This window comes from Gilliamella sp. B2911 (assembly GCF_026536965.1).
Lineage (GTDB): Bacteria > Pseudomonadota > Gammaproteobacteria > Enterobacterales > Orbaceae > Gilliamella > Gilliamella apicola_E.
This window is the reverse complement of the sequence record NZ_JAFNNA010000002.1, coordinates 1-57,671: the sequence shown is the minus strand read 5'-3', so window position 1 is coordinate 57,671 and position 57,671 is coordinate 1. Positions and strand designations below refer to the sequence as shown.

The window sequence follows — 57,671 nt, the reverse complement described above, 5'->3', positions numbered from 1 at the left end:
TTTCAAAAATATTCAACCTTATTATTTTTCTAATCTTATAATTATCTAAATTTACTCTATATTTTTACTCATAACAACAATAACCAATAAAATTACTTTAGTGTTACGTTAGGTACTGCTAAACTAGCTCACATTTTAGTATATTATTAGTACATTATTTTTTTCAGGATAAATTTATGCGAACCAGTAAATATCTTCTATCTACATTAAAAGAGACACCCGCTGATGCTGAAGTGATAAGCCATCAATTAATGTTACGTGCCGGCATGATCCGTAAAGTTGCCGCAGGATTATATACTTGGCTACCTACTGGCTATCGTGTACTTAAAAAAGTTGAAAATATTGTTCGGGAAGAGATGAACAAAGCAGGGGCAATTGAAGTATTAATGCCAGTTGTGCAACCTGCTGATATTTGGCAAGAGAGTGGTCGTTGGGAACAATATGGTCCAGAGCTATTACGTATCAAAGACCGTGGTGACCGTGATTTTGTATTAGGCCCAACCCATGAGGAAGTGATCACTGACTTACTTCGTAATGAAGTCAGTTCCTATAAACAATTACCGCTTAATGTTTATCAAATTCAAACCAAATTCCGCGACGAAGTCCGCCCTCGATTTGGGGTAATGCGTTCGCGTGAATTTATTATGAAAGATGCTTATTCGTTTCATACTTCACAAGAATCTTTACAAGAAACCTATGATGATATGTATAAGGCTTACAGTGCGGTATTTACTCGTGCTGGCTTAAATTTTAGAGCTGTGCGTGCTGATACGGGTTCTATTGGTGGCAACTGGTCGCATGAGTTCCAAGTATTAGCCGATAGTGGTGAAGATGATATTGTCTTTTCAACTGAATCTGATTACGCTGCTAATATTGAGATGGCACAAGCATTAGCACCAACGCAAAGCCGATCAGCACCAACTAAGGCAATGGAACTGGTTGATACTCCTGATGCCAAAACAATTGATGAATTAGTTGCACAATTCAATTTACCGATTGAAAAAACAGTTAAAACACTCATGGTCAAGGCGACTAAAGAGAGTGGGCACCAACTTGTAGCTTTATTAGTTCGTGGTGATCACACGTTGAATGAAATCAAAGCGGAAAAAATTGATATTGTGGCATCACCGCTTGAATTTGCAACTGAAGAAGAAATTCGCGCGGTAGTGAATGCAGGACCTGGCTCTTTAGGACCAGTAAACCTTAATATGCCAATCATCATTGACCGTGATGTGGCAGTAATGAGTGATTTTAGTGCTGGCGCCAACATTGATCATAAACATTATTTCAATATCAATTGGGAAAGAGATGTCGCTTTACCTCGCATTGAAGATATTCGTAATGTGGTTGAAGGCGATATTAGCCCAGATGGTAAAGGGACATTACAAATTAAACGTGGTATTGAAGTTGGGCATATTTTCCAACTTGGTACTAAGTATTCAGAGGCAATGAAAGCAACTGTCCAAGGTGAAGATGGACAAAACCATGTGATGATCATGGGCTGTTATGGAATTGGGGTTAGCCGAATTGTTGCAGCTGCAATTGAACAATGCCATGACGATCGAGGGATTATTTGGCCAGAAGCGATTGCACCATTTAGTGTTGTCATTATTCCAATGAATATGCATAAATCAGAAAAAGTACAAGCCACTGCTGAAAAACTTTATGCCGATCTCCAAGCTCTGGGTATTGAAGTATTATTTGATGATCGTAAAGAGCGTCCAGGTGTGATGTTTGCAGATGCCGAACTTATTGGTATTCCTCATACTATCGTTATTGGTGAACGTAACCTTGATAATGGTGAAGTGGAATACAAACATCGTGCGGGTGGCGATAAAGAATTAGTTAAAGTTGATGATATCGTTGAATTTATTAAAAAACGTCAACAATAAATTTAAGAATTAGATTTTAATATTGGAGCACAAATGGCCTGTAATAAAATATCCAAAATAACTAATATTTTCTTATTGTGTTACTTGTGCTTTATCATTAGTGGTTGCCAATCTAATATCAATTCTTTACATCTCCCCGATAATTTTTATCAAGTTTCTAATGATGTCTATCGCTCTGAGCAACCCAGTGTAGAGCAGATAGCGCAGCTTGATAAACTTGGCTTTAAAACTATTATAAATTTACGGCTATTTCACAGCGATCGAGAGTTAGTCGAAAATGCACAGATATCAGAAGTTTGGATTCGAATGCGGGCAGGTGATATTACTGATGAGAAAATGATCCAAGTAATGAAAGCGATTCATACCTCTCCTAAACCGATATTAATCCATTGTTGGCAAGGCAGTGATCGTACCGGCGTCACTATTGCTATGTACCGTTTGGTTTTTGAGAATTGGACTAAATCTCAAGCAATTAATGAGTTAATGCAAACTGAATTTGGTCATCACTACAATGTTTATCCTAACATACGAAAATACATTGAAAACGTTGATGTAGAATATATTCGCCATGCTGTATTTGAATAATTTCATTATTTAATTTAATAAACTAAATAGTCTTTATCAAATAAATAGCTCAATTTGATAAAAAATTCAAAGTGATATTGTCTTTTTTTTAAGCTAAAATGTTTCATAATTAAATTTTTTTATGAGTCATAAATATGTTAAAAAAAGCAATCGCATTGGTACTATCAACATCACTATTCTTACAAAATACACCTATTGTTTATGCAGCAGATAATATAACACTACCTGAGATGGGAACCGCAGCTGCAACCACATTAAGCATCGGACAAGAAAAAGAGATGGGTGATTATTATGTGCGATTGTTACGAGGCAGTGCTCCTATAGCCAATGACCCTGTCTTAAATCAATATATTAATAATTTAGGAAAAAAATTAGTTTCTAAATCTGAATCAGTTCAAACCCCTTTCCATTTTTATATAATGAAAAGTAATGTGCTCAATGCCTTTGCTTTTTTTGGCGGTAATGTTGTCATTCATTCAAGAATAATTATGGATACTGATAATGAAAGCCAATTAGCTTCGGTTATGGCTCACGAAATTGGGCATGTTACTCAACGCCATTTAGCTCGCGCTATGGAGGCTCAAAATAAAAATAGTCCTTATGTTTGGGGAGGAGCCTTAGGTTCATTACTATTAACATTAGCTAATCCAGAAGCGGGTATGGCGGCAATGACAACCACCATGGCAAGTTCGACACAGAGTATGATTAGTTTTACTCAATCAAATGAACAAGAAGCCGATAGAGTTGGGCTTAGGACCATAGCGAAAGCCGGATTTGATCCTCATGCATCTTCTGAATTTTTACAAAAACTGGCTGATCAAAGTCGCTTCAGTAGTAAACCGCCTGAAATTTTAATGACTCACCCATTACCGAATAGCCGTTTATCGGATATGCGCAATCGCTCTTTGCAATATTCTAAAAAAAATGTACCTTCCTCATTAAGTTATTATTTAGCTAAGGCCCGAATAGCAATACTTATGGGAAATAATAATACCGCTAAACTATTACTTGATAATTATCGCAAATTGAATACCGATCAGGGTAAAAAGGCGCTAACCTATGCCGTCGCACTAAGTAATTACAAAAGTAAAAATCTTGTTCAAGCAAAAATTCAATTGCAACCGTTATTAGATAATGATCCAGATAATATTTGGTATATTGATTTAATGACAGATATCAATTTAGAAAGTAATAATAATAAAGAAGCCATAGCTCGTTTACAATCTGCCTTAAAACGATCACCTGATAATGCTGTATTACAATTAAATCTTGCTAATGCTTATATAAAAGATGGCCAATATCAGCAAGCGGTGAGTTTATTACATCGTTATACATTTGATCACAATGATGATACTAATGGTTGGGATTTACTGGTTACCGCTTATGGGGGAATAAAATCGAGAGCTCAAGAAATGAGTGCAAGGGCTGAATCAATCGCGCTTGAAGGACGTTTCCCTGAAGCAATTCAATTGTTAACCAATGCTAGAGCTCAAGCTAAAGGTAATCAAACATTAATTTCAAAAATTGACGCAAGAATTAATCAATTAAAACAATTACAAAAACGTTACGCTGCTTATAGCAGAAGGTAGTCTAAATATTACTCGGCTAATAACTTAATTAGCCGAGTATACATGACAAAATTAACGGTAATTAATTGTTTAAATGATCGACATTATTATAAAACTTAACTGAAAATTCCCCCTCAGGCTTATCATCAGTTTGCTTATAGTTAACTACACTTATACTGGTATTTAACACTCGTGGGAAATAATCTTCATCACGATGTCTACGCCAATCTCCACCATTTAAAACACAAAGTAATATTCTTAAAACCGTACCATGTGATACAACTAAAATATTACCTTGATCTTGCGGTGCATTTTTTACGATAACATTTAAAGCTTCTTTCATACGAGAAAGTATATCAAGGTAGTTTTCACCTTGGTTAATAGCTGAGTCAAAGTTTTCAGGATCGGTTAAATAAGTCGTGAATTCTGGTATTTCTTTTTTTAATGAAGGGACATGTTTGCCTTCCCAAAGACCAAAATCCATTTCTCTTAGATTATCAAGTTCAAAAGTCGGAATGACATTGTCATTTTCATGAATGATATAATCTCGAGTTTCTTTAGCCCGTTGTTGTGGGCTTGAGTAGGCTTGTATAAAAGGTATATTTTTCAGATGCTTTCCAGTGATTTGAGCGCCTAAAACACCATTTTCTGTCAAAGGCGAATTTTTCGATCCTTGCATTTGATCTTTAATATTCCATTCGGTTTGACCATGTCTAATTAAATATAAATTAAGATCTTTCATTATTGTTGATTACCTTCTCATTTAAATCATTGTTGATATTTATCATTTCTAATCTGGATTAAACAGTTTTGCAATATATTATCCATCGGGGCATGTAATTGCATCTCTTGTAAAGTTTTTGGATGAATAAATTTCACATTAGCTGCATGTAAAAATAATCGATTAAGTTTACTTTTAGCTAGCAATTCATCAAATTGGCTATCTCCGTAACGATCATCAAATGCTATTGGATGATTAACATATTGAGTGTGTACACGAATTTGATGCGTTCGTCCAGTTACGGGACTAGCTTTTATTAATGTTGCAAAACCAAAGCGTTCTTCCACTTTGAATCGAGTTTCAGATGGCTTACCTTCTGCATTTACCTTAACCACACGTTCACCACTTTTGAGTACATTTTTTAATAGTGGTGCTTGTACAACTTTACATTCAGAAGGCCAATTACCTTTCACTAAAGCTAAATAATTTTTTTGCATCTGTTTTAAACGAAGTTGTTCATGTAATGCTTTTAGTGCAGAACGTTTCTTAGCAATAAGTAAAACACCAGATGTTTCACGATCGATACGATGTACTAATTCTAAAAATTTGGCTTCAGGTCTTAATGCTCTTAATCCTTCAATAACGCCAAAACTTAAGCCACTTCCACCATGTACGGCAATGCCAGATGGTTTATTAATCGCAAGAATCACATCATCTTCATAAATAATTGATTTTTCTAAATCAGCAACTTTATTCAGTTTTTTTGAAATTTCAGGAACTGTTTTTTCTGAAACACGAATAGGTGGAATTCGAACTTCATCACCAACAGCTAATTTATATTCTGGCTTAATCCGCTTTTTGTTGACACGCACTTCCCCTTTTCTAAGTATGCGATAAATCATACTTTTAGGCACACCCTTAAGGTATGTTATTAAAAAGTTGTCAATTCGTTGTGTCACATTTTCTTCAGTGATTGTGACAAATGAGACTTGTAATTTTGTTTGTTGAACGTTTGAGTCCATAGGAAAAGATTAATCCACCCTTAATAAATAAAAGTCGTTTTACATTACTTAAAAATAAACTACACTAATGGTAATAAGAATAAGATTGGTTAATTTTAATAACCTTAATATAAAATGATTATAGCGGAATATGGAGGAATAAAATAGTATGTTGTATTTACTCAACCAATACTCTCGAGGAAGATTTGCTTGGTTTTTATTGTTTCTTTCCACCGCTATTTTTGAATTGACCGCTCTCTATTTTCAACATGGTTTAGGCCTAGCTCCTTGTACTTTATGTATTTATCAGCGATGTGCAATTTACGGTATTATGTTTGGCAGCATCGTTGGACTTATCAACCCCAAAAAATTAATATTTAGACTAGCTGGCATATTAATCTGGCTATTTAGCGCTTTTAAGGGGTTTGAATTAGCAACTTTTCATGCCCATTTGCAGTTCGAACCGGATTTAAGTGATACCTGTGCAATTAATGTCCAATTCCCTTCTTGGTTACCATTAAATGAATGGTTACCAAGCATGTTTAATGCTTATGGTTCTTGTTCAGAAAAAATTTGGTCGTTCTTAACTATTGAAATGTCGCAATGGATGATAATCATTTTTGCTTGCTATCTTTTTGTTAGTTTAATCATACTATTTTGCCAATTGTTTTCAGCTAATAAAAAGTCAATCTGGAGTAAATAAGTTTATTTCAACTGGCACTTTTTACCGAGTTTGTTAGAATGTGTGACAATTTAATTTGACAAATTATCACACTAAATGCTTTTGGAATATCATCCCCCCATTGATCCTTGGTTAACTATTTTATATCAAGATGATCATATTGTTGTGGTTAACAAACAACCTGGTATTTTGTCGGTTTCAGGAAATAAACCACAATTTATAGATAGTATTATTCATCGTTTACAACAAAAATATAGTTATGTTGAATCAGTCCATCGTCTAGATATGGCTACGAGTGGCATTATGGTTGCTGCTTTATCTAAATTAGCAGATAGAGAAATTAAAAAGCAGTTTAGAGAGCGTATACCTAAAAAAACATATATTGCTGTGGTCCACGGTCACCTTAAGGATGACGCAGACCAAGTCGAACTCCCATTAATTTGTGATTGGCCTAATCGCCCAAGACAGATGGTAGATCATGAAAATGGCAAATATGCATTAACACATTATCAAGTTATTTCACGCAATAATGATAATACAACTCGGGTGGCATTGTTTCCATTTACAGGGCGCTCTCATCAATTAAGAGTGCATATGCAAGCTATAGGGCATCCTATTTTAGGCGATAAATTTTATGCTCATCCTGAAGCATTTTCAATGTCAAAAAGGTTATTGTTACATGCTCAACATCTAACAATAAATCATCCTAAAACCGGTGAAACTCTGACATTCCGTTGTGAGCCTGATTTTTAAAATTTAAGCGTACATCTACTTGCTATACTTAATTAACTAATTACGATATAAAACTAATATCATGGAGTCATTAAATGCAGAAAATTGTTTTAGCCACTAATAACCAAGGAAAGGTCAATGAATTACAAACGCTTTTAGCCGATGCTGGATTTGATGTTATAGCCCAAAATACCTTCAATGTTCCTGATATAGAAGAAACAGGCCTAACATTTATTGAAAATGCCATCTTAAAAGCAAGACATACCGCAAAAGTGACTCAACTACCGGCGATAGCAGATGATTCAGGTTTAGTTGTTCAAGCACTAAACGGGCAACCTGGTATCTATTCCGCTCGTTATGCGGGAGAACATGGTAATGACAAAAGCAATAATGAAAAGCTATTACTTGAATTAAAAGATGTGCCTAAAGAAAAAAGGACAGCATACTTTTATTGTGCACTCGCTTTTATGCGACACGAAAATGATCCTACACCAATCATCTGTTTAGGGAAATGGAATGGATTAATTATGAATGAACCTCATGGAAGTGGTGGTTTTGGTTATGATCCATTATTCTATATTCCTGAGCTTAATTGCAGTGCAGCAGAGTTAACTAAAGAACATAAAAGTCAGATTTCTCATCGTGGACAGGCTTTAAAACAGTTAATAGCTAAAATAAAAACAGATTATTAGAGAATTTATTTAGCTTATTGTTTCTTTTCATGAATTGCACATGTTGAACTAAACAGTATATACTAGTGTACCAATTATTTTGGAGTCGATATTGTGATATTGTTGATAGTAAGTGGCCGTTCCGGTTCAGGAAAATCAATTGCATTACGCGCATTAGAAGATATGGGTTTTTATTGCGTTGATAATATTCCCGTCGCATTATTACCGCAACTTGCAGAATCATTAAAAGATAACAATACACCTGTTGCGGTTAGTATCGATATTCGCAATTTACCAGCTAACTTTAATTTTGATCATGATATTTTTCAGCGATTACCATCCTCCGTTACTCCTGAAATAATCTTTTTTGATTGTAGTCGTAATACTCTGATCAGACGTTATAGCGAAACAAGACGAATACATCCGCTAACCAATCAAAAATACTCTTTAGAAGAAGCCATTGATCTTGAAGAGAAGTATTTAGAGCCTTTAAAATCACACGCAAGTTTAGTTATTAATACTGATAATCTTTCAGTTCATGAGTTATCTAATATTCTTCGTTCACGGATTTTAGGAAAAAAAGAGCGGGAATTAACCATGATTTTTGAATCATTTGGCTTTAAACATGGTTTACCTGTCGATGCTGATTTCGTGTTTGATGTAAGATTTTTACCAAACCCACATTGGGATATATCTTTACGTCCATTAACTGGCTTAGATGAGCCTGTTAAAAGTTTCTTACTAAAACATGATGAAGTTACAAATTTCATTTATCAAACAGCCAATTATTTACAACAGTGGTTACCAATGTTAGAAAAAAATAATCGTAGCTATTTAACGATAGCCATCGGTTGTACAGGTGGGCAACACCGTTCTGTTTTTATTGCAGAACAACTAGCTGAGTTCTTTAAAGCGCAAAATAAACAAGTGCAAATTCGTCATCGAACACTTGAAAAAAAATAATTACTACTACTCTGAAAGTTCAAAATTTGGTAACTCCTCAAATCGTTTTTTATATTTTTCAAAAATATCTTTCAGAGTTAGCTTAGGTTTAGCCGGTTTAATTAATTCACTGACTTTAACTAATTCGATATTGTCAGGCAAATTAGCTAATTTTGCTCTTAAAACATTAACGGTTTGAGGATGTGGATGGCCAATGGCGATAGCATAACCATTTTTTTGCGCAATTTTAACTGCCAGATCAAACTGCTGACTAATAGCACTTTCTATCTGCTGATCATCTAAAAATACATCACGCCCAATTACAGTTATATTATAATCAGTTGCGGCATTTTTTACTTGAGTTTTACCTATCGTTTTACTATCCAAAAAAAACATTGAGTGATGACTTAACGCTTTCATAACATTGTGCATACCATTGAAATTTGATGTCATCAAACTGCCCATATGATTATTTACACCAATTGCATATGGAACTAGGGATACTGCATCATCAACAATTCTTTTTACTTCTGCTTCATCCATATAAGGAAATAGAGTATCTTTTTCTAGAGGTTGTTTCCCCATAGGAGCCATAGGTAAGTGAATAATCACATCATTACCATGTTGATGAGCAAAGGTTGCGATATGTTTGGCATTTGGTGAATGAGGTAAAACAGCAATTGTAATGTTGGGTGAAAATAAAATAATCTGTTCTTCATTATGTTGACGATAACCAAAATCATCAATCACTAACGCTAGTTTCGCAGCATATGCACTATTTACATTTAATAATAATATCCCTATATATAATATACGTTTAATCATTTTAACCAACCACTAGGATCTAATGCTTTACCATCTCGGCGAATTTCAAAATAAAGTCCAGGAGTATTTTGACCTCCGCTTGAACCAACAATTGCAATCGGCTGATCTGTCCTAACATTATCACCGACTTCTACTAAAACACGTTGGTTATAGCCATATAAACTCATATCGCCTTTACCGTGCTCAAGCGCAACCACAAAACCATAACCTTGCAGCCAGCTGGCTAGGATAACTCGACCATCAGTAATTGCTTTGACTTGTGTGCCATCTTTGGCATTTATGACCATTCCCTTCCAACGAAGTTCACCTTGCAAAGCCTCACCAAATCGATGAGCAATACTACCATTTACAGGCCAAAGAAATTGATTCTGTGGTTTACCAATACCACTAACTCGAGCCATTAATGCACGTTCATCCGCGTTAGGTGTATAATTTGTATTCTTTTGTTTTTCTTGAATATTTTTGGCTTGTCTTGCTTCTTCTTCCGCAATTCGACGGTTTTCTCTTTCTGCTTGAGCAATCTTAGCCTGTAATTTCGCTTCATTATCTTTAAGTTGAGCTAATTTTTGTTGATTTTTTTGCATTGATGATTCAAGAGAATTGATAGTTTTTTGGCGTTTTTGGTGATTTTTTTCTAAGGTTATTTGCTCTTGTTTTTGCTTGTTATGTAGTGTTTTTTGAGTGGCTTGCTTTTTTTGTAAAGCATTTTTCTTTTCATTGAGTTGTAATTGCGTTTCACGAAGCTTATTTATTTGTTGTTGTCTTGCTTCATTAATATAACGAAAATAAGTAATAAGGCGTTCATTACGCTCACTTTGTTCGCTAGCAAAGATCAATTTAAAATTGGTATTTTTTCCTAATTTAAATGCGCTTTCTAGCTGTTTGGATAACTCATCTCGTTGTTGATTTTGTTTAATGGTTAATTCATCAATTTGCTTGATTAAATTAGTAATTTCCCCATCTAATTTTTTTAGCGTAAGACCATTTTTTTCAATCGATGTAAGTAAATTAGCAATTTCAGTTTCTTGGTTTTTAAGATCATTGACCAATTGAGTCCGTTCTTTTGTTTGTTCTGCTAGGCGCTTTTCATGCTCTTTAATTGAACGACGCAATGATTCTAATTGTTGATTATCATCAGCATACACAAAATGTGTATTCATTAATCCAATAAATAAAATAATCAATAGATTACGATAAATAGACATGGCCTTTTTATTTATGATTTATTACCAAGCAATAAAGATAACTTTACTATACCTACAAATGTGTAAAGATGCAAAATGAAAACTATATTATGTAACTTTATTAATAAAAGTAATTAGGCATTTCACAAGCACTAATAAAAAGTATAAAATGTAGCACTATTTAATTTGTAGTAAAAATTAATTTAACCACAAAGATAACATCATGCAAAAGTTTAATGTCAAAACCTTTCAGGGTTTAATACTTACGTTACAAGATTATTGGGCTAATCAAGGTTGTACAGTGATTCAGCCATTAGATATGGAAGTCGGCGCAGGTACTTCTCATCCAATGACCTGTTTAAGAGCACTTGGTCCTGAACCGATTAATGCTGCTTACGTTCAACCTTCTCGTCGCCCTACTGATGGTCGTTATGGTGAAAATCCTAATAGGTTACAACATTATTACCAATTCCAAGTTATCTTAAAACCATCACCAGATAATATCCAAGAACTTTACTTAGGATCACTAAAAGAGCTTGGTCTTGATCCAACTGTTAACGATATCCGTTTTGTAGAAGACAATTGGGAAAATCCAACATTAGGTGCATGGGGATTAGGTTGGGAAGTTTGGTTAAACGGTATGGAAGTGACCCAATTTACCTATTTCCAACAAGTTGGTGGTCTTGAGTGTAAACCGGTGACTGGCGAGATTACTTATGGTTTAGAACGCCTTGCTATGTATATTCAAGGCGTAGATAGCGTTTATGATTTAATCTGGAGTGATGGCGCATTTGGTAAAACCACTTATGGTGATGTTTTTCACCAAAACGAAGTTGAACAATCCACTTATAATTTCGAGTACGCTAATATTGATTTCTTATTTTATTGTTTTGAACAACATGAAAAAGAAGCAAAAATGTTACTTGAATTAGAAAAACCTTTACCGCTACCTGCTTATGAACGTATTTTAAAAGCAGCTCACTGCTTCAATTTACTTGATGCCCGCAAAGCTATTTCAGTAACTGAGCGACAACGTTACATATTGCGTATCAGAACATTAACAAAAATGGTTGCTGAAGCATATTACGCCTCTCGTGAAGCACTTGGATTTCCAATGTGCCAAAATAAACGTTCTAACCAAAATGCATCAAAGTAGGAATTGATATATTATGCAAAAAACATTTCTAGTAGAAATCGGTACTGAAGAGTTACCACCGAAATCACTCCGCACTTTGGCTGAAAGCTTTGCAGCTAATTTTATTGAACAACTTGATAATGCTAACTTAGAACATGGTGAGGTACTTTGGTTTGCATCGCCGCGCCGTTTAGCTTTAAAAGTATTGAATTTAAATGACACTCAACCAGATAGCCAAGTTGTTAAACGCGGTCCTGCGGTAAGTGCCGCATTTGATGCAAATGGTAAACCAACAAAAGCAGCAGAAGGCTGGGCTAGAGGATGTGGCATCGATATCTCTCAAGCAGAGCGCATTCAAACAGATAAAGGCGAATGGTTATCTTATACTCATAATCAAAAAGGACAGCCTGTTGTTAATTTATTATGTGATATGGTTAAAAATGCATTAAATAAATTACCTATTCCTAAACCTATGCGCTGGGCAGCTCGCCAAGTTGAATTTATCAGACCAAGCCATACTGTAACTATGCTATATGGTGATCAACTTGTACCGGGCGTCATTTTAGACATTCAATCAGATCGTATTATTCGCGGACACCGCTTTATGGGTGAACAAGAATTTACCATTGATAATGCTGACCAATATCCTGAAATCCTTGAACAACGAGGCAAAGTTATTGCTGACTATAACAAGCGAAAATCAATCATTAAGCAGCAAGCTCAAGAAGCTGCTGAAAAACTTAATGGTAAAGCAGATTTAACTGAAAGCTTACTTGAAGAAGTTTCATCATTGGTTGAATGGCCTGTAGTATTAACAGCAAAATTTGAAGAAAGATTTTTAGAAGTTCCAGCCGAGTCATTGGTATATACGATGAAAGGCGATCAAAAATATTTCCCTGTCTATGATAAACAAGGAAAACTATTACCAAACTTCATCTTCGTTGCAAATATTGAATCAAAAGATCCTCAAGTTGTTATTTCTGGTAATGAAAAAGTGGTTCGTCCTCGTTTAGCTGATGCCGAATTTTTCTATAGAACAGACTTAAAACAACGTTTAGAAGATCGCCTTCCTCGCCTTGAGACAGTTTTATTTCAACAACAACTTGGTACAGTTAAAGATAAAGCACTTCGTATTGAAGCCTTATCTGGCTTCATCGCCGAAAAAATTGGTGCTGACACTGAACAAGCCAAACGTGCAGGGAAATTAACTAAATGTGATTTAGTTACTAACACGGTGTTTGAATTTCCTGAAACGCAAGGCATCATAGGTCGATATATAGCGATTAAAGATGGTGAAAGTATTGAAGTCGCTACCGCTATTGAAGAACAATATAAACCTCGTTTTTCAGGCGATGAACTACCAAGTACTCCTGTGTCTAGTGCGGTATCTATTGCCGAAAAAATGGATACATTAGCCGGTATTTTTGGTATTGGTCAACATCCTAAAGGTGATAAAGATCCATTTGCACTTCGCCGTGCAGCTATTGGTGTATTACGTATTATTGTTGAAAAAAGCTTACCTCTTGATTTAGTTGAGCTAGCAAGTTTTGCCACATCTTTATATGGAAATAAATTAACCAACAACAATGTTGTTATAGATATTGTTAATTTTATGCAAGGTCGATTCCGAGCATGGTATCAAGAAAAAGGATTTGCGATAGATACCATTCAGGCTGTCTTGGCAATTAATCCAACCAAGCCTGCAGATTTTGATACCCGCGTTAATGCGGTAACACATTTTAGAACGTTACCTGAAGCTTCTTCATTAGCAGAAGCAAATAAACGTGTATCAAATATTTTGTCTAAATCTGAAAACGCTATCCCTGAAAATATTAACGCCTCACTTCTTGAAACGGGTGCAGAAAGCGAATTAGCTATGCAAATAGCAATATTGACAGATAAGTTAGCACCTTACTTTACTGAAGGTCGATATCAAGATGCCTTAATTGAATTAGCATCACTTAAAGCACCTATTGATACATTTTTTGAGAAAGTAATGGTAATGGTTGATGACGAAAAAATTAAACTAAACCGATTGGCTCTTTTGAAAAAATTACAAAATTTATTTTTGAAGGTTGCCGATATTTCTATACTACAATCATAACTTTTGAATTAAATATAAAGACCGTGGTAATACTAGTATTACCACCCATAAGGAAAAACGATGGACTCACAAAACAATTTATCATTTTTAGTTACTTTTGAAAAAACAGTTAACTTTATTCGCAATAGATTCCCACTAATCGCAATCGCAAGCGTAGTGCTTGCATTAGCTAGTTCATTATTATCGTATCTTATTTTTGATCCAGCTGCTCTTGTAGCTAGCATGGTCTATTACTCAAATCCAGCTCAAGTTCTTGGTGCATTATTTGGAAGATTATTGCTTTTAACAATTGTCTTCATCTTTATTGGTGCCGTGGCAATTGGTATTATTTATAATTTAACTGCTAGTGACAAATTAGATACGAAATTAGTGTCACAACGCATATTACCTGCTTTTCTAAATCTTGCAGGATTTACCGCTATTTATTTTATTATATTTTTAATAGCAGGAATTTTGCTTTCTTTAATTATGTGGATTATCGGAATGATATTACCCCAAAAGTTAGTTGTATTATTAACTATATTGATAGGTTTTGCTATATATCTTATCATAAGCATCATTGTGAATTACTTTTGTGCTTCATTAATAGTTCCAGATTCAATAGGATTTTTTCAAAGATTTGCTGGAAGCCATAAATTAGCTGTAACAAAATGGAAAGCACCTTTACTAATGGTATTAATTTCTTTTGGGATTACTATCGTTCTAGGGCTTATTAATTATTTATTGGGTAATAATATTATTGTAGCGACTATTACTTCAATAGTATCTATGTTTATTAGTTTCTTTGTATATAGCTTCTTCTATCGCTTATACAACGTATCTAATAATGTTGAATTACCGAAACTAGATGATAATAATCAAAACAATCAACAAATCATCTCTTAATTTTTTTATGTAGTATAGTTTAGTTTAATCCTAAAAATCCCTATTAATGGCAATTAATAGGGATCATCATTCTCACTTATAATAATTCTTACTATTATGACGCCAGCCATTAGATTGCTCAAAAAGCATAAAATTAAATTTAATATCCATCAATATCAACATGACGCACAACAAACCCATTATGGACAAGAAGCTGCGGATAAACTTGGATTAGAACTAAATGTTGTTTCAGGTCAGATATTTAAAACACTGATTGTATGCATAAATGGGGACAATAAATCATTAGCAGTCTGTGTATTACCGGTTGATTGTACATTGGATCTTAAACAAGCCGCTAAAATTCTTGATTGCAAAAAAGTAGCATTAGCTGACCCGAATCTAGCACAAAAAACAACAGGTTATTTAGTCGGTGGGATAAGTCCTCTCGGGCAAAAAAAACGATTACCTACACTTATTGATGATAGTGCTAAACAATATGCAACGATGATGGTATCAGGGGGTAAAAGAGGATTAGAAATCGAAATATCACCGCAAGATTTAGCTGATCAATTAAATGCTAAATTTGCTAAATTAACGGTTTAGATAATAAGTAAAATCGTTTCTAAAAACTCAAGAAAAAATAGATTAAAAAGTTGGAGTTAAAAATAAAGCCATAACGATTAGTTATGGCCTTAAAAAATTCTCTAATAGAAAGCAATATAATTATTTGATTGCTTCTTTTAAGCTTTTACCAGAAACAAATGCTGGTACTTTGCTTGCTGCAATTTTGATTTCTTTACCAGTTTTTGGGTTACGACCAGTACGAGCTTTACGAGCATTAACTTTAAATGTACCGAAACCAACTAATTGAACTGGCTCACCAGATTTTAATGATTCAGTGATAGAAGCTAAAGTTGCTTCTAAAGCAGTTTTTGCTGCAACTTTAGTAATATTAGCTTTGCTAGCAATAGCATCTACAAGTTCTGTTTTATTCATGGAATATCCTTACATATTTATTTTATTGTTAAAGTTAACATTAATAAACAAAGTTAAAACCCAACTTTGCTTCTGTAAACGTGATTTAGATTACATTGTTGTTAAATGTAGTCTATATTTGCCTAATGTTAAAGAAAAATTTAATAAAAATTAAAAAAATCACGCTTTAACCGCTTTAATTGCTCAAAAAAACACCAATATTGCTAGTTTCTGCAGACCGAATGTCCATTTTCAAGCCTTTAATCAAGTCTAACATTTCATTATTTTCATCACTTAATAAGCGAAAAATTTCCCACTGCAAATCAAATTCATCAATTACACTAGGCAAAGTTACTTGTTCATCTTCTGAAAGTTCAATATTATCTTTTGTCATTTCAAATTCAGCTACAGTAGTTGCGGAAATAGAGCTAACTTTGGCTGAGTGTTCATCTATTTCACCACTTATATAAGAGTGTAGAATTTCACTAAGAGCCTGACAAGCATCAATAGCAGGGTAAACCATATATGGGCTATCTTCCTTGATGACTGGAATTAACGATTCAAGTTTCTCAAGTTGTAAATCAAAATTAATTTTCACATTCTCAACCAATAGTGATTCCCAAATAAGATCTAGAATTTTTTTATATCCTACTGCTGATTGTTCATCTTGTTGTAAATTGCAATAATAAATAAAGTTTGGATACATTCGTTCGCATAGACAAACCATAAATAAACGCTGCTTCCAAACTGGCAATTTTGCTATTCTTAATTGAATAGGATTTTTAATCATGAATGAAACCTTTTTGACCGTGTGTGTACTGATTCAACTAAATATTGTACATGCTCAATGGGAATATCTTGGTGAATACCATGACCTAAATTAAAGACATGACCATTATGATAGCCAAATTCACTTAGAACTGACTCAACGTTAGACTCAATCGTTTCCTTATTGGCATACAATATAGAAGGATCTAAATTACCTTGTATGGCAATCTTACCTTTTTGTTCTATCTGATTCAAATCCACTGTCCAATCAACACCGATGGCATCAGCCCCTGATTTAGAAATAGTATCGAGCCATAAACCACCACCTTTTGTAAATAGCGTCACAGGAACATAAGAAGTGATATTCTGGCTTTTCTTACCCCTTTTTAGTTGAGATAAGATAAGTTCCATATAATGCAAAGAAAACGCTCGATAACTTTCATGGCTAAGCACCCCGCCCCAAGTATCAAATATCATAATCGATTGGGCGCCAGCTTCAATTTGAGCATTTAAATACAATATTACACTGTTAGCTAATTTTTCTAGCAGCAAATGTAATGCTTTAGGTTCACAATAAAGCATCTTTTTTATTTTAGTAAAGGTTTTACTACTACCGCCTTCAACCATATAAGTTGCCAAGGTCCATGGACTACCAGAAAAGCCAATTAATGGAACTTTGCCACCTAACTCTTTTTTCGTTAACCCAATAGCATCCATTACATATTTGAGAGATTGTCCTGGATCAGGTATAGGCAATTGTGCAATATCATCTAAACAAGAAATCGTTTTTTTAAATTTAGGCCCTTCGCCTGTTTCAAAATATAAACCAAGTCCCATTGCATCGGGAATGGTTAAAATATCTGAAAAAATAATGGCAGCATCAAGATCAAATCGCCGAATGGGTTGTAAAGTTGCTTCACAGGCAAGTTCTGGTGTTTGGCACATCGTCATAAAATCACCAGCTTTAGCCCTAAGCTGCCGATATTCAGGTAAGTATCGACCGGCTTGGCGCATCATCCAAATTGGCGTGTAATCCACAGGTAAACATTGTAATGCACGTAAATAACGATCGTTTTTCAATTGGCTCATCTTTTTAGCTCTATAAATTGTGAGATAGGGTAAATGGGACAGTTCTACATTTAGCTCAAAATAGCTAATTTGACAATTATTTCCGATCTTGAGGCTGCGACAATATACGTTGAGCGTAACAAATCAATGTTTCAGAAATATTTTGCATCACGCTACTTTCTGGAGCAAAGCGATGCCAATACAGCATACGTCTTTGAAATAAGCCTTCCGTTAAATTAACCAATTCACCATTTTTTAACTCTTGTTCAACTTGTAACATTGGTATCATACAACATGCAGAACCTTGTTTAGCCAATTGGACAAAAGCTTCAGATGAACTAGTAATATGACAAATAACACTACCTGGTGTAAGATTAAAATTTTCTTGCAAAAAGGCTTGGTGCATATCATCCAAATGGTCAAATGCCACTGCAGGCGCTTTTAAAAGCGATGAACGAGTAACACCATTAGGAAAGTATTTTTTAGCAAACTCAGGAGAAGCAACAAAAATATAATCCAATGCACCTAATAAATCAGATAAACATCCCGGTAAAGGATTGGGTTGAATGCTAATTGCAGCAACGACAGTACCTAAGCGTAGAAGTTCTAACGTATGCTCTTCATCTTTGACTTGAATATCAAAGCGTAAAATATTTTTATCTAAAACTGGTTTTAAAGCGGGTAAAAACCAAGTTGCTAAAGAGTCAGCATTAATTGCAATTGATAATGACAATGGCGTAGTATTTTGCTCATTGTCACCTAACCATTGTTGTTCTAATAATTCAACTTGATGCAATAATCCTAAAAGATGTTCACCTTGTTTAGTCGCTTTTGGAGGAATCGTTCTTACTAATAGTTGCTGACCAAAAAAGCTTTCTAATTGCTTAATGCGTTGCGATACTGCTGGTTGCGTAATACACAATTTGTCAGCTGCTCGTTCAAATCCTCGTTCTTTTATCACTGCATCTAATGCTTGTAATGCTCTATAATCTGGACGCTTCATAATCTCTTTACTAATGATTTGATCTTCGCTTGGTCATTCAAGCTATTTTAATTTTGCAAAAAATTTGAAATAGATCTAAAACCTTATAGATTTTCTTAAAATACTAATGATTTTTGCTTCCCAATTGGGTACTATGCCATATCTTAAACAATTTTGCTTTTAAAATTTTAATTTTTTGATCAAAATTATATTTACACACGGTGATATCATGACACAAGATGAACTAAAAAAAGCAGTAGGTTGGTCAGCCCTTAAATTTGTTAAACCAGATTCATTAGTAGGCGTAGGCACAGGTTCTACTGCGGCTCACTTTATTGATGCTCTTGCAACAATAAAAGATCAGATAAAAGGAACTGTCTCTAGTTCAGAAGCGTCAACCCAAAAATTAAAAAGCTATGGTATTCCAGTTTTAGACTGTAATGACGTTGATAGCTTAGATATTTATGTCGATGGAGCAGATGAAATTAATCATAATATGCAAATGATTAAAGGCGGAGGAGCCGCGTTAACACGTGAAAAAATAGTATCGGCTCTGGCAAAACAATTTATCTGTATCGTTGATGAGTCAAAAGTGGTCGATGTTCTCGGGAAATTTCCACTTCCAGTAGAAGTCATTCCGATGGCCCGTTCTTATGTTGCTCGAGAATTATTCAAACTTGGCGGCAAACCTATCTATCGTCAAGGAGTGGTTACTGACAATGGCAATGTTATTTTAGATGTTCACGACCTTGTAATTGCAAAACCAATGGAATTAGAAGATAGGATTAATAGTATCGCCGGTGTAGTCACAGTAGGGTTATTCGCTAATAAAGGCGCGGATATCGCTTTAGTAGGCACGAGTTCTGGTGTGAAAGAAATAAAAAAATAATAAATGACTTTTTTAATTGATAACTTTGCATGACAAATTGTTTTAAATATTAAAGATAGAGAGGAAGAAATGGTTGTTCAAGCGTTAACCAAAGATGAAAACAAGTTTCTATTACTTGAAGGTGTCCACCCTAGCGCGATTGAAACACTTAAATCGGCAGGCTTTAACAACATTGAATATCATAAAGGTGCGCTATCCAAATCCGAACTTGAAGCGGCAATTAAAGATGCAAGATTTATTGGTATTCGCTCAAGAACACATTTAACAAAAGATATAATCGATGCAGCCCCAAAACTTGCAGGAATTGGTTGTTTCTGTATTGGAACCAATCAAGTTGAACTTGATGCAGCAACCGTTAAAGGAATTCCTGTTTTCAATGCACCGTTTTCTAATACGCGTTCTGTTGCAGAGCTAGTATTGGCTGAAGCGATTTTATTACTTCGCCGAGTACCTGAAGCTAATGCCAAAGCTCACCAGGGGAAATGGAATAAATTAGCCACAGGTTCTCATGAAGCGCGTGGTAAAAATTTAGGTATCATTGGTTATGGCCATATCGGTAGTCAATTAAGCGTATTGGCTGAATCATTAGGCATGAATGTTTATTTTTATGATATCGAAACTAAATTACCATTAGGCAATGCCAAACAAATTTCATCCATGAAAGAATTACTTGCCATGAGTGATATTGTAAGTATGCATGTTCCAGAAAACTCAACCACAATTAAAATGATTGGCAAATCAGAAATCGACATGATGAAATCAGGCTCTATATTGATTAATGCCTCTCGCGGTAGTGTGATTGATATTGAAGCCTTAACTCAAGCGTTGGAAAACAATAAACTTAGTGGAGCAGCTATTGACGTTTTCCCTAGTGAACCGGCAACTAATAGCGATCCATTCGAATCACCACTGTGTAAATTTGATAATGTCATTATTACCCCACATATCGGCGGTTCAACTACTGAAGCTCAAGAAAATATCGGTATTGAAGTTGCAACCAAGTTGGCAAAATATTCAGATACAGGCGCAACACTTTCAGCGGTTAACTTCCCTGAAGCATCATTACCGATTCCGGCAAAAGGATCTAGTCGATTTATTAATATTCATCACAATCAACCCGGCGTGTTGACTGCAATAAATACGCTATTTGCAGAACAAGGTCTAAACATTTCAGCTCAGTATTTACAGACTGATTCTAAAATTGGTTATGTTGTGATTGATATTGATAGAGTAGAACAAAATAAAGCAGAAGAGTTATTAGTTAAACTAAAAAATGTCGCTGGTACAATTCGAGCAAGATTATTGTTCTAATCCACTTTGCTAAGGCGTTCGGGCAATTATTTCCATGTCCGAACGCATAATATTAGGTTTAGAAATTATTCGAGTGTTTCAGATAGATCGTTAATATCAAACCAATTTTAATAAAATTACCACTATTATTAACGTCAAAAACCCCGTTCCTCAACTTTTTTTATATTTTAATGTCTTTTTACTTATCTAAAGGTTTTACTTTTATAACTTTAATACCTTTTTGAATTAATGCGTCGTAATATTTATCATCTAAATTATTGTCTGTAATAATCGTATCAACTGATTCTATATCACAAACGACATTTGGGCTACGTCGCCCAAATTTGGTTGAGTCAACGAGTAAAATCAATTTTGCAGCGGCTTTACTCATCGCCACACTACCATGATAGCTTTCGTTGAATGTTGTCACACCACCAACTACATCAACACCATCAGCACCCATAAATAATTTATCAAAAGTATAAGATTCAAAGGCCGCAATTGCTGATGCATGATTACTATGGAAGGAAGCTGATTTTCGGCGAAAAGTGCCACCTGTTAAAATAATGGTTTGATCGTTATCATTAGCTACCAGTTCATTAACCATATGTAAACTATTGGTCATAATAGTTAAATTATTAAACTGGGCTAACATTGGAATCATCTGTGCGACAGTACTGCCTGCATCGAAAATAATTGAATCACCTTCATGGATCAATTTAGCGGCTTCTTGAGCAATCGCTTTTTTAGCAGCAGTATTAATGTAGGTTTTATGATCAATAGCTCTGTCACCGATTTCTCGATTTAGCATTGCTCCACCATAAGTCCTTAAAACTAATCCACTCTCATTAAGTTGAGTAAGATCTTTCCTTATAGTGGTTCCAGTAGTCCGAAAATGTGCGACTAATTCATCTACACTAACCTGTCCATGATTTTGTAAATATTCTAAAATTGCGGTTTGCCTTTGTTTAACTTTCATGCCAAGATTCCATTATTTTCACAGTAAATAAGATCATTTACTTTGCAAGATAGTATACTTCAATATAAAAGAAAATACTTTTCAAAATAAAAGTTAAATACTATTTATTGCTCGCGGTTAACGCAACTGATAATGCACTTCGCGAAGCAGGATCATTTGGGTAAATCGTTTCAGGTATAATCTCTTTTGCATTAAGTCCATGTAATTGAGGAATAGCCTTAGGTAATGCAAATACTGTAATGCCCTTCATTTTTACTGAATCAATTACATTTTGGTTTTCATCTAATGAGATAGCAATTAAGACTCTTGGCTTAAACCATTTAGTTTGACTACGACCAACCCCCAAATATCGCCCTTTTTTCATCGCTAAAAAGGTTTGATTAAATCGGCGAATTTGCAACCAACTAAATATGATTTGGACACACCAAGCCATAAGCGCAAAAATAATTAAAGTTGTCGTCATGTTCATGGCTATCTCCATTAATAATTTAGGCTAAATAAAAATGCGAAAGTGATAACAAACACTTTCGCACTTTAATTTTAATTAGAACATTACTTGGCCACCAGTAATATTAATTGATTGTCCAGTACAATATGAAGCCTTATCACTTGCATAAAATAATAAGACATTAAGCACATCTTGATAATCACAACCACGTTTAAGTGGCACCTTATCAATATAAACTTGCTCAACTTCGTTTTCTGGAATACCTAATTTTTTAGCGTATTGAGGAATTAATGATTGGAACATTGGTGATTTTAATAAATTACCTAACATTAATGAATTTACAGTAATACCATAATCTGCAAGATCAAGTGCTAATGATTGAGTTAAACCAACACCACCAAATTTAGCAGCACTATAACCAGAATTATGTTTACTACCAACTTTACCTGATTTTGAATTTATTTGAATAATTCGTCCAGCCGTTTTATGTTTGAGCATTAATTTAGCAAACTCGCGAGCACACAGAAAGTAACCAGTAAGATTAACATTTACTGATAATTGAAAATCGCTTAAAGCAAAGTTTGTAATAGGAGCTGCTTTAGCAACACCTGCACTATAAACCATTAAATCAGCTCGGTTAAATGTATTATCAACATCTTGTGCAAGTTTAATCACACTCTCTTCATTTGTTGCATCAACACCAAAGCCTTTTGCGGTACCGGCTCCATGTTTCTGATTGATAGCATCTGCTACTTTATTTGCATTTTCAATATTTAAATCAGCAACAGCTACATTATAACCAGCATCAGCAATCCCTTTACATAAAAACTCACCTAAAGTTTGTCCTCCACCTACAACAACTGCAACTTTTTTCATTCTTTGTTCCTTAATTAGTTAAAATTTTAATTTCATCACCCACAAAAAGTTGATTTGGAATGTCACCTTTTACATGGATAGTTCCCGGTAATTCTGCTTGGCTACTACCGTCAAACCTTAATGTGATATGCCCTAATTCACGAAAATTAGTGCTAGCAACATCGCCAACGGAGGTAATTTGAAAAGTATATTTGCCAATTTGAAATACTTGCCCTACTTGTAGATCTTGTTTTAAATCATCATGACTATGTACAAAACAGTAATCAGCTAAGTCTGATGGCGCGCCATTTTTAAATAGTATTAGCATGCCATCAGCCAATGCATCTGGGGCAAACTCACCAATTTGATTAATTTTTGATTGATAGATAACATTCGACATCGTTAACCTTCTTTAATTTTTAGTTGAAGCGAAATTTTCAAATTTCACTGTTTGCTAAAGAGGGATGATGTTCATCCCTAAATACTTAAATATGTCTATTGATAGATAAATAATGACACTGCCCAAGCGATTAATACGGTTGGTGCACCAGTTAAAAATCGACTTACTAGAACCGAAGGAACACCTACACGAACAGTATCTTGTTTTGCTTCTGCTAGTGATAAACCGACAGGGATAAAGTCACATGCAGCTTGAGCATTTATGGCAAACAATGCTGGTAGTGCTAAATGAGGTGGAATATTACCTAACCCAATTTGTACACCAACTAATGTACCGATAACTTGCGCGATTACCGCGCCAGGACCTAAGAACGGTGAAAGTAATGGGAAAGAACAAATTAATGCTAATATCACTAAACCAAGTGGATTATCTGCTAAAGGGACTAATCCATGGGCAATGAAGTCACCTAATCCAGATGCAATAATGATCCCGATTAAGGCTGAAACAAATGCCATGAAAGGTAAAATCGTTTTGAGAACAGTATCAATAGTATCTCGGCCAGCTTGGAAAAAAACTGCTACACCAGACCCCATACCGATACCAATTTTGGCTAATAAGCCATCACTTTGCTCAGTGATTTTTTTACTACTGTCATAATCTTTAAATTCTGACGCTTTAGTATTTGCTTGAGCTGTTTCTCCTACAACATCACCCTCTTTTTCAATTAGTTTGATATTATTTGGCTTAACAGCAGAAACATAAATGTCTTCGACAATATATTGTGCAAGTGGTCCTGATTTACCAGTTGCGTGGATGTTGATAGTTGGTATTCGATTTTTTGGATAAATACCACAACGGAGAGTACCACCACAGTCAATTACAGCAACGCCTATTTCGTCTTTTGGTGGTTCACCTTCTTTAAAACCATCAATTGCTTCCCAACCAGTTAATTCAACTAAAGTATCGACTATTGCTGGTCTAGTACCAGCTGCAATGTAAACAATTTTTTTACCAGCAACGATTGGAAGCTCTAATGGACCACCCCAACCTGCTTCACCTTTTTCAATATGAATATATTTAGCCATTTTATTTTCCTTATATCGTGATAGATAATTGTTATAAATGAACTTTTCTATCTAGTTTAATTCCCATTTTTTTCTCAAAAATGGCTGTACAAAAGTCAGTAATCCAACCTCTAAAGAAGTTAGTAACTAAACCGACAAGGAAATAACTAACAGCTAATGGACCTAATGGTAAATTTAATGTAGTTAATCCAGCAGCAACCCCTAAATAAACAAAAAGTTCGCCAGGATTTACATGTGGAAATAAACCATTCATTGAGTGGCAGCTATAAGAGGATGCTGCATAATAGCTAGGTTTGTAAAACTCTGGCATAAAGCGACCTAAGCTTAGTGTCATCGGATTACAAAATACAAATGTACCAATTAAAGGAAGTAATAAATAACGTGAAACAGGGTTACCCGCACAAGCTTGAGCTAAACGTTCAATACGATCTTGCCCAATAAATTTAATGACCGCATTCATAACTACTAACAATGAAATTAATAAAGGTAAAATCGAGGTGACCATCCCGACTAACACTTTACCGCCTTCTTGGAATAAACCGATAAACCACTCGGCTCCAAATGAAATTGTATCAATCATATTTTCTCCTATTGATTTAAATTGCAAAGAAATATTAACAATTATGAAATCAAAAAAACTTTAACTGGATCACAATTTGAAACATTTTCTTTTATTTTGAAAGAAATATTTTAAACAATAGAAAAAAATAGGGTAATTAATCATTCATAGATAGTTGATATAGCAGTAATAGTTAAAAATAGCTCATTTTGATTGGACTTTAATAAAGAGTTGGCGTAATTTGGTGTTTGTTAAATAATCATTTAATTCACCTATAGGAGAATATTACATGGCTAAAAGTACTACTAAAAAAAGCACAACGGCTTCGAAATCATCAACAGCTCCAAAAGTTTTAAAAAATGTAAGTTCTGCCAAAAGATTACAGCAATCTGCAATTTTATTTCCAACTGATTTAGGCCAAAAAGCTTCAAAAGATATTTCTGGCGCAATGAACTCTGTATTAGCAGATGTGTTTGCTCTATATTTAAAAACTAAAAACTTCCACTGGCATGTCAGCGGTCCACATTTCCGTGATTATCATTTAATGTTAGATGACCATGGTGAAGAACTATTTGCAATGACAGATCCAATTGCTGAACGTGTACGTAAATTAGGTGGAACGACTTTACGTTCAATTGGTCATATTTCTAAATTACAAAGTATTTCAGACAACAATGCTGATTTTGTTGAACCATCAGATATGCTTGCTGAACTTTGTCAAGATAACATCAAACTTACAGAACGTATGCGCGTAGCACATGATATCTGTGACAAATATAACGATACCGCAACAGCTAGTTTAATTGAAGAGTGGATTGATCAAACTGAAAGACGCGCATGGTTCCTATTTGAAACAGGTCGTAGAATGGACTCATCAGGACACTAAAGCTCTGTGAAGTTCTGTAATTATCATAAATAAGAGACACTCATGGTGTCTCTTATTTTCAATTTAAGAGGAACCAAAAATGAGTAAAAAAATTGCAGTACTTGTTGGTAGTTTACGTAAAGATTCCTATAACTTAAAAGTAGCCAAAGTTTTTCAACAAATTGCGCCATCATCACTTTCACTAAATATCATCCAAATCGGTGATTTACCTTTATATAACGAAGATATTGATACTGATACACCGCCACAATCCTATAATCGTTTTCGCCAAGAAATTGCCAATTGTGATGGTGTGATTTTTGTTACACCAGAATACAATCGCGGATTACCCGCTGTCATAAAAAATGCACTTGATGTTGGATCACGCCCTTATGGTAAAAGTGTTTGGTCTAAAAAACCAGCTGCTGTGGTCTCTGTATCACAAGGCGCTATTGGTGGCTTTGGTGCAAATCATCATTTACGACAATCTTTAGTTTTTCTTGATATGCCTACCCTACAACAACCGGAAGCTTATATCGGTAATATTGGTACAGCTTTTGATGAAAGTGGCAATATTAACGAAAAAACCAAGTCTTTTCTTTCATCAATCATTGAAAGTTATGCTAAATGGGTTGAACAGCTAAGTTAATAATGATTTATTTTAATATCCACAACCAATATAATTGATTGTGGATATTATTAAATTTATTCGAAACAGATGCTAAACTTTTATCCTTCTAATGAACAAGAGTTATTGAATCGAGCAGAAATGGCCGCTGGCTATAGCTTTGCTGAGATAGCTCAATATGTCAATATTCCTATCCCTGCTAATCTTAATAAACAAAAAGGATGGGTAGGCAATCTGATTGAAACTTATCTTGGTGCGAATGCCGGCAGTAAAGCAGAACAAGACTTTTCTAATTTAGGCATTGAACTAAAAACAATTCCAGTCAATAAAGAAGGTAAACCATTAGAAACTACCTTTGTTAGTGTTATTCCTTTAATGGCAAATCACGGTGTGATTTGGGAAACCAGCCATGTTAAATACAAGCTTAGCAAAGTACTTTGGATCCCGATTGAAGGGGAAAGAAGTATACCTCTTGCAGAAAGAAAAGTTGGAAAACCAATACTTTGGACACCAACTTTAGAACAAGAGCAACAACTTAAACAAGATTGGCAAGAATTAATGGATATGATAGCTCTTGGTCAAGTTGAAAAAATCACCGCGCGTTATGGCACCTATTTACAGATCAGACCTAAAGCTGCCAATGGAAAAGCTTTAACTGAAGCCATTGGTGAAAATGGCGAGATTATTTTAACTCGCCCAAGAGGGTTCTATCTTAAAAAGTCATTTACTTCACAAATCCTACAGAATTCCATTGATCATTTAAGTTAAGAAGAAATGATCATTTAATTTCAATCACCCTTATTTTTTTAGCCTTACAAAATACTCCTTTTTTCGTTAAGAAAAAAACCATTTCTTTTATTTTGCAAGAAAATCAAATCTACGTCACATTTTTGCACATTAGTGATTTACTTTGAGCATTTGTGCATATAAATTCATTTAAACATTTGTGAAGCAACAAGAGAATTTGTGAAAGAGGTGTGAGATGAACTTTATATTAGCGGGTCATGGAAACATTGCCGTGGAAATGAAAAATAGCATTGAAATGATAGCTGGTGAGTATCCAAATGTACGGGCTATCACTTTTCAGTTAGGTGATGGTATTGAGACATTAAAAGACAAATATCTAAAAATTATTAATCAATCAACTGAGCAACCATTCATCATTATTACTGATATTTTTTCAGGTAGCCCTTATAACGCAGCGGCAATGTTGGCAATGCAATCAGAAAACATCGAAGTCATCAGTGGTTTATCTTTACCACTTTGTTTAGCGTTATTACATCTTGATTACTCCTCAATTAGCCTTGAAGAAACTTTTGAACAACTTAATGACATGAAATCCGATTTCATCAAATCTTTCAAAAAAATAGCTAAAAATATCGCTGAAGAAGAGGAACTTTAAATGATTATAAATTTAGTACGCATTGATGACCGTTTAATACATGGTCAAGTCACAACAGTTTGGACCAAAGAAGCAAAAGCAGAAAGAATCATTGTTGTTAGTGATGAAGTTGCTAATGACGAAATCCGAGCCACATTAGTTAAACAAGCTGCACCTCCTGGAATTAAAGTTTCTGTTGTGAGTATTGAAAAAGCGGCAGCGGTTTATAAAAACCCAAAATATGAAAACGATACCGTGTTTTATCTTTTTACCAATCCAACCGATATTCTGCGATTAATCGAACAAGGTGTACCAATTAAGAGTATCAATATTGGTGGTATGTCTTTCAAAGCAGGTAAAAAGCAGATTACTAAAGCGGTGTCAGTGGATGAAAACGATGTATCGGCATTTAGAAAGATGCATGAGATGGGAGTTGATCTTTGCTTAAAAGTGGTAATTACCGATCCCAACGTCGATTTTATCAAGCTACTTGAACAAGAATTCCCTATTAATTAATAGGAATAAACAAGGAGGCAAAAAATGGAAATTTCATTATTTCAAATTGTATTAATATTCATCTTCTCTTGTATAGCAGGTATGGGAAGTGTGCTTGATGAGTTTCAAACTCATCGCCCATTAATTGCCTGTACCGTCATAGGCTTAATATTAGGTGATATAAAAACAGGTATCATTTTAGGTGGTACGCTTGAATTGATTGCATTAGGCTGGATGAATATTGGTGCGGCACAATCACCTGATTCAGCACTGGCTAGTGTTATATCCGCGATATTAGTTGTAGTAGGTAAACAAGATATTCAAACTGGAATCGCAATCGCCCTCCCCGTTGCAGCAGCGGGTCAAGTTCTAACGGTATTTGCAAGAACAATCACGGTTGTCTTCCAACATGAAGCTGATAATGCCGCAGAAAAAGTTCAATTCAAAAAAATAGAACTTTTACATTATAGCGCGCTTTTTGTACAAGCTTTACGAGTAGCAATACCGGCAACATTGGTCGCCATTTATGTTGATGCCAATACCGTTAACACCTTATTAAGCATGTTGCCAGATATTGTTACTGGTGGTCTTGCTGTTGCGGGTGGATTTATTGTGGTAGTTGGTTATGCAATGGTATTAAACATGATGATGGTTAAATATTTAGCACCTTTCTTCTATTTAGGCTTTGTTCTTGGAGGTTACTTAAACTTCAGTTTACTCTCATTCGGTATTTTAGGCGTTATTTTTGCCACCATTTATGTCCAATTAAATTCAAAGTTTAACACGACTAAAAATAGCGAAAAAAGTATTGTGGCAAATTCAATCATTGCTGATGACGAGTTAGACGATTAATAAATAAGGATTCTATTATGAAAGAAATGTTAAATACCATTCAAAAGAAAGATATTGTTAGTACATTTATTCGATCTAATTTTCAACAAGCATCTTTCAACTATGAACGAATTCATGCCTTAGCTTTCTGTGTGGATATGATTCCTACAATCAAACGAGTATACAAAACCAAAGAGGAGCAACGTGAAGCATTAAAAAGACATCTAACGTTTTTCAATACGACTCCAGCAATGTGTGGACCCGTTATAGGCGTTACCATGGCAATGGAAGAAGCTAGAGCAAATGGTGCTGATATCTCTGATGGCACAATTAACAGTTTAAAAGTTGGTTTAATGGGACCGTTAGCGGGAGTGGGTGATCCATTAGTATGGGGAACCTTACGTCCAATAACTGCAGCGCTTGGGGCATCACTAGCACTAACCGGAAATATAGCTGGGCCATTACTGTTTTTTATCTTATTTAACTTAATTCGACTTGCCATGAAATGGTATGGATTAACGTATGGATTATCTAAAGGAATCGGAATTGTTAAAGATCTTTCAGGTAATATTCTTCCAAAATTAACAGAAGGCGCAACAATTTTAGGCCTATTTATCATGGGTGTCTTAGTCACAAAATGGACCTCCATAAATGTCCCACTTATTGTATCCCAAACGACCGGCATGAATGGAGAAGAGGTCATTATGACAGTACAAGGCATTCTCAATGACCTTGTACCAGGATTATTGCCATTAGCGTTAACACTTTTGATGATGAAATTGTTAAGGAAAAAAGTCAGTCCAATAATTTTAATCTTTGCATTATTTGCGGTAGGTATTATTGGCTATGGTTTAGGTATTCTTGCTAAAGGTTAAAGCGTTAAAGAAATAAAAAATTGACCGTTGAAAATGAATAAAAAGGTTTAAAGCTATTACCGAGAACTTTATTAATAGTAATTTGATTTTTTGAAATAAAAACGCTTTAAACCTTTTCCTAAATAAATTTAACCAAATTAGAGAATTAGAGGAATATATGAAAACTCAAGCAGTTAGACTGTATGGAAAAAATGATTTGCGATTGGAGTCATTTCAACTTCCTGAAATTACTGATGATGAAATTCTAGTTACAGTCATTGTAGATAGTATGTGTATGTCTTCATTAAAATTAGTCAATCAAGGTGAAAATCATAAGAAAACGCCACCCGACTTAAAAAATAATCCCATTATTATTGGGCACGAATGCTGCGGTGAAATTATACAAGTGGGTAAAAAATGGCAACATAAATTCAAACCAGGACAAAAATATGTCGTTCAGGCCAATTTACAACTTTCTGATAGCCCATATTGCGTAGGTTATTCTTATCCTTATACTGGTGGTTGTGCAACTTACATGATAATTAACCATGATGTACTAAAACAAGACTGTTTGATTCCTTATGATGGACAAACTTATTTCGAAGGTGCGTTAATTGAACCATTGTCGTGTATCATTGGGGCATTCAATGCCAATTTTCATTTAAAGCCAAATAGTTATGAACATATTATGGGCATTAAGCCTAATGGTAATCTGATTATTTTAGGTGGTACGGGCCCTATGGGTATGCTAGCAATAGATTATGCATTAGGGGGACCCATCGCACCTAAAAAGGTTGTCGTAACTGGTCGTAGCAAAGAGAAAATAGAACATCTAAAAACCCTTTATCAATCTCGTAATGGTATTGAATTAGAATTTGTGGATATTTCTAATGTCGATGATCAAGCGAAATTATTAAAAGATAAATCCACCACAGGAAGTTTTGATGATGTTTTTGTTTTCTTACCCTCTCAAGAGTTAATTCAACTCGCCTCTCAACTATTAGCGATTGACGGTTGCCTTAACTTTTTTGCTGGACCCCAAGATAAAAACTTTTCGGCTGAAATTAACTTTTACGATGTCCATTATAACTTTACCCATATCGTTGGCACTTCAGGCGGTAATACTAATGATATGCGAGAAGCGGTGAAACTAATCGAATCAGGTTCGGTAGATGTGGCAAAAATCGTAACTCACATTATGGGTATAGACCAAGCAAGTAAAGTCACTCAAATACAGGATCAGATTAAAGGTGGAAAAAAATTAGTTTATACCCATAAAAAGTTTGATCTTAAATGCATAGAATCATTAGATAAAAATGCGGATGATATTACTTTACAAAAAATACTCTCTAAAAATAATGGTATTTGGTCAAAAGAAGCTGAAGATTATGTTTTAAATTATTTTCCTGATATTGATTCTTGATTTATACTCTATTCAAATCAAGATGACATTTATTTGTGACATCTTGATTTGAATAAAAATATGGAGTTTTTTAATAACTAAAGATAATAAGATAACGCTACTATGATTAATCAAAATTTTAGCAACGACGAGTTTGAACAGCATAAGATGTTAATTAAGATTGCTCAATTGTATTATGAAGAGAATAAAACACAGTCCGAAATAGCAAAAATAGTTAACATACATCGCTCAAGCATTAGTCGAATGTTAAAAACAATACGCGAGCTAGGCATTGTTTCAATTTCGATTAATTATAATCTGTTACCTGATATAGCGTTAGAAGAAAAAATTTGTAATAAATATCATTTAAAACAAGTCATTGTTGTACCCGTCAACACTGATATAGACAATGAAAGTAAAAATCAGATTGTTTGTAATGTGGCAGCAAGTGTCCTACTCAAAAATATTACCGATAATGATGTGATTGGTGTGTCCTGGGGACGCTCGATCAATTATATTGTGAATAGTTTAAAAAATGATAATGCTACATTTGAAAATGTTACCATCGTACCAATGATTGGTGGCCCTTCTGGCAAGATTGAAACAAAATACCACGTAAATAATATAGCTTGTAAACTTTCCGATAAACTTAAAAGTAAAGCAATATTAATTGATTACCCCGCTATCGTTGATACCGCTAATTTAAAAACTGAAATTGAAAAAACTCAACACATGAAAGAACTCAATGATTGGTGGAATAAGATCACAGTTGCTTTATTTAGTATTGGTTGTCCAGCTATATCCAAAAGCTCAATTTGGTATGGTTTTTATGGTGAACTTTTTCAAAAAATTACTAACAGAAAAATTGTCGGCGACATTTTATCGCGATTTTATGACAAAAATGGTAAAGAATTACAAACGCCATTCCATGATCAAATTATTGGCGTGACGTTAGAAAATTTAAAAAAAATCCCTCTAAAAATATGTGCAAGTGGCGACGCTGAAAAACTTAACAGTTTAATCGCTGCATTAAATGCAAATTATATTGATGTATTAGTCATTAGTGATGAAATGGCAAATCAATTAGTTAATTGATCTCATAAAAAAGCTGACACTTGCGTAAATTAAAACGCCATTTCAATTTTTATAAATTATTTTTTAAATTTGTGACTCTATTAACAGATTCTTAGACTATTAACCTAGATAATCATTTTTATACTTCATCTTTTTTATTCTTCATTAAGGAAAAAACATGTATCGTTTAATTATAAAAAATGGATTATCTATTAGTTTACTCACGCTTACCGCTAGTTTCGCTGTGATAGCTTCACCACCATTTGTTCCAGTTACTTTGGACAAACTTAATATTCCTAATAAACAATGTAATGTTAGAGATTATGGCGCTGAAGCAACAGGTATTTGGTATGATACAAAAGCATTTCAAACCGCTATTAATGATTGTGCGCAAAATGGCGGTGGTAAAGTTATTGTTCCTGCGGGTTATTACCTATCTGAACCGCTATTTTTAAAAAGTAATATTGAATTTCATTTAGAAAAAGGGGCGGTAGTACAAGCTTCAGCAGAGGAAAGTGCATATCATCCTTCAGAAGAACAAAAAAAATGGTCATCATCAGATGAATCATTACCACTAACAAAACAATGGATTGGGTTTATTAATATTGCAGAAGAAAAAAATATTGCTATCACCGGTGAAGGAATTATTGATGGGCAAGGTTCAACGCTTTTAGAAAAATACCGCGCCGAGACTCGTCAAGCCGGAAAAAAGGGACCAACAAATCGCCCACGTCTACTTTTATTTAAAAACGCTAACAATATTTTAGTTGAAGGCGTCACAATACAAAATTCGCCAAGTTTTCATATTGTTTTTAAAAATGTGGAAGATATTACAATTAATAAAACAACAATATCCGCTCCAGCTTGGTGGCAAAACACGGATGCCATTGATCCAATGGATAGTAGAAGAGTCAGTATTACAAAAAACACAATAAGTGTGGGTGATGACCATGTTGCCATTAAATCAACTGTAAACAACCTTAGCCATGATTTTTATATTGCAGATAATAACTTTATGCTCGGTCGTGGATTATCTATTGGTTCAGAAACATATGGCGGTGTGAGCAATTTACTGGCAGAAAATAATACCTTTACCGATGCGATGTATGGTATTCGAATCAAATCGCCAAGAGGCAAAGGTGGTGAAGTTAAAGATATTGAGTATAACAATACAACAATGGTCAATGTAAAAACGCCAATTGTTTTGTCAGCTTATTATAAAGGCGGCCCAACAACAAAAGATGCAAAAATTAAAGCGTTACAAGAAGGTGAATTTGCTGGTGGATTTATGTTAGGCGATCAGATTTATCCTGCGGATACTGAACAACCAAAAGAGCATAAACAAACCCCATACTTCAATAACATTAGCTTCAATAATCTTACTGTAAAAGGTAAAAGTAATTACGCTGGTTTTATTATTGGAACACCAGAAAAGCCATTCAATAATATTAGATTTTCAAACATCAATATTGAAGCGGAAAACGGTTTTAAAATTCGTAACGCATCAGTTGAGTTTAGCCACACTAAAATTAATGTAGAAAAAGGATCAGATATTATTAAAGAAAAAGGAAGTCATATTACTCATCAATAGTAATTTGGTGGCTCAGATTTGAGCTAATAAAAAATTCACAAACTAGAGCGTTACCAATTGAAACTGTCAAACCGACAAACAAAACAGGTAACGCTTATATTTCTGACTCAAAATTAACGCAATAAATAATCTTATTAAATTTACTTGAAGAACTACAGAATATTTCATTGATCTTCGCTAAAAAGTGCATTATCTATCATTAATTTCCGTGAAATCAATACCGACTAAGCGCAAGCAAGATATCACGCTTTTGTTCATTATGCTGTTTTTTAATTTTTCTTTTTACCACAACGTGATCTCTCATTAATTGTTTTGACTTTAAAAGCTCGCCTCTAAAATGATTTTTATCCGTTCAATGTAAATTGAGTAATTCAATATAGAACTCAAAACTTAATGAAATGGTATAGACTCCTCAATTATTTTTACAAATAAACATCAATCAACCCAGAAAATCATCAACTAAAAAGTTTAATTAATGTTCCATAATCAAGATCAATAATTTGCTACCAATTGATTATTTGCATATTTCATTTGTTAATTTGTGATCCAAAACACAATTTGGAACGCTGTTTTAATTATAATGATCTTTAGTTTTGTTATTAAAATTGGAGCAAAAACATGGATCTTTTTCTAAATATATTTGGTCAGCCTGCTATCATTATTGCATTAGTTGCGTTCATAGGATTGGTACTACAGAGAGCAAAACTTTCTAAAATTATTACTGGCACCCTACTTTCATTTATTGGTTTTGTGTTAATTAAAACGGGTGGAAAAATCTTAGGTGGCGTGTTAATTATGTTCAGTAACATGTTTACTCATGCATTTGGAATGCATGGGGTCGTACCAAGTAATGAAGCCATTACCGCATTGACGATGGAATCACTTGGTACTAGTGCCGCCTTTATCCTCTTTTTTGCGATGATAATTAATCTACTATTAGCAAGATTTACCCGCTTTAAATCGATTTATTTATCATTGCATTTAGTGCTATTCATGGCATTTTCATTTACCGCAGTTTTACAAGGTATGGGCTATAATGGCTATATCATTGTTGCAACTGGCGCAATGATTATTGGCCTTTATATGGCGATATTTCCAACTTTACTCTCTAAATTTAGCCGTACAATAATAGGGAATAATGATTATTGTATTGCCCATGCTGGTACAGTTTCATACTTATTAGGTTCCTATTTAGGTAAATGGCTAGGAAATAAAAAAAATGATATCGAAAAGATTAAAATAAATGATCGTTTTAGCTTTTTAAGGCAATCAGATGTTGCGACTTTTATTACCATGTTTGTTTTACTATGCTTATCCGGTGCTTTTTCATCCGCTGAGTATTTGAAAGAGATACTCAAAAACAATACGTTTATTATTTTTGCGTTGGAACAATCAGCTATTTTTGCCGGAGGACTCTATATTGCCAAAAAAGGGGTCGCTATTTTTACTGAAGAAATCATCCCAGCTTTTAAAGGATTTGCCCAAGTTGTCGCACCTGGTTGTGTGCCGGCGGTCGATCCAATGGTGTTATTTGATAAAGCACCAAATTGTGTATTAGTTGGTTTTATTGTGAGTTTCTTTACTGAAATAGCTTGTGTGGTTGTTTTCCCCTTTATTGGTTTACCTATTATCATTCCCGGAATTATGGCAAGCTTCATCACTGGTGGAACAGCAGCAATATTTGGTAACTCAACAGGTGGAGCAAGAGGAGCGGTTATTGCCTCTTTCGTTAATGGTTTACTTTTATGTGTGTTGCCAGCCCTCGCATTACCTCTCTTTAAATTTTTAGGTGTTGAAGGTGTAACCTTTGCTGATCCTGATTTCACATCCTTATCGTTAATCACTGAATTTATTGTTAAGCTATTTAGTTAATCAAAAAGTCCGTTGCTGTAACGGACTTTTTCTCGATAAATTTAAATTAAATCAAACATTAATATTTTTGAATTTCTTTGATAATTATAGAGTTGTTTCTTTTTAATCGGTAGATCATCCACTTCAGCTGGATTAAAACCTTTTTCACGAAACCAATGAATGCTTCGAGTGGTAAGCACAAAGATTTTTTCTAATCCTAAATTATTAGCACTTTCTGAAATTTTTTCTAATAATAAATCACCGCGTGATGAGTTTCTATATTGCGGATGAATAGCCAAACAAGCCATTTCACCCATTTTTTCTTCTGGATAAGGGTAAAGCGCAGCACAGCCAATTGTCATATTATCACGTTCAATAATAGTGAATTTGTCAATTTCCATCTCTAATTGTTCTCGTGAACGTTTAACTAAGATACCCTGCTCTTCAAGTGGTCGAATCAGCTCCAATATCCCACCTATATCATTGATTGTTGCCAAGCGAACTTGCTCTGAATGTTCCATTGCAACTTGTGTACCAATACCATCGCGAGAAAACAATTCTTGCAAAATAGAGCCATCTACTAGATAACTAACTAAATGGCTACGACGGACGCCATTACGACATGCTTTGGATGCCGCACGCAAAAAACGAGCCTCACTAGATAGGTGTTTACCACATTCTTCTTTGCGATTAACATAATTATCAGCATCCACTGGGAACAGATCAGTTATTACATGATTTTGTTCATCAAGTACACCTTGTTCTGCACAAAAACTGATTAGTTTATCGGCTTTAAGTCGAATAGCTACTTCGGCTGCAACATCTTCTGACGATAAATTGAAACTTTCACCTGTAACTGACACACCTACAGGACCTAATAGTACAATCGAACCACGATTTAATTGCTCATCTATTGCTTCGTTATTAATTCGACGTATTTTACCTGTATGGCAATAATCAACACCATCATCAACACCTAATGGTTGTGCTATAACAAAATTACCACTAACCACATTAATATGTGCGCCTTGCAAAGGTGTATTATTTAAGCTCATTGATAAGCTGGCGGTAATATTAAGTTGTAATAACCCTGTTACCTGTTTAACTACATCTAGAGTTGGGCCATCAGTGATCCGAGTATTTTTATGGTATTTAGGTTTAATATTATGATTTTTCAGTGATTCATCTATTTGGTTACGCGCACCATTAACAATGACCAGTTTAATACCCAAGCTATGCAATAAACCAATGTCACTAATGATACTTGCATAATTATTACTTTTTAAAACTGCACCAGTTAATAAAATAACGAATGTTTTTCCTTGATGTGCATTAATATAAGGTACTGAATGCCTTAAACCATCAACGAGTTCAGTTGTTCTTTCTTTCATCGCACCACCACCCAAAATGAATATTTATTCAAATTTTTTGTATTTTTATTTATTTTTTATCCAATGGCAAGTCTTTTTTGAAAAATTCAAGAACATAAAATAGATAAAACTATTTTATAAAAATAGCTTAGCGAATAGTTAATGGAAGATAATGAAAGAAGTAGAGTTAATGATTTTTCAGTTTTTCAATCATTTGATTTAGAATTAAATTTTCATCTTGATCAACATCTACAATATGATGAGCAGCATCATGATATAAAGGCAAACGTTCAGCAAGAACTTTCTCCATTTCGTCAGAAATTGATAAACCCGTTAATGATGGTCGTTGAGCAATATTAGGATCTTTCATCAAGCGAGCTGCTAATATTTCAGCAGGCGCAGATAGAAATATGACGACACCATTTTGCTTCATAAACTGTCGATTTTTCTCAGCTAATACCATACCGCCACCAGTTGCAATAACGCGATTTGGCTTAGCGGTATCAATAAGGACTTGGCTTTCTCTAGCACGAAAACCCTCCCAACCTTCTTTTTCTACAATCTCAGCAACCGTTTTTTGCGTGGTTTCAAGTAAATGACAATCTGTATCGATAAAAGAAAATGATAACTCTTTGGCTAACATTTTACCCATTGTTGTTTTGCCAGCAGCTCTTGCGCCAACTAAAAAAATTATTTTTTTCATTTTGGGCCCTTCTTGATATACAGATCTTAAAATAAGTTATTTATGTATGCTAGTGATTCATTTTTATTTTTGCAATATTTTTTTACAATTTGATTTTATTATCCATATGATTTAATGAATAATAATATCCAAAAAAGTGTAAATAATTTAATGCAATTTACCTAGCATTCTTTAAACATAATCTAGCGTTGAGCATAACAATCAACACAACTTTTCTAAACCTCTAAAATAAAGTTCAGTAGCAATCGATTGATGCAATCGCCATTGAATCACATCTAATTCAGGATTCACTTTTTTAAACTCTTGGTATGTCATGAAATATCGAATGGTATTACTTCCAACACGATCATTAATACTATTGATAATCAGTTTTATTTTTTCACTACGAAGATTTTTTAATTCTTTCATTGTAGTTGCGACATTTTCAGGAACAGGTAAAACTCCGTTTTCCCAATCATGCCAAGTTTTTACGTCCGTTTTACCGATATACTCACTTGCCTCTGATACTTTTAGCATCAGAAAACGGCGAAATGCTTGTAACTCTAAATTAGTCATAAATACTCCCTTTTAATCACATTTTAAATTTATTAATCACTTTAACAATCTTAGCCGATTTAATAAATTTTTAAGATGAAGATTAAATATTTAGTCACCATCCCAATTGAATGAGATGGTTAATTTTAAGCTTTTATTTACCTGATAAAGCATCAATCACAGCTTGTTTTGCTCTATCTGAAAGCTCTTTTCCTGTCCAAATTTTAAATTGAGCATTTGCTTGACCAATAAACATCTCACGTCCAGAAATCGATTCCCATCCTGCTTTTTCAGCTTCTTGTCTAAACTTCGTGTTATATGGTGTGTACACAATATCGTAAGCTATGCCTTTACCTTTAAACCATGCTTGTTCATAAGGAGTTTGATCTTCAAATTTACCTTGCATACCTAATGGAGTAGAGTTGACAATAATCTGTGCTTCAACTTTATCTCTATCTGCCCAAGCTACCGTTTTAAGATTAAATTCTTTAGCTAATGCTTCGGGTAAATCAGTGACAATATCGGTAACTGTTATATCACTATATCCAAGATCTTGTAATCCAACAACCGCCGCACGTGCTGCACCGCCCGCCCCAAGTATTAACACTTTTTTATATTCAGCTGGTAATTTCTTTTGCGCTAGTGGTTGCATAAAACCAATAATATCGGTGTTATCGCCACAAAGCTTATCACCATCCCAATAAACTAAATTAGCTGCACCCGCTTTTTTAACATGATCAGTGACTTCATCTAAATAAGGAATAATAGTTTGTTTGTGAGGGATCGTAACGCACAAACCACGGATATTTAGTAATCGTACTGATTTAAAAAGTGTCGCAATTTCCTCTGGTGGTGTAGGAAAAGGTACAAGTACGGCAGGAATACCATAATCTTGGAAAGATGTAGTATGAATAAGTGGGCTCATACTATGCCCCAAAGGATAACCGATAATGCCATAGATGCTATATGGCGTAAACTGACTCATACTATCTCCTTGAAAGTAAATAAATTCAGACTAATAGATGAAATTTAAAATCCATAGTATTAAAACACAGTTATTATAAGATTAAATCGTTTTATATTGAACAAAAACAATCTAAATTATGAGATAATTATTTCGTCATAATAATGAATTTAGAATTATTAATCTTTTTCAATTAAAAACTTATTTTTAAGCTTAGATAAGATAATGCTTGAGAATTTACCTGTAAAAGCGTATACTTCGCTACCTCATTATTATGGGTGTAGTGTGAGAGGTTAGACTGCTTCTCAAATAGAACTGCAGCAAACTAAAAGCCTGACGAGGTTAATTCCATTAACATATTACGCCCAAGGCTTAAGCATAGAAATTTCGGAGAATTATTGACATGTCACGAGTATGCCAAGTAACAGGAAAAGGTCCTTTAGTGGGAAATAATCGTTCTCATGCGATGAATGCTACTAAACGTCGTTTTCTACCAAATCTTCAAACTCACCGTTTTTGGGTTGAGAGTGAAAAACGTTTTGTAAAATTACGTATATCTGCTAAAGGTATGCGAACTATCGATAAAAAGGGTATTGATGCAGTTTTAGCTGAACTTCGTGCCCGTGGTGAAAAGTACTAATAAGGAAACCATATCATGGCTAAAGGTGTACGTGAGAAAATTAGATTAGTTTCTTCTGCTGGTACCGGTCATTTTTATACCACTAGCAAAAATAAAAGAACAATGCCTGAAAAGATGGAGATCAAAAAATACGATCCTGTTGTTCGTCAGCACGTTGTTTATAAAGAAGCTAAAATTAAGTAATTTTACTTTTAAATAAAAAACCCAGCTAAGCTGGGTTTTTTATTACTACAAGAAATCATATCTCCATACAAATAAAAAAGTACTTCGCTCACATTTTTAGCAAAAATAATCCCTATTAATAAGCAATACATTTCATAATAGACTACCATTAGTTTACCAAAAAAGATTCGGTCAAATTCAGTCAAAAACAAACATTATCTTATTTACCGATTTTGACCGATTTGTTTTGTTTCAGGTAATAATATGAATAAATTTAATCAAGTATAGAACTATTCAATAAGATAAATGTGTCCTTTATCACATTTTATTGATAATGAAACAAAACAAATGACAAAACAGATTCCATCCACAAAATGTTAAATTTCACAAAGCTAAAATGGTAAGGCAGTTAAGGAGATATTATGTTAATACTAGAACGGCAACAAATGATCATTCAATTATTAAGTCAACATAATAGTTTGACAGTAAATGATATGGCTAAACTATGTTCCGTATCTAAAGAAACACTACGCAGAGATTTGAGAGCTTTAGAGGAAAAGGATTTAATTCGTCGCAGCCATGGAGGAGCAGTACTAGCCTCAACTCTCTCTAGTGAACCTATAGTGCCTTCCATATTAAATAGTAATCGTTCCTTCCGCCAACGGATTTTAGTAAATACTGATGTAAAAACCCGAATCGCTAGAAAAGCACTACAATTTGTAAATAATGCAGATCGTATTGCTTTAGACAGTAGTTCATCTTGCTGGTTTTTAGCTCGACAACTTCCAAATGTGGATATGACAGTTATCACTCATTCCATAAATGTTATTCAAACATTAGCAGCTAAAAGTCAAATTCAAATTTTCGTTTTAGGCGGTGCTTATTTTGCCAAAAATGAAGATATGGTTGGAACATTAACCGAAAAGATGTTGGCAGAATTTACTATAGATACATTATTTATTTCTTGCGATGGATTGGATTTTGATAATGGTTTAAGTGACAACAATGAATATCATGCTCATTTGAAAAAACAAATGATTTTAACAGCAAGAAAAGTCATCGTATTAGCTGATTCAACCAAATTTAATCAAAATGCCTTCGCCAAAATATGTAATTTAGGCGATATTGATGTACTAATTACCGATAAGAAAATCGATAAACTACTACAAAAAGAAATGGATTGGCACAGTGTCGAAGTCGTATTAGCTTAAATAAATATCTCTTCTTAACTAGATAAAAATGAGGTTCTAGTAATAAGGAGAATAATTATGCAGTATAAAATTTCCCCATCACTAATGTGTATGGATTTAATTAATATAAAGGAACAATTAACATTTTTTAATCAACATGCTGACTTTTTGCATGTTGATATCATGGATGGACATTTTGTTAAAAATATCACGCTTTCAGCTTTTTTTATTGAACAGATAAAACCCCACACATCGATACCAATCGATGTCCATTTAATGGTAGAGCACCCTACAGATTTTATTGATCAAATGGCAACTGCAGGTGCGGATTTCATTTGTCCTCATGCAGAAACAATAAATACTAATGCTTTTAGAATCATTAATCATATTCATCAATTAGATAAAAAAGCAGGAGTTGTTATAAATCCAGCTACCCCTATTGAGTATATATCACAATACATTCATCTACTCGATAAAATCACCATAATGACGGTAGATCCCGGTTATGCTGGTCAACCATTTATTCCAGAAATGTTACAAAAAATAAAAAAACTTTCTGATTTAAAACACCAAAATAATTTTAAATTTCTAATTGAGGTTGATGGTTCTTGTAATGTCAATACTTATCATCAACTGCTCTCATGTGGAGCAGAAATACTGATCATGGGAAGCTCGGGGCTATTTAAGAAGAATCTATCTTTAGATGCGGCATGGAAAAAAATGACGGCCGATATCAATAACGCTATTCAAACTATCAAATAGTAAAAGGATATTTAAATGAAAGGAAAAGTTTGTGTTTTCGGATCTTTTAATCTTGATATAACAGCATTTTTAGATCGCTTTCCTGAGCCCGGTGAATCATTAGTTGCCAAATCAAGTAAAATTTCTGCAGGTGGAAAAGGTGCGAATCAAGCAACAGCAGCATTAAAAGCAGGAGCAAATGTACATTATATAGGAAAAATAGGAGAAGATGATTTTGGTTATTTTGCTCGTCGACATCTCAAAGAAGTAGGGTTTAATGCAGTAACTATATTAAGCTCAAATGAACGGGCTACAGGTAATGCATTAATTTATGTTGCTGGGGAAAATGCTGAAAATATGATTTCTGTCGATCCAGGAACAAATATGATTGTTACTGAAGAAGAAATTAAAAAATGTGAACCAACAATAAAATGTGCAGATGTTGTACTAGTTCAACTTGAGAATAATCTCTCAGCTATCAACCAAGTAATTGATATAGCAAGCAATGCATTTACTATTTTAAATCCAGCACCCTTTCAGCCCGTTAGTGATGAATTATTATCAAAAGTTGATTTACTAACACCAAATGAAACAGAAATTTACCTACTCACTGGACAAAAGGTCACCGACAAAGAAAGCGCTGAACGTGCAGCAGATTATCTCCACCAAAAAGGCGTTAAGCAAATCATCATCACTATGGGAGCTAAAGGTTCACTGCTTTCAGATCATTGTAGTAAAACTTGGATCCCTTGTTTTCCTGCGAATCCTGTTGATACAACTGGTGCAGGTGATGCTTTTAACGGAGCTCTAGCCGCTCAAATTGCTAATGGTCAAGATATTAAACAAGCTGCGTTATTTAGTTCTGCTTTTGCAGCAGTAAGTGTTGAATATATTGGAGCTGCTTGTATGACTACTTACCAACAAGCAATTGAACGAATGAACAAATTTAGTGGTAATTAATCAATTATTACTAATTATTTTTAAATATTAGGTTTTATTATGAATATGAAAAATAAATCATCTATTTTAGATAGTAGTACTTATTTAACAAAAACGCCATGGGCAAAATTTATTTTAGTTTGTTGTTTATTTGCACTATGGGGAATGGCTGTTAATTTAAATGATATTTTAATTGCTCAGTTTAAAAAAGGGTTTGATCTTACAGATACACAAACCGCTTTAGTTCAATCAGTATTCTTTTTAGGATACTTTTTTATCGCTTTACCAGCAGCAGCTATAATTAAAAGATTCTCTTACAAATTAGCGATTGTTATTGGGTTAATGTTATATGCGACAGGCTGCTTTTTATTTATTCCTGCGGCCTCATCCATGACCTATTATGCATTTCTTGGTTGCTTAGGTATTATCGCATGTGGTTTGTCATTTCTTGAATCATCTTGTAATACTTATTCAAGTTTATTGGGGCCTATAGAAACATCAACACAACGGATTAATTTTTCACAAATATTTAATTCAGTTGGTGTCATATTAGGTGTACTAATCGGCCAGAAATTAGTGTTTGGAAAAGATGATCCTAGCCATGCTGAATTATTGCAAATGACACCTGAAGCTGCGAATGCGGCAAGGCATCAAATGGTTGGGCAAGTAGTTACACCTTATATAATAATTGGTTCAATATTAGTTTTAATCGCATTAATATTTATTTTTGTCAAATTCCCTGCATGTAAAGCGAGTTCGACTGAAAATCAAGGAAATGAAAATTTAATTCATTCTTTAAAACGACTTTTTGCTATTCCTCGATTTACTTTGGGTATTATTTCTCAATTTTTATATGTTGGTGCACAAGTTGGAGTCTGGAGTTTTACTATACGTTTCGTCCAACAAGTTGAAACTGGCACATCTGAGCATAATGCTACGTATTGGTTGCTCATATCACTACTTTTTTATGCATTAGGGAAAATTGTTTCTACATTTTTAATGAAAAAAATAAGTCCTGCTAAGTTATTAAGCATATTCGCAATTCTAGCTGTAATATTATTATCAATAGCAATAATTAGCTCTGGTATTATTGCCATTGCAACATTAACTACTATTAGTTTTTGTATGGCACCAGGATGGCCAACTAATTTTGGTTTAACAATTAAAGGAATGGGTAAAGATACTCAAACAGCAGGATCAATTGTCGTTATGTCTATTATAGGCGGTGCAATTATTCCACTAGTTATGGGAATCATTTCTGATGTAAATCAAGGAAATATGCAAATAGCATTTATCGCTCCTCTATGCTGTTTTATCTACGTCGCATTTTATGGTTTCTATTGTTCGAGAAAAGGAATTTAATATGAATAATTTAATAACAGGTATTGCCCACATAGGTTTAAGAGTTAGTGATATCAATAAATCATCATCTTTCTATCAAACGTTAGGATTTGTAGTTACAGAAAAATTTTCCAAGAAAGTGGAAAATGGTGAAGTACACGTAGAGTTTTTAACTTCAGCAAAGCTGACTTTAGAGCTGTATCAATTACCTAATACAACTAACCATTTCAATTTAAGCCAATCTCACAATGGTATTGAACATTTTGCACTAGAGGTTAATGACATTGATAAAATGCTTCATAAAATAAAAGAACTTGGTTACCCAATCAATGAAGGGCCGATTTATGAGAAAAGAGAGCACTGTGAGGTGAGTTTTTTTCTTATTAGTGGCCCAGATGGTGAAAGGGTTGAATTTGATATGACAAAATATATATAACCGCTGTTTAAATAATAAAAAACTATCTGCATTTACAGATAGTTTTTTACTTTAGAATAATGATTATAGCACTAGATATTAATAGAATTATTTTAAATATTCTTGCTCATATGCTCTTGCTTTTTTATCATCAAAAGCATGTTCCCAGCGGGCTATAACGATAGCAGCCAATGCATTACCCACAACATTAACTACTGTTCTACCCATATCTAAAATACGCTCAACACCCATAATATAACCAATACCCTCGATTGGAATACCAACACTACCAAGTGTAGCTGATAACACTAAAATTGAAGCACCTGGTACACCAGCTATCCCTTTTGATGCTATCATCAATGTTATAACAATGATAATTTGATCCAGAATGCTTAAATCCATACCAAATAATTGCGCGAGAAAAATAACAGTTATACTTTGATATAGTGTTGAACCATCAAGATTAAATGAATACCCAGTAGGGATAACAAAACTCGTAATTGCTTTTGGAGCACCATAAGCTTCCATTTTTTCAATGATCTTAGGCAAAGCTGTTTCAGAGCTTGCAGTTGAAAACGCAATGACGAGTTCTTCTTTCAATATTTTTAATAAGGTAAAAATATTAAATCGGCATAATTTACAAACTAAACCTAATATGACCAAAGTAAATATAATCATTGCTGAATAAACAGTTAAAATCAATTTCAGTAATGGCAATAATGAAGCGAATCCATATTTGGCAACAGTTACCGTGATTAATGCAAATACCCCAATAGGGGCGTAACGCATAATCATATTAGTGACTTTAAACATTGTATCTGATACCACTTTTAACAAGAATAAAAATGGATCACGCTGTTTATCCGGTAACGACATTAAGCCTAAGCCAAAAAAGACACAGAAGAAGATAACAGGTAAAACTGCACCATCAGACATTGCTTTAAAGATATTAGCTGGAATCATGTCTAAAATCATAACAATTAAACCGTGAGGTTTACCGCTAAGTTCTTCAGCTGCTTTAGTATATTTACTAATATCTGCTGAGGCTAACGTTGAAGAATCAATTCCCGCGCCAGGTGCAAAGAAATTTCCCCAAAAAAGACCTAACAAAATAGCAATAGTAGTAATAATTTCAAAATAAAGAATAGTTTTAAAACCAAGCATTCCTAAACGTTTTGAACCACCAATGCCTGCTATACCTAACGTTAACGTACTAAGAATAATTGGTAATACAATCATCTTAATTAAGCGGATAAAGATATCACCTGCTGGTTGGAAAATATTAACAATTGCAAATTGATAATATGAATGTAATTCATGATTAGGATCAGCTAATTCATATAGAAAAGCACCTGCCACTACACCTAAGACCAAGGCAATTAAAATTTGCCAAGCAAGATTAGTTACAACTTTTTTTATAGAGAAAGACATGTAATTCTATTCCTTGTCGTGGTTTTCGAAAACAAAAAAGGATTAGTCTGTGTGGCTAATCCTTTTTTATAATTAAAAATTATTCTTCGGATTCTTGAGCGGAATCATCACTATCATAAGCCTCTTGGGACAATTCCGATTCATCATCATCTTCCGTTTCAGCAATTCGTTGTAATCCGACCACTTTTTCGTTTTCGGCTGTTCGAATTAAGGTTACCCCTTGAGTGTTTCGACCAACAATGCTTACTTCAGATACACGAGTACGTACTAAGGTACCCGCATCAGTAATAAGCATGATTTGGTCAGTTTCTTCAACTTGTACTGCACCAACTACTGCACCGTTTCGTTCACTCACTTTAATAGAGATAACCCCTTTTGTAGCGCGTGATTTAGTTGGATATAATTCTTGTTCAGTACGTTTTCCATAACCATTTTGAGTTGCAGTTAAGATTGCACCATTTCCTCGAGGAACAATTAGTGATACAACTTTATCATCACCTTCTAATTTAATACCTCGAACACCTGTCGCTGTTCGTCCCATGCAACGAACTTTATTCGCTGGGAATCGAACCACTTTACCATTAGCAGAGAATAACATAATGTCTTCGGTATTAGAAATTTGAGAGACTTCATCATCACTATCTGTCTCTTCAACAACCACATCATCGTTTAGTTCTTCATCATCAACGATATCAGATGTTTCATTACTTGTTAAATCAACACCAATAAGTTCATCATCATCACGTAAGTTAATAGCAATTATGCCACCGCTTCGAGGACGACTAAATTCAATTAGAGAGGTTTTCTTAACCGTACCTTGTGCTGTTGCCATGAATACACAATGTTCATCATCAAATTCACGAACAGGTAGAATTGCTGTAATGCGTTCATCAGCTTCTAGCGGTAATAAATTAATAATTGGACGACCTCGAGAACCTCGGCTGGCTTCTGGTAATTGATACACTTTCATCCAATATAAACGGCCACGGCTAGAGAAACAAAGTATAGTATCGTGAGTATTCGCAACTAATAACTTCTCAACAAAATCTTCTTCTTTAATTTTTGTTGCCGATTTACCTTTACCACCTCGACGTTGCGCTTCATAATCAGATAGCGGTTGATATTTCACATAACCTTGATGAGAAAGTGTAACTACAACATCTTCCTGAGCGATTAAATCTTCAATATTGATATCAGCGCTGCTTGCAGTAATTTCTGTTCTTCTTGCATCTTGGAATTGATCGCGAACCGCTTCAAGCTCTTCACGAATAACTTCCATTAATCTTTCAGGGCTTGCAAGAATATGGAGTAAACCACTAATTTGAATTAATAACTCTTTATATTCATCAAGAATTTTTTCGTGTTCAAGTCCGGTTAATCGATGTAAACGAAGATCTAAGATAGCTTGAGCTTGAGCTTCTGAAAGATAATAATGGCCATCTCGAATACCAAACTCTGGCGCTAAATCTTCCGGTCGAGCAGCATCATTACCAGCTTTTTCAAGCATTGCAGCAACATTACCTAGTTGCCAAGCTTGCGATAATAGTTTAGCTTTAGCTTCCGAAGGCGTAGCCGCGGCACGGATTAATTCAATTACAGGATCTATATTAGCTAATGCAATAGCTAAACCTTCCAATACATGCGCACGTTCACGAGCTTTACGAAGTTCATAAATAGTTCGACGCGTTACCACTTCACGGCGGTGAAGAACAAACGCTTCGATCATTTCTCTTAAATTTAATAGTTTTGGTTGGCCTTTATGTAAAGCCACCATATTAATACCAAAAGAAACTTGTAGTTGAGTTAATGAAAAAAGATTATTTAGAACAACTTCACCAACGGCATCGCGTTTAATCTCAATAACAATACGCATACCATCTTTGTCTGATTCATCACGCAGTGCTGAAATGCCTTCAATTTTTTTATCTTTGACTAACTCTGCAATCTTCTCGATTAATTTTTTCTTATTAACTTGATAAGGAATTTCATTAACAATAATCGTTTCACGACCAGTGTGATCATCAACTTCAACCGTTGCTTTAGAACGAATATAAATGATACCACGACCAGTTCGATAGGCATTTTCAATACCTTTACGCCCATTAATTAATGCTGCGGTAGGAAAATCTGGACCTTTAATATACTCCATTAAACCATCGACAGAGATATTTTCATCTTCAATGAATGCTAAGCAGCCATTAATCACTTCAGCTAAATTATGAGGAGGAATATTAGTTGCCATACCAACTGCAATACCCGATGAACCATTAATGAGTAAATTAGGAATTCGAGTTGGAAGGACATCAGGGATCATTTCTGATCCATCATAGTTTGGTGAGAAGTCTACGGTTTCTTTGTCAAGATCTGTCAACAATGCCCCTGCAAATTTTTGCATACGAATTTCGGTATAACGCATTGCAGCAGCAGAGTCGCCGTCAACAGAACCAAAGTTACCTTGACCATCAACAAGCATATAACGTAATGAGAATGGTTGTGCCATACGAACGATAGTGTCATAAACAGCAGAATCACCATGTGGATGATATTTACCGATTACATCCCCGACAACACGAGCAGATTTTCGGTAAGGTTTATTCCAGTCGTATCCAGCTTCATGCATAGCAAATAAAACTCGTCTGTGGACGGGTTTTAGTCCGTCACGTACATCAGGCAAAGCACGCCCGACGATAACAGACATTGCATAATCAAGATAAGAGGATTTTAATTCGTCTTCAATATTGACGGGAGTTATTTCTTTGGCTAGTTCGGTCATAACACCATGTTCTCTTATTAATTTAAATCTTAAAATAGCTTATAATTATAGCACAAAAATAGCTATTAATGCAGAACTAAACTGTTTTTATTTCAACTTATTCTGTATGAATAAACAAAGTATTTTCAATTAATTGGCATAAACAGTTCAAAATCATTGTGTGCATTTCGTAGGCCATCACCTTTTTGTAAGATGGAATTCTGATTTCAATATCATTCTGACCAAGCAAACCGATTACTTCACCGCCATCAAATGCGGTTAATGCAACAATTTTCATATCTTTTATCACAGCTTCTTGGACGGCACGAATAATTGAGCGACTATTACCTTCACAAGTGGATATAATCAAAATATCACCTTGTTGCCCTAAAGCTTGAATTTGCCGCGCATATATCTCTTCATGATTTGATATCGCACTTAACAAAACATTATCCGAAACTAAAGCAATAGCAGGAATACTTGGCCTTTCAATGTCAAGACTTGTAATTAAGCGTGAAGTAAAGCTTTGTACATTCGCTGCCGCAGCCCCATTACCACATCCCATAATTTTATTACCATTAAGTAATCCACCAACAATAATATTAGCTGCTTTTTCAATTGAAGAGCCTAGTGATTCCGCCATCACTATTTGAGTTTGAATACTTTCAGTAAAATAATTTTTTATTAAATCTTGCACGTTTTTCACCTAACCATTAAAACGCATTAACTATCCATTTTTGATCTTTGCCCGTTATGGCAAAAACATCAAATCTAAACTCTGTTTCTTCAATATTAAAGTTATTCTCTAACATCCAAAGTTGTGCAGCTTGTTTAATTTTAGATTGTTTATTAAACGATATTGTCATTTCAGCTTCACCAAAATGGGCATTTTTTCGATATCTAACTTCAATAAAGACCAAGCAGGTTTTGTCTCGCATAATTAAATCAATTTCACCAATTTGGTATAGGCTATTTTGTTCCAATAATACAAGTCCTTGCTTGGTTAAAAATTGGCAAGCTAATTGTTCATAATACTTACCAATTTTTTTACTATTCGCTTTGCTGTGAGGACTGATCAGATGCTTCATAAACATATTCTTGCCAAGAAAGTGATCGCGTTACTTCGCATTGATTACTTGTTGACAATTTACCGGTCATACCATCTAAAAAATTAGGTTGATAAGAATCCAATTGATTGAAACGATTAGCGAGTCTCCATGCATCAATACCCATAGCGTATAATCGAGTTAAAGAATAATCTTTTTGAATATTGCCAGGGATAAGGGAAGACGTTCTATCAGATGAATTGATAATCAATGGGATATCAGCATACTCAGTTTTATTCATATCATAATTAAAATCATTTGAAGCGCTTGCTACATGGCTTTTAGAACTAGAATAAAGCGTAACTGATGATGATCCATTACCAATAGTTTTGCCCGCTCCCAAATCAAGCATTGGTTTTATTAACGTTAATTCGTCATATGAGGCATAAACATAAATCGCGTCAAAACCAGCGGAATTTGATGATGTTGTAGCATTACCATCATCAAAAGAGACTGGTCGGCCAGTTAAACTTATTCCACTGTTATGATTCATATTGCCCCTCAAAGTACCGATACTACCGACATATTGGACATAAGCTTGAGAACCATTAGCAATTTGTGACCATTGTTTAGCAAAACTTTTAGCAACTCGTCTACCTAAATCAGTTTGTGGAACAATTAACAGTGGTTTTTGCTTATTTTGAGCAAAAATATGGTCAGCCGCATCTTTTGCTTCATCTTCAGGAGATAATGCGAAGAAACACATCTTATTAGAGGAAACAGTACCATCATCTACTTTATTTAATGCTAAAACAGGAATAGACGGTGCTAACTGTTTTATTTTAATGACTTCTTCTTTCAACAATGGACCAACAATTAATTCAACATTTTGTGCTTGAGCTTGTTCAATTAAGCTTTCCATTGGCAATGATGTGGTATCTAAGACAACAACATTTTGTTGCGGTTCTTGTGGATAAAATTTAACTGCATCAACATAACCTTGACGAATTGTATTACCAAATATACGAGAAGAGCCATTTAAAGGTAATAATAAAGCAACTGTTTTCGTATTTACATTATCAACAGAAAGCTTTTGGCCACCTACTAGCGCCGAAACAATCTCTTGGGCTGGATGATTTGGATATCTTGATGACCAATCTTCAATAGCTTGTTTTAATTGTGCACTTTGACTACTATTTGTTGCATCAACAACATCAGTACTATCACCTGACTGAGCTAATGCTTTTTTATTATTACTTTTATATGTATAACTTAAATCAATCCAACCCCTTAATATTACTTCATTATCAGCAGCAGAAATTTGACTTATTTGACTTGCAGATAGTTTGCTAAAGAATTTCCAAGTATTATTTAATATCTGCTTTTGATGTTTCTCAGGGGCAAATTTTTGTAAAGATAAATAATCATGAGCTTGTTCATTTATATTTCTAGCTTTGCGATCTAAAGCTAATTTTATTGAATAATAACGATATGATTGTGAATCATTTAATTTATCAGCAGATAGTTGATTAATACTAAATGGCTGTCCTTTTCTGACCGCTATTTCGCCTTGAGATAACAATTGGTCTTTTTGTTGTTCAGCATTAAGATTCGCAGGAAGCTCAGATAATAATTTGTTTGCTTGAGACAATTTATTCTCATTTATTAAAGCCCGCACGGCTAACAATTGCCAATCGATTTTGGCATTTCCTGAACTTGATTCAGCTTGCGACAAATAATAATTGGAATCTTTAGTTTCATCATATTTACCACTTTTCGATAAGCTGAGATTACAGCCAATTAAAAGCGAAAATAATGCTAACATAACAATAGCATAAAAGGATTGTTTTAATTTCATACCCATTCTCTTATAAATTTTCATCCCCAAATTCGTTGCACATGAACAGTAACTTCCTCACGATCGTGATAAAGCTGCTTAGCCTGAATTTGTACATTGATTTGATTATTATTTAGTTCTTTTATTAGTAATTGTAAATTTTGTTTTACTTCTTCATAACGTTTTTTCATTGGCAACTTGAGATTAAAAATTGTCTCTCGGCACCAACCATTAATAAGCCACTTGGCAATTAATTCTGTTACTTTGGCTGGTTTTTCAACCATATCACACACTAGCCAATAAATATTATGCTTTTTAGGTATAAATTTGAAGCCATCTTCACGATAATGTTTAACTTGCCCTGACTCCATAAGTTTTTCATTCATCGGACCATTATCTATAGCATATACCATCATGCTTCTTTTGACTAATTGATAAGTCCATCCTCCAGGACACGCACCTAAATCAACTGCATTTAAACCACCTTTTAGTCGTTCATCCCACTCTTCATAAGGAATAAAAATATGAAAAGCTTCTTCTAGTTTTAACGTGGAACGGCTTGGGGCATCAGCAGGAAATTTTAATCTTGGTATTCCCATATAAAAAGGCGAATTATTTTGACTTAAGGAATATCCTACATAACAACTATTATTGTTAATGAATAATAGATGAATTACTGGCCGTGACGGATTTTGAACTTTTAAAAGGATGCGCTTATTTCGTAAAGCTTGTCGAAGAGGAACTGTAAATTTCCGACAAAATCCTGCTAATTGTTTACCTTCATTCGTATCAGCAACTTCGACACGCAAATCACCAGCTTTATCAACAATACCAGATAATGCCTCGATTATAGGAGTGATACGATCTTCTGTTGGTAAATTATCTAATAAATCACCTGCAACAAACATTTGTCTGGCAAAAATCAGTGTTCGAAATGAAATTTCTTTAATCAATAATTGAGCATCACCATCTTGGTAACATTCAAATATTATATAACCACTATTTTCTTTAACTTTCGCAAATCCAAATATCTCTTTTTGTGCGGCCCTATCAGTTATTTCTGCCGCACATTCTTTTTCGAATCCAGGCCGGCAATACAAAATTATTTTATTTAGTTTTTGCATATCGTATCTTATCGTTTTTCACAATCGAATTTGTTAAATTAATCTGATTGAACTTTATCAGTATATAAAGGTGCATCCCCTTTGGGACGAGTTTTAAATCGTCGATGCAACCACATATATTGTTCTGGTGCTTTAAGAATTTCTTGTTCAATTGCTTTATTCATAAACGTGGCCGCTTGAACATCATCATCGATAGGATATCCCTTAAGTTCAGGAGTCACATAAACGGTATAATGACCTTTTGTTTCACGTTTAGGGGTGAAAGGTATAATTGCTGGTTGGCCTAATTTAACTAAAATTCGAGTCCCTATTGTGGTTGCGGCTTTTTCGACAGCAAAAAGTGGAGCAAATACACTATTTTTAGGGCCATAATCATGATCAGGTGCATACCATAACAATTCACCATTTTTTAGTGCTCTAATCATGCCTTTAGTATTATAGCGATCCAACATATATTTGTTTGATTTTAAACGCCCTTTTAATTGAATATAATCCATAACCGGATTATCGTTTGGTCGATAAACACCAACACCAGGATGACTCATTCCTAAAATACGTGCACCTAGCTCTAACGTTAAAAAATGAATCCCAATTAATAGAACACCTTGTCCAGATTGTTGTATGCGAGTGATATGCGAATCACCTACAATTGAAGAGTGTTTAGCAAGTCTTTTATCTGACCAAAACCAAGCCATACCCGTTTCAAATATAGCAAGTCCAGTTGAAATAAAATTATCTCTTAATATGTTATCGCGTTCTTGATCGGTTTTTTCAGGAAAACATAGTTTCAAGTTCTGTTTTGCGGTTTCTTTACGCTTACCGATTAACTTCATTGAAAGCAATCCTAAGCCTTTTCCTATTTGATAAATTATTGGATATGGCAACAATACGATTAGATATAAAACACTAATACCAAACCACGTTAACCAGTAACGAGGATGTAATAACCGTTTTGTAAAAGTAGGATGAATTTCTTGACTCATATTAAGATTAAATAACAATTTAAACAAAGTGAATTATTATATACCAATCTTGAATCAAGCGGCAGAAAAATAAAATAATTAAGCATGATGGAACATCATTTTATTAATAGATTTTTTTGTAAAGATAATGTTTTAAAAAAGATGTTAGGGATTAAATTGATTAATCCCTATTCTATAATTTTTAGTAATTTTTAAATTGAAACATGCTCAAAAAGGCTGCTCCTCAACTTTTTTTAATTTTAAATAGCTACTGGCGCTTTAATTGCAGGATAAGGGTCATAGCCAACAATTTCGAAATCTTCAAACTCATAATCAAAAATTGTAGGTGGCTTACGTTTAATAACCAGTTTAGGCAATGGTTTCGGTTCACGACTTAATTGTAAATGGGTCTGTTCCATATGATTAGAATAAAGATGTGTGTCTCCACCAGTCCAAACAAAATCACCGACTTCTAAATCACACTGTTGAGCTATCATATGAACGATTAACGAATAACTGGCAATGTTAAATGGTAATCCTAAAAATACATCACATGAACGCTGATAAAGTTGACACGAAAGTTTACCTTGAGCAACATAAAACTGAAAAAAAGCATGACATGGCGCTAATGCCATATGATCAAGTTCGCCAACATTCCATGCAGAAACGATCATTCGTCTTGAATCAGGATCATGTTTAATTTGTTCAATTACTTGAGAGATTTGATCTATCTGACGACCATCGGCGGCTCCCCAAGCACGCCATTGTTTACCATAAACTGGGCCAAGATCACCATTTTCATCCGCCCATTCATCCCATATCGTTACTTTATTATCTTTTAAATAATTAATATTGGTATCACCTTTAAGAAACCAAAGCAATTCATAGATAATTGAACGTAAATGACATTTTTTTGTTGTTACCAACGGAAAGCCATCTTGCAAATTAAATCGCATTTGATGACCAAAGATCGATAATGTACCTGTCCCTGTTCGATCTGATTTAGGTGTTCCCTCATCTAAAATTTTTTGCATTAATGCTAAATATTGTTTCATTTTGAGATAACCTTATTGTTAAATCTATATGCATATAAAAGGATCAAAATTCCACCGATAATCATTGGTAGACAGAGAATTTGCCCCATACTAATAAAATTCAAAAATAATCCTAACTGTTCATCTGGTTGTCTGAAGAACTCTATGATGAATCTGAATATTCCATAGCAAACCAAAAATAGCCCTGACACAGCACCTGTTGGACGTGGTTTACGGATAAAAAGGTTCAAGATAATAAATAAGACTATACCTTCAAATACCATTTCATAAAGTTGTGATGGGTGTCTTGGTAAAACACCATTTAATTGGCTATATAAAGAAAACCATTCGGGATGTGATTGTACAAACATAAAATCGGCATGAGTCGAAGTCGGAAATAACATACCAATTGATGAGTTAGTTACACGTCCCCAAAGTTCACCGTTAATAAAATTACCAAAACGACCAAACATCAAACCGATCGGAACTAACGGTGCAACAAAATCGGCTACTTGCATAAATGTTTTTTGGTTCTTTTTAGCAAATATAGCAATTACGCAAATTGCACCAATCAATCCACCATGGAAAGACATGCCGCCTTCCCAAACTCGAAATAAGATTGCAGGCTCATCAATAAAAGCATCAAAGTTATAAAATAATATATAGCCTAATCGTCCACCAATGAAGAGACCTAAAAATCCCCAGAATAGTAAATTTTCAACTTGTTGCGATGTCCAATTACTATTTGGTTTGTTAGCTCGTCGCTTAGCTAAATATAAGGCGCCAAGTATGCCAAATAAATACATTGCACCGTACCAATGTAAGGAAATAGGTCCGATTGAAAAAGCAATTGGATCAAAATTGGGGAATTGTAAAAATTGATTCATTTTTTAACACGCTGTTTATTTTTTCGTTTATGAGTAAAGAAGTTAAATCGTTTTTTCTTAGAAAGATTTGTTATAGGATCTTCTATGTCAGATTGTATAGTAAAAACAGGCAAAGAAAACTCTTTCATCGCCTTACGATATACATCACGCTTAAAAGCAATAACCTGCCTTATAGGATACCAATAACTTACCCACTTCCAATCATCAAATTCTGGCGTTGGTGAAATATTTAAGTTTATTACCGATGTATCAGAAATTAATTCTAATAAAAACCACTTCTGCTTTTGGCCGATGCATACAGGCTGATTATCCCAACGAATCATTCGTTTAGGTAGTTTATACCTTAGCCAGCCATTGGTAACCGACAAAATTCTTACATCTTTGGGTTGTAATCCTACTTCTTCATTAAGTTCACGAAACATTGCTTGTTCAGGTGTTTCGTTTAGTTTTATTCCGCCCTGAGGAAATTGCCAAGAGTTTTGCCCATAACGTCGAGCCCAAAGTACTTGACCATACCTGTTACAAATAACGATTCCTACATTTGGACGGTAGCCATCATTATCGATCACTGACTACCTCAAAAATTTATTTTTTTATATAGCTGAATTGTTTCATACATACACTAATAAATAAATAGGAAAATGATATTAATCGTCTAAATCTAATATTATGTGCGAGATTTTTGGGATAATTTAATAATAGTAATAATATTAATTAGCGCAAATGTAATCTCTATCGCTAGGCTTCCTAAAGAGCCTATCCATAAACTATAAATGATCCATAAAGCACTACTCAATAATATAAGTAATCGCATCTTTTGTTGTTCAAATCGGAATAGCGCAATGGTTACTAATGTCGTTCCAATAACCGAGAAATAATTAATGAATTGCTTCCAATCTGGAGTTGTAAAAAAATAAAATATCCACATCAATGCAATAAAGAAAAACATTGCTAAAAAATTCTTAGTATAAGTAGAAGTCACATTCCTAAAAATATTTACAATATTGAGTATAGCAGCAGGATAGGATTCAGGACCTAATAAATAAAAATGCAGCGTCATAATAACGTTAACAATCGTTAATTGCCATCGGAATGCATTATCATTACGTTGCAAAAAGGCACTAACACCGACAAGATAACCTAATATACCAATTAGTTGAGGAACTGTTGTATATTTTTCAATAAAATCTGAACCAAAAAATTGATATAAAAAGTTTAAATTATCCACTGTTTACTCCTTAGACAAATGGATCTGAATAATAAATGATTCATGAATATACTTTTACTAATTTTAGAATGCAAAAAAGCCCAGCATTGCTGCTGGGCTTTCGCTCTAATTTAAAAGTCTGGCGGCACCCTACTCTCACATGGGTAATACCCACACTACCATCGGCACTACGGCGTTTCACTTCTGAGTTCGGCA

The 57,671-nt window shown here is 34.2% G+C and carries 61 protein-coding genes (1 of these 61 running past the window's edge); 31 read left to right on the top strand and 30 right to left on the bottom strand.

Annotated elements, in window-relative coordinates; translation table 11 throughout:
* On the bottom strand, positions 1-6 hold the 5' portion of the coding sequence (locus J3U27_RS02285) for a hypothetical protein (protein ID WP_065562022.1). The gene continues 375 nt to the left of window position 1, outside the view; only the first 6 of its 381 coding nucleotides appear in the window; it begins with the start codon at positions 4-6; the stop codon falls past the left edge of the window.
* Between the two features lie 170 nt (positions 7-176).
* On the opposite strand from J3U27_RS02285, the gene proS reads away from it, so the two are divergent.
* The 3 genes from proS (at position 177) to J3U27_RS02270 (ending at position 4,066) form a co-directional block, all read left to right on the top strand.
* A complete protein-coding gene (gene proS / locus J3U27_RS02280) occupies positions 177-1,892 on the top strand; it encodes a proline--tRNA ligase (RefSeq protein WP_267330951.1) in 1,716 nt (571 codons plus the stop codon).
* A gap of 33 nt (positions 1,893-1,925) precedes the next feature.
* A complete protein-coding gene (locus tag J3U27_RS02275) occupies positions 1,926-2,477 on the top strand; it encodes a tyrosine-protein phosphatase (protein ID WP_065735038.1) in 552 nt (183 codons plus the stop codon).
* A gap of 134 nt (positions 2,478-2,611) precedes the next feature.
* Positions 2,612-4,066 (top strand): M48 family metalloprotease, encoded by a 1,455-nt coding sequence (locus J3U27_RS02270; protein WP_065562019.1) that lies wholly within the window; start codon positions 2,612-2,614, stop codon positions 4,064-4,066.
* 61 nt (positions 4,067-4,127) lie between these two features.
* On the opposite strand, the gene J3U27_RS02265 is transcribed toward J3U27_RS02270, so the two are convergent.
* Both J3U27_RS02265 and rluC read right to left on the bottom strand, forming a co-directional pair.
* The gene (locus J3U27_RS02265) at positions 4,128-4,787 is read right to left on the bottom strand and encodes a histidine phosphatase family protein (RefSeq protein ID WP_267376731.1); all 660 of its coding nucleotides are present in this window, start codon (positions 4,785-4,787) and stop codon (positions 4,128-4,130) included.
* A gap of 26 nt (positions 4,788-4,813) precedes the next feature.
* Complete coding sequence (rluC, locus tag J3U27_RS02260; protein ID WP_065562017.1) at positions 4,814-5,788, bottom strand: 23S rRNA pseudouridine(955/2504/2580) synthase RluC; 975 nt, start codon at positions 5,786-5,788, stop codon at positions 4,814-4,816.
* A 148-nt stretch (positions 5,789-5,936) separates the two neighbouring features.
* Here rluC and dsbB point away from each other — a divergent pair, with 148 nt between their 5' ends.
* The 4 genes from dsbB to rapZ all read left to right on the top strand — a co-directional run bounded on the left by dsbB (position 5,937) and on the right by rapZ (position 8,815).
* On the top strand, positions 5,937-6,470 hold the full coding sequence (dsbB, locus tag J3U27_RS02255; RefSeq protein ID WP_065735035.1) for a disulfide bond formation protein DsbB: 534 nt from the start codon (positions 5,937-5,939) through the stop codon (positions 6,468-6,470).
* Between the two features lie 75 nt (positions 6,471-6,545).
* Positions 6,546-7,202, top strand: coding sequence for a bifunctional tRNA pseudouridine(32) synthase/23S rRNA pseudouridine(746) synthase RluA (gene rluA, locus J3U27_RS02250; RefSeq protein ID WP_267376730.1), 657 nt, complete (start codon positions 6,546-6,548; stop codon positions 7,200-7,202).
* Between the two features lie 74 nt (positions 7,203-7,276).
* Positions 7,277-7,873, top strand: coding sequence for an XTP/dITP diphosphatase (locus J3U27_RS02245; protein WP_267330948.1), 597 nt, complete (start codon positions 7,277-7,279; stop codon positions 7,871-7,873).
* A gap of 93 nt (positions 7,874-7,966) precedes the next feature.
* The gene (gene rapZ / locus J3U27_RS02240) at positions 7,967-8,815 is read left to right on the top strand and encodes an RNase adapter RapZ (RefSeq protein ID WP_267376728.1); all 849 of its coding nucleotides are present in this window, start codon (positions 7,967-7,969) and stop codon (positions 8,813-8,815) included.
* 6 nt (positions 8,816-8,821) lie between these two features.
* Here rapZ and J3U27_RS02235 read toward each other — a convergent pair whose 3' ends face one another.
* Together J3U27_RS02235 and envC are read right to left on the bottom strand one after the other, a co-directional pair.
* Complete coding sequence (locus J3U27_RS02235; protein ID WP_267339217.1) at positions 8,822-9,619, bottom strand: divergent polysaccharide deacetylase family protein; 798 nt, start codon at positions 9,617-9,619, stop codon at positions 8,822-8,824.
* The gene (gene envC / locus J3U27_RS02230) at positions 9,616-10,824 is read right to left on the bottom strand and encodes a murein hydrolase activator EnvC (RefSeq protein ID WP_267376726.1); all 1,209 of its coding nucleotides are present in this window, start codon (positions 10,822-10,824) and stop codon (positions 9,616-9,618) included. Before envC ends, J3U27_RS02235 begins: the two co-directional genes overlap by 4 nt.
* Positions 10,825-11,026: 202 nt before the next feature.
* On the opposite strand from envC, the gene glyQ reads away from it, so the two are divergent.
* The 4 genes from glyQ to ybaK all read left to right on the top strand — a co-directional run bounded on the left by glyQ (position 11,027) and on the right by ybaK (position 15,509).
* Complete coding sequence (gene glyQ, locus J3U27_RS02225; RefSeq protein ID WP_065562010.1) at positions 11,027-11,959, top strand: glycine--tRNA ligase subunit alpha; 933 nt, start codon at positions 11,027-11,029, stop codon at positions 11,957-11,959.
* 10 nt (positions 11,960-11,969) lie between these two features.
* Positions 11,970-14,042 (top strand): glycine--tRNA ligase subunit beta, encoded by a 2,073-nt coding sequence (glyS, locus tag J3U27_RS02220; protein WP_065735030.1) that lies wholly within the window; start codon positions 11,970-11,972, stop codon positions 14,040-14,042.
* A gap of 60 nt (positions 14,043-14,102) precedes the next feature.
* Complete coding sequence (locus tag J3U27_RS02215; RefSeq protein WP_267376724.1) at positions 14,103-14,927, top strand: hypothetical protein; 825 nt, start codon at positions 14,103-14,105, stop codon at positions 14,925-14,927.
* 96 nt (positions 14,928-15,023) lie between these two features.
* Positions 15,024-15,509: a Cys-tRNA(Pro) deacylase gene (gene ybaK, locus J3U27_RS02210; RefSeq protein ID WP_267339220.1), complete on the top strand. Its 486-nt coding sequence runs from the start codon at positions 15,024-15,026 to the stop codon at positions 15,507-15,509.
* A gap of 120 nt (positions 15,510-15,629) precedes the next feature.
* On the opposite strand, the gene J3U27_RS02205 is transcribed toward ybaK, so the two are convergent.
* The 4 genes from J3U27_RS02205 to J3U27_RS02190 all read right to left on the bottom strand — a co-directional run bounded on the left by J3U27_RS02205 (position 15,630) and on the right by J3U27_RS02190 (position 18,720).
* On the bottom strand, positions 15,630-15,902 hold the full coding sequence (locus tag J3U27_RS02205; RefSeq protein ID WP_065562006.1) for an HU family DNA-binding protein: 273 nt from the start codon (positions 15,900-15,902) through the stop codon (positions 15,630-15,632).
* 175 nt (positions 15,903-16,077) lie between these two features.
* Positions 16,078-16,671, bottom strand: a complete 594-nt coding sequence (locus tag J3U27_RS02200) for a YjaG family protein (protein WP_267339221.1) — start codon at positions 16,669-16,671, stop codon at positions 16,078-16,080.
* Positions 16,668-17,738, bottom strand: a complete 1,071-nt coding sequence (hemE, locus tag J3U27_RS02195) for a uroporphyrinogen decarboxylase (RefSeq protein ID WP_065562004.1) — start codon at positions 17,736-17,738, stop codon at positions 16,668-16,670. The genes J3U27_RS02200 and hemE overlap by 4 nt, the downstream gene beginning before the upstream one ends.
* A gap of 76 nt (positions 17,739-17,814) precedes the next feature.
* Positions 17,815-18,720 (bottom strand): LysR family transcriptional regulator ArgP, encoded by a 906-nt coding sequence (locus tag J3U27_RS02190; RefSeq protein WP_065562003.1) that lies wholly within the window; start codon positions 18,718-18,720, stop codon positions 17,815-17,817.
* Positions 18,721-18,928: 208 nt separating this feature from the next.
* Between J3U27_RS02190 and rpiA the strand changes: the two genes are divergently transcribed.
* Together rpiA and serA are read left to right on the top strand one after the other, a co-directional pair.
* Complete coding sequence (gene rpiA, locus J3U27_RS02185; RefSeq protein ID WP_065562002.1) at positions 18,929-19,588, top strand: ribose-5-phosphate isomerase RpiA; 660 nt, start codon at positions 18,929-18,931, stop codon at positions 19,586-19,588.
* A 69-nt stretch (positions 19,589-19,657) separates the two neighbouring features.
* Positions 19,658-20,899: a phosphoglycerate dehydrogenase gene (gene serA, locus J3U27_RS02180; RefSeq protein ID WP_065562001.1), complete on the top strand. Its 1,242-nt coding sequence runs from the start codon at positions 19,658-19,660 to the stop codon at positions 20,897-20,899.
* A 178-nt stretch (positions 20,900-21,077) separates the two neighbouring features.
* On the opposite strand, the gene srlR is transcribed toward serA, so the two are convergent.
* The 6 genes from srlR to srlA form a co-directional block, all read right to left on the bottom strand.
* Complete coding sequence (gene srlR, locus J3U27_RS02175; RefSeq protein WP_065562000.1) at positions 21,078-21,857, bottom strand: glucitol operon DNA-binding transcriptional repressor SrlR; 780 nt, start codon at positions 21,855-21,857, stop codon at positions 21,078-21,080.
* Positions 21,858-21,957: 100 nt separating this feature from the next.
* Positions 21,958-22,326, bottom strand: coding sequence for a transcriptional regulator GutM (locus J3U27_RS02170; protein WP_267354139.1), 369 nt, complete (start codon positions 22,324-22,326; stop codon positions 21,958-21,960).
* A 75-nt stretch (positions 22,327-22,401) separates the two neighbouring features.
* Positions 22,402-23,181 (bottom strand): sorbitol-6-phosphate dehydrogenase, encoded by a 780-nt coding sequence (gene srlD, locus J3U27_RS02165; protein ID WP_065561998.1) that lies wholly within the window; start codon positions 23,179-23,181, stop codon positions 22,402-22,404.
* Between the two features lie 10 nt (positions 23,182-23,191).
* Positions 23,192-23,560 (bottom strand): PTS glucitol/sorbitol transporter subunit IIA, encoded by a 369-nt coding sequence (locus tag J3U27_RS02160; RefSeq protein ID WP_267330941.1) that lies wholly within the window; start codon positions 23,558-23,560, stop codon positions 23,192-23,194.
* 95 nt (positions 23,561-23,655) lie between these two features.
* The gene (locus J3U27_RS02155; protein WP_065561996.1) at positions 23,656-24,645 is read right to left on the bottom strand and encodes a PTS glucitol/sorbitol transporter subunit IIB; all 990 of its coding nucleotides are present in this window, start codon (positions 24,643-24,645) and stop codon (positions 23,656-23,658) included.
* Between the two features lie 31 nt (positions 24,646-24,676).
* Positions 24,677-25,225, bottom strand: a complete 549-nt coding sequence (gene srlA, locus J3U27_RS02150) for a glucitol/sorbitol-specific PTS transporter subunit IIC (protein WP_065561995.1) — start codon at positions 25,223-25,225, stop codon at positions 24,677-24,679.
* A gap of 268 nt (positions 25,226-25,493) precedes the next feature.
* Between srlA and J3U27_RS02145 the strand changes: the two genes are divergently transcribed.
* The 11 genes from J3U27_RS02145 (at position 25,494) to J3U27_RS02095 (ending at position 36,197) form a co-directional block, all read left to right on the top strand.
* Complete coding sequence (locus J3U27_RS02145) at positions 25,494-26,090, top strand: Dps family protein (RefSeq protein WP_081299444.1); 597 nt, start codon at positions 25,494-25,496, stop codon at positions 26,088-26,090.
* 79 nt (positions 26,091-26,169) lie between these two features.
* Positions 26,170-26,718, top strand: a complete 549-nt coding sequence (locus J3U27_RS02140; RefSeq protein ID WP_065735025.1) for an NADPH-dependent FMN reductase — start codon at positions 26,170-26,172, stop codon at positions 26,716-26,718.
* Positions 26,719-26,787: 69 nt separating this feature from the next.
* Positions 26,788-27,465 (top strand): DNA mismatch repair endonuclease MutH, encoded by a 678-nt coding sequence (mutH, locus tag J3U27_RS02135; RefSeq protein ID WP_176701504.1) that lies wholly within the window; start codon positions 26,788-26,790, stop codon positions 27,463-27,465.
* A 214-nt stretch (positions 27,466-27,679) separates the two neighbouring features.
* Positions 27,680-28,099, top strand: coding sequence for a PTS sugar transporter subunit IIA (locus tag J3U27_RS02130; RefSeq protein ID WP_065561992.1), 420 nt, complete (start codon positions 27,680-27,682; stop codon positions 28,097-28,099).
* Entirely contained in the window at positions 28,100-28,594 is a 495-nt protein-coding gene (locus J3U27_RS02125) for a PTS system mannose/fructose/N-acetylgalactosamine-transporter subunit IIB (protein ID WP_065561991.1), read from the top strand.
* Positions 28,595-28,618: 24 nt separating this feature from the next.
* Positions 28,619-29,425: a PTS mannose/fructose/sorbose transporter subunit IIC gene (locus J3U27_RS02120; RefSeq protein ID WP_065561990.1), complete on the top strand. Its 807-nt coding sequence runs from the start codon at positions 28,619-28,621 to the stop codon at positions 29,423-29,425.
* 17 nt (positions 29,426-29,442) lie between these two features.
* Positions 29,443-30,279 carry a mannose/fructose/sorbose PTS transporter subunit IID gene (locus J3U27_RS02115; RefSeq protein WP_065561989.1) on the top strand — a complete coding sequence of 279 codons (837 nt, stop codon included), beginning with the start codon at positions 29,443-29,445 and terminating at the stop codon, positions 30,277-30,279.
* A 157-nt stretch (positions 30,280-30,436) separates the two neighbouring features.
* Entirely contained in the window at positions 30,437-31,681 is a 1,245-nt protein-coding gene (locus J3U27_RS02110; RefSeq protein WP_065561988.1) for a zinc-binding dehydrogenase, read from the top strand.
* A gap of 102 nt (positions 31,682-31,783) precedes the next feature.
* Positions 31,784-32,755 carry a sugar-binding transcriptional regulator gene (locus J3U27_RS02105; protein WP_065561987.1) on the top strand — a complete coding sequence of 324 codons (972 nt, stop codon included), beginning with the start codon at positions 31,784-31,786 and terminating at the stop codon, positions 32,753-32,755.
* Between the two features lie 157 nt (positions 32,756-32,912).
* The gene (locus tag J3U27_RS02100; RefSeq protein ID WP_267330938.1) at positions 32,913-34,325 is read left to right on the top strand and encodes a glycoside hydrolase family 28 protein; all 1,413 of its coding nucleotides are present in this window, start codon (positions 32,913-32,915) and stop codon (positions 34,323-34,325) included.
* A gap of 618 nt (positions 34,326-34,943) precedes the next feature.
* On the top strand, positions 34,944-36,197 hold the full coding sequence (locus tag J3U27_RS02095; protein WP_267332357.1) for a PTS ascorbate transporter subunit IIC: 1,254 nt from the start codon (positions 34,944-34,946) through the stop codon (positions 36,195-36,197).
* A 41-nt stretch (positions 36,198-36,238) separates the two neighbouring features.
* On the opposite strand, the gene argA is transcribed toward J3U27_RS02095, so the two are convergent.
* The 4 genes from argA to aroE form a co-directional block, all read right to left on the bottom strand.
* The gene (argA, locus tag J3U27_RS02090; protein WP_065735021.1) at positions 36,239-37,567 is read right to left on the bottom strand and encodes an amino-acid N-acetyltransferase; all 1,329 of its coding nucleotides are present in this window, start codon (positions 37,565-37,567) and stop codon (positions 36,239-36,241) included.
* A 166-nt stretch (positions 37,568-37,733) separates the two neighbouring features.
* Positions 37,734-38,249: a shikimate kinase AroL gene (gene aroL, locus J3U27_RS02085; protein ID WP_065561984.1), complete on the bottom strand. Its 516-nt coding sequence runs from the start codon at positions 38,247-38,249 to the stop codon at positions 37,734-37,736.
* A 201-nt stretch (positions 38,250-38,450) separates the two neighbouring features.
* Positions 38,451-38,804 carry a DUF1870 family protein gene (locus J3U27_RS02080; RefSeq protein ID WP_065561983.1) on the bottom strand — a complete coding sequence of 118 codons (354 nt, stop codon included), beginning with the start codon at positions 38,802-38,804 and terminating at the stop codon, positions 38,451-38,453.
* A gap of 133 nt (positions 38,805-38,937) precedes the next feature.
* Positions 38,938-39,768 carry a shikimate dehydrogenase gene (aroE, locus tag J3U27_RS02075; protein WP_065735020.1) on the bottom strand — a complete coding sequence of 277 codons (831 nt, stop codon included), beginning with the start codon at positions 39,766-39,768 and terminating at the stop codon, positions 38,938-38,940.
* A 382-nt stretch (positions 39,769-40,150) separates the two neighbouring features.
* Here aroE and rpmB point away from each other — a divergent pair, with 382 nt between their 5' ends.
* The 7 genes from rpmB (at position 40,151) to J3U27_RS02040 (ending at position 45,196) form a co-directional block, all read left to right on the top strand.
* Complete coding sequence (gene rpmB, locus J3U27_RS02070; RefSeq protein ID WP_025314527.1) at positions 40,151-40,387, top strand: 50S ribosomal protein L28; 237 nt, start codon at positions 40,151-40,153, stop codon at positions 40,385-40,387.
* A 15-nt stretch (positions 40,388-40,402) separates the two neighbouring features.
* Positions 40,403-40,570, top strand: a complete 168-nt coding sequence (rpmG, locus tag J3U27_RS02065) for a 50S ribosomal protein L33 (protein WP_034884348.1) — start codon at positions 40,403-40,405, stop codon at positions 40,568-40,570.
* Positions 40,571-40,971: 401 nt separating this feature from the next.
* Positions 40,972-41,760, top strand: coding sequence for a DeoR/GlpR family DNA-binding transcription regulator (locus J3U27_RS02060; RefSeq protein WP_065735019.1), 789 nt, complete (start codon positions 40,972-40,974; stop codon positions 41,758-41,760).
* A gap of 57 nt (positions 41,761-41,817) precedes the next feature.
* Positions 41,818-42,501: a D-allulose 6-phosphate 3-epimerase gene (alsE, locus tag J3U27_RS02055; RefSeq protein WP_065735018.1), complete on the top strand. Its 684-nt coding sequence runs from the start codon at positions 41,818-41,820 to the stop codon at positions 42,499-42,501.
* A 15-nt stretch (positions 42,502-42,516) separates the two neighbouring features.
* Entirely contained in the window at positions 42,517-43,440 is a 924-nt protein-coding gene (locus tag J3U27_RS02050; RefSeq protein WP_065735017.1) for a ribokinase, read from the top strand.
* A 39-nt stretch (positions 43,441-43,479) separates the two neighbouring features.
* On the top strand, positions 43,480-44,781 hold the full coding sequence (gene fucP / locus J3U27_RS02045; protein ID WP_267376722.1) for an L-fucose:H+ symporter permease: 1,302 nt from the start codon (positions 43,480-43,482) through the stop codon (positions 44,779-44,781).
* 1 nt (position 44,782) lies between these two features.
* Positions 44,783-45,196, top strand: a complete 414-nt coding sequence (locus tag J3U27_RS02040) for a VOC family protein (RefSeq protein WP_065735016.1) — start codon at positions 44,783-44,785, stop codon at positions 45,194-45,196.
* Between the two features lie 87 nt (positions 45,197-45,283).
* On the opposite strand, the gene gltP is transcribed toward J3U27_RS02040, so the two are convergent.
* The 11 genes from gltP to J3U27_RS01985 all read right to left on the bottom strand — a co-directional run bounded on the left by gltP (position 45,284) and on the right by J3U27_RS01985 (position 57,476).
* Entirely contained in the window at positions 45,284-46,594 is a 1,311-nt protein-coding gene (gene gltP, locus J3U27_RS02035) for a glutamate/aspartate:proton symporter GltP (RefSeq protein WP_176713972.1), read from the bottom strand.
* A gap of 91 nt (positions 46,595-46,685) precedes the next feature.
* On the bottom strand, positions 46,686-49,379 hold the full coding sequence (gene gyrA, locus J3U27_RS02030) for a DNA topoisomerase (ATP-hydrolyzing) subunit A (RefSeq protein WP_065561980.1): 2,694 nt from the start codon (positions 49,377-49,379) through the stop codon (positions 46,686-46,688).
* Between the two features lie 97 nt (positions 49,380-49,476).
* Complete coding sequence (locus tag J3U27_RS02025) at positions 49,477-50,055, bottom strand: SIS domain-containing protein (protein WP_065561979.1); 579 nt, start codon at positions 50,053-50,055, stop codon at positions 49,477-49,479.
* Positions 50,056-50,071: 16 nt separating this feature from the next.
* Entirely contained in the window at positions 50,072-50,446 is a 375-nt protein-coding gene (locus J3U27_RS02020) for a YraN family protein (protein ID WP_065735146.1), read from the bottom strand.
* Positions 50,409-52,262, bottom strand: coding sequence for a penicillin-binding protein activator (locus J3U27_RS02015; RefSeq protein WP_267376717.1), 1,854 nt, complete (start codon positions 52,260-52,262; stop codon positions 50,409-50,411). Before J3U27_RS02015 ends, J3U27_RS02020 begins: the two co-directional genes overlap by 38 nt.
* 20 nt (positions 52,263-52,282) lie before the next feature.
* Complete coding sequence (gene rlmM, locus J3U27_RS02010; protein WP_065735012.1) at positions 52,283-53,365, bottom strand: 23S rRNA (cytidine(2498)-2'-O)-methyltransferase RlmM; 1,083 nt, start codon at positions 53,363-53,365, stop codon at positions 52,283-52,285.
* Positions 53,366-53,403: 38 nt separating this feature from the next.
* Entirely contained in the window at positions 53,404-54,348 is a 945-nt protein-coding gene (lpxL, locus tag J3U27_RS02005; RefSeq protein WP_267337717.1) for an LpxL/LpxP family Kdo(2)-lipid IV(A) lauroyl/palmitoleoyl acyltransferase, read from the bottom strand.
* Positions 54,349-54,587: 239 nt separating this feature from the next.
* Positions 54,588-55,382, bottom strand: a complete 795-nt coding sequence (thyA, locus tag J3U27_RS02000) for a thymidylate synthase (RefSeq protein WP_267337718.1) — start codon at positions 55,380-55,382, stop codon at positions 54,588-54,590.
* Positions 55,379-56,248 carry a prolipoprotein diacylglyceryl transferase gene (gene lgt, locus J3U27_RS01995; RefSeq protein WP_065735009.1) on the bottom strand — a complete coding sequence of 290 codons (870 nt, stop codon included), beginning with the start codon at positions 56,246-56,248 and terminating at the stop codon, positions 55,379-55,381. Before lgt ends, thyA begins: the two co-directional genes overlap by 4 nt.
* Positions 56,245-56,817 carry an RNA pyrophosphohydrolase gene (gene rppH, locus J3U27_RS01990; RefSeq protein WP_065735008.1) on the bottom strand — a complete coding sequence of 191 codons (573 nt, stop codon included), beginning with the start codon at positions 56,815-56,817 and terminating at the stop codon, positions 56,245-56,247. Before rppH ends, lgt begins: the two co-directional genes overlap by 4 nt.
* 98 nt (positions 56,818-56,915) lie before the next feature.
* A complete protein-coding gene (locus J3U27_RS01985; protein WP_267376715.1) occupies positions 56,916-57,476 on the bottom strand; it encodes a YgjV family protein in 561 nt (186 codons plus the stop codon).
* Between the last annotated feature and the right edge of the window lie 195 nt (positions 57,477-57,671).

Excerpts from the sequence above, each read along its gene's own strand:
- proS (WP_267330951.1), top strand. The coding sequence starts at position 177 with ATGCGAACCAGTAAATATCTTCTATCTACATTAAAAGAGACACCCGCT.
- J3U27_RS02275 (WP_065735038.1), top strand. The coding sequence starts at position 1,926 with ATGGCCTGTAATAAAATATCCAAAATAACTAATATTTTCTTATTGTGT.
- J3U27_RS02270 (WP_065562019.1), top strand. The coding sequence starts at position 2,612 with ATGTTAAAAAAAGCAATCGCATTGGTACTATCAACATCACTATTCTTA.
- J3U27_RS02265 (WP_267376731.1), bottom strand. The coding sequence starts at position 4,787 with ATGAAAGATCTTAATTTATATTTAATTAGACATGGTCAAACCGAATGG.
- rluC (WP_065562017.1), bottom strand. The coding sequence starts at position 5,788 with ATGGACTCAAACGTTCAACAAACAAAATTACAAGTCTCATTTGTCACA.
- dsbB (WP_065735035.1), top strand. The coding sequence starts at position 5,937 with ATGTTGTATTTACTCAACCAATACTCTCGAGGAAGATTTGCTTGGTTT.
- rluA (WP_267376730.1), top strand. The coding sequence starts at position 6,546 with ATGCTTTTGGAATATCATCCCCCCATTGATCCTTGGTTAACTATTTTA.
- J3U27_RS02245 (WP_267330948.1), top strand. The coding sequence starts at position 7,277 with ATGCAGAAAATTGTTTTAGCCACTAATAACCAAGGAAAGGTCAATGAA.
- J3U27_RS02235 (WP_267339217.1), bottom strand. The coding sequence starts at position 9,619 with ATGATTAAACGTATATTATATATAGGGATATTATTATTAAATGTAAAT.
- envC (WP_267376726.1), bottom strand. The coding sequence starts at position 10,824 with ATGTCTATTTATCGTAATCTATTGATTATTTTATTTATTGGATTAATG.
- glyQ (WP_065562010.1), top strand. The coding sequence starts at position 11,027 with ATGCAAAAGTTTAATGTCAAAACCTTTCAGGGTTTAATACTTACGTTA.
- J3U27_RS02215 (WP_267376724.1), top strand. The coding sequence starts at position 14,103 with ATGGACTCACAAAACAATTTATCATTTTTAGTTACTTTTGAAAAAACA.
- ybaK (WP_267339220.1), top strand. The coding sequence starts at position 15,024 with ATGACGCCAGCCATTAGATTGCTCAAAAAGCATAAAATTAAATTTAAT.
- J3U27_RS02205 (WP_065562006.1), bottom strand. The coding sequence starts at position 15,902 with ATGAATAAAACAGAACTTGTAGATGCTATTGCTAGCAAAGCTAATATT.
- J3U27_RS02200 (WP_267339221.1), bottom strand. The coding sequence starts at position 16,671 with ATGATTAAAAATCCTATTCAATTAAGAATAGCAAAATTGCCAGTTTGG.
- hemE (WP_065562004.1), bottom strand. The coding sequence starts at position 17,738 with ATGAGCCAATTGAAAAACGATCGTTATTTACGTGCATTACAATGTTTA.
- J3U27_RS02190 (WP_065562003.1), bottom strand. The coding sequence starts at position 18,720 with ATGAAGCGTCCAGATTATAGAGCATTACAAGCATTAGATGCAGTGATA.
- rpiA (WP_065562002.1), top strand. The coding sequence starts at position 18,929 with ATGACACAAGATGAACTAAAAAAAGCAGTAGGTTGGTCAGCCCTTAAA.
- serA (WP_065562001.1), top strand. The coding sequence starts at position 19,658 with ATGGTTGTTCAAGCGTTAACCAAAGATGAAAACAAGTTTCTATTACTT.
- srlR (WP_065562000.1), bottom strand. The coding sequence starts at position 21,857 with ATGAAAGTTAAACAAAGGCAAACCGCAATTTTAGAATATTTACAAAAT.
- J3U27_RS02170 (WP_267354139.1), bottom strand. The coding sequence starts at position 22,326 with ATGAACATGACGACAACTTTAATTATTTTTGCGCTTATGGCTTGGTGT.
- srlD (WP_065561998.1), bottom strand. The coding sequence starts at position 23,181 with ATGAAAAAAGTTGCAGTTGTTGTAGGTGGAGGACAAACTTTAGGTGAG.
- J3U27_RS02160 (WP_267330941.1), bottom strand. The coding sequence starts at position 23,560 with ATGTCGAATGTTATCTATCAATCAAAAATTAATCAAATTGGTGAGTTT.
- J3U27_RS02155 (WP_065561996.1), bottom strand. The coding sequence starts at position 24,645 with ATGGCTAAATATATTCATATTGAAAAAGGTGAAGCAGGTTGGGGTGGT.
- srlA (WP_065561995.1), bottom strand. The coding sequence starts at position 25,225 with ATGATTGATACAATTTCATTTGGAGCCGAGTGGTTTATCGGTTTATTC.
- J3U27_RS02145 (WP_081299444.1), top strand. The coding sequence starts at position 25,494 with ATGGCTAAAAGTACTACTAAAAAAAGCACAACGGCTTCGAAATCATCA.
- J3U27_RS02140 (WP_065735025.1), top strand. The coding sequence starts at position 26,170 with ATGAGTAAAAAAATTGCAGTACTTGTTGGTAGTTTACGTAAAGATTCC.
- mutH (WP_176701504.1), top strand. The coding sequence starts at position 26,788 with ATGCTAAACTTTTATCCTTCTAATGAACAAGAGTTATTGAATCGAGCA.
- J3U27_RS02130 (WP_065561992.1), top strand. The coding sequence starts at position 27,680 with ATGAACTTTATATTAGCGGGTCATGGAAACATTGCCGTGGAAATGAAA.
- J3U27_RS02125 (WP_065561991.1), top strand. The coding sequence starts at position 28,100 with ATGATTATAAATTTAGTACGCATTGATGACCGTTTAATACATGGTCAA.
- J3U27_RS02120 (WP_065561990.1), top strand. The coding sequence starts at position 28,619 with ATGGAAATTTCATTATTTCAAATTGTATTAATATTCATCTTCTCTTGT.
- J3U27_RS02115 (WP_065561989.1), top strand. The coding sequence starts at position 29,443 with ATGAAAGAAATGTTAAATACCATTCAAAAGAAAGATATTGTTAGTACA.
- J3U27_RS02110 (WP_065561988.1), top strand. The coding sequence starts at position 30,437 with ATGAAAACTCAAGCAGTTAGACTGTATGGAAAAAATGATTTGCGATTG.
- J3U27_RS02105 (WP_065561987.1), top strand. The coding sequence starts at position 31,784 with ATGATTAATCAAAATTTTAGCAACGACGAGTTTGAACAGCATAAGATG.
- J3U27_RS02100 (WP_267330938.1), top strand. The coding sequence starts at position 32,913 with ATGTATCGTTTAATTATAAAAAATGGATTATCTATTAGTTTACTCACG.
- J3U27_RS02095 (WP_267332357.1), top strand. The coding sequence starts at position 34,944 with ATGGATCTTTTTCTAAATATATTTGGTCAGCCTGCTATCATTATTGCA.
- argA (WP_065735021.1), bottom strand. The coding sequence starts at position 37,567 with ATGAAAGAAAGAACAACTGAACTCGTTGATGGTTTAAGGCATTCAGTA.
- aroL (WP_065561984.1), bottom strand. The coding sequence starts at position 38,249 with ATGAAAAAAATAATTTTTTTAGTTGGCGCAAGAGCTGCTGGCAAAACA.
- J3U27_RS02080 (WP_065561983.1), bottom strand. The coding sequence starts at position 38,804 with ATGACTAATTTAGAGTTACAAGCATTTCGCCGTTTTCTGATGCTAAAA.
- aroE (WP_065735020.1), bottom strand. The coding sequence starts at position 39,768 with ATGAGTCAGTTTACGCCATATAGCATCTATGGCATTATCGGTTATCCT.
- rpmB (WP_025314527.1), top strand. The coding sequence starts at position 40,151 with ATGTCACGAGTATGCCAAGTAACAGGAAAAGGTCCTTTAGTGGGAAAT.
- rpmG (WP_034884348.1), top strand. The coding sequence starts at position 40,403 with ATGGCTAAAGGTGTACGTGAGAAAATTAGATTAGTTTCTTCTGCTGGT.
- J3U27_RS02060 (WP_065735019.1), top strand. The coding sequence starts at position 40,972 with ATGTTAATACTAGAACGGCAACAAATGATCATTCAATTATTAAGTCAA.
- alsE (WP_065735018.1), top strand. The coding sequence starts at position 41,818 with ATGCAGTATAAAATTTCCCCATCACTAATGTGTATGGATTTAATTAAT.
- J3U27_RS02050 (WP_065735017.1), top strand. The coding sequence starts at position 42,517 with ATGAAAGGAAAAGTTTGTGTTTTCGGATCTTTTAATCTTGATATAACA.
- fucP (WP_267376722.1), top strand. The coding sequence starts at position 43,480 with ATGAATATGAAAAATAAATCATCTATTTTAGATAGTAGTACTTATTTA.
- J3U27_RS02040 (WP_065735016.1), top strand. The coding sequence starts at position 44,783 with ATGAATAATTTAATAACAGGTATTGCCCACATAGGTTTAAGAGTTAGT.
- gyrA (WP_065561980.1), bottom strand. The coding sequence starts at position 49,379 with ATGACCGAACTAGCCAAAGAAATAACTCCCGTCAATATTGAAGACGAA.
- J3U27_RS02020 (WP_065735146.1), bottom strand. The coding sequence starts at position 50,446 with ATGAAGCATCTGATCAGTCCTCACAGCAAAGCGAATAGTAAAAAAATT.
- J3U27_RS02015 (WP_267376717.1), bottom strand. The coding sequence starts at position 52,262 with ATGAAATTAAAACAATCCTTTTATGCTATTGTTATGTTAGCATTATTT.
- rlmM (WP_065735012.1), bottom strand. The coding sequence starts at position 53,365 with ATGCAAAAACTAAATAAAATAATTTTGTATTGCCGGCCTGGATTCGAA.
- lpxL (WP_267337717.1), bottom strand. The coding sequence starts at position 54,348 with ATGAGTCAAGAAATTCATCCTACTTTTACAAAACGGTTATTACATCCT.
- thyA (WP_267337718.1), bottom strand. The coding sequence starts at position 55,382 with ATGAAACAATATTTAGCATTAATGCAAAAAATTTTAGATGAGGGAACA.
- lgt (WP_065735009.1), bottom strand. The coding sequence starts at position 56,248 with ATGAATCAATTTTTACAATTCCCCAATTTTGATCCAATTGCTTTTTCA.